The 53,050-nt window shown below is 64.2% G+C and carries 46 protein-coding genes and 3 rRNA genes; 17 read left to right on the plus strand and 32 right to left on the minus strand.

All coding sequences use genetic code 11. The features are described 5' to 3' along the window. Window positions 1-60 precede the first annotated feature (60 nt). The 11 genes from rrf to U5709_RS02090 form a co-directional block, all read right to left on the minus strand. Window positions 61-175 (minus strand): 5S ribosomal RNA (rrf, locus tag U5709_RS02040). A gap of 137 nt (window positions 176-312) precedes the next feature. Beyond that, window positions 313-3,248: ribosomal RNA gene (locus U5709_RS02045) — 23S ribosomal RNA — on the minus strand. Between the two features lie 270 nt (window positions 3,249-3,518). Then, window positions 3,519-5,033 (minus strand): 16S ribosomal RNA (locus tag U5709_RS02050). Together the 16S, 23S and 5S rRNA genes form the textbook arrangement of a ribosomal RNA operon. Before the next feature lie 390 nt (window positions 5,034-5,423). Next, a complete protein-coding gene (locus tag U5709_RS02055) occupies window positions 5,424-6,095 on the minus strand; it encodes a hypothetical protein (protein ID WP_321971936.1) in 672 nt (223 codons plus the stop codon). A 146-nt stretch (window positions 6,096-6,241) separates the two neighbouring features. Continuing rightward, window positions 6,242-8,701 (minus strand): phenylalanine--tRNA ligase subunit beta, encoded by a 2,460-nt coding sequence (gene pheT / locus U5709_RS02060; RefSeq protein ID WP_321972656.1) that lies wholly within the window; start codon window positions 8,699-8,701, stop codon window positions 6,242-6,244. A 49-nt stretch (window positions 8,702-8,750) separates the two neighbouring features. After that, window positions 8,751-9,818 (minus strand): phenylalanine--tRNA ligase subunit alpha, encoded by a 1,068-nt coding sequence (gene pheS, locus U5709_RS02065; protein WP_321971938.1) that lies wholly within the window; start codon window positions 9,816-9,818, stop codon window positions 8,751-8,753. Window positions 9,819-10,158: 340 nt separating this feature from the next. Beyond that, complete coding sequence (locus U5709_RS02070; protein WP_321972657.1) at window positions 10,159-11,709, minus strand: ABC transporter substrate-binding protein/permease; 1,551 nt, start codon at window positions 11,707-11,709, stop codon at window positions 10,159-10,161. Continuing rightward, complete coding sequence (locus tag U5709_RS02075) at window positions 11,699-12,811, minus strand: ATP-binding cassette domain-containing protein (protein ID WP_321971940.1); 1,113 nt, start codon at window positions 12,809-12,811, stop codon at window positions 11,699-11,701. Before U5709_RS02075 ends, U5709_RS02070 begins: the two co-directional genes overlap by 11 nt. A gap of 106 nt (window positions 12,812-12,917) precedes the next feature. Then, window positions 12,918-13,643, minus strand: coding sequence for a GntR family transcriptional regulator (locus U5709_RS02080; protein ID WP_321971941.1), 726 nt, complete (start codon window positions 13,641-13,643; stop codon window positions 12,918-12,920). Window positions 13,644-14,058: 415 nt separating this feature from the next. Further along, complete coding sequence (locus tag U5709_RS02085) at window positions 14,059-14,874, minus strand: HAD family hydrolase (protein ID WP_321971935.1); 816 nt, start codon at window positions 14,872-14,874, stop codon at window positions 14,059-14,061. Window positions 14,875-14,958: 84 nt separating this feature from the next. After that, window positions 14,959-15,915, minus strand: a complete 957-nt coding sequence (locus U5709_RS02090; protein WP_321972658.1) for an ROK family protein — start codon at window positions 15,913-15,915, stop codon at window positions 14,959-14,961. Between the two features lie 230 nt (window positions 15,916-16,145). Here U5709_RS02090 and U5709_RS02095 point away from each other — a divergent pair, with 230 nt between their 5' ends. Next, entirely contained in the window at window positions 16,146-17,693 is a 1,548-nt protein-coding gene (locus U5709_RS02095) for a carboxypeptidase M32 (protein ID WP_321972659.1), read from the plus strand. A 96-nt stretch (window positions 17,694-17,789) separates the two neighbouring features. Here U5709_RS02095 and U5709_RS02100 read toward each other — a convergent pair whose 3' ends face one another. Next, complete coding sequence (locus U5709_RS02100) at window positions 17,790-18,041, minus strand: hypothetical protein (RefSeq protein WP_321972660.1); 252 nt, start codon at window positions 18,039-18,041, stop codon at window positions 17,790-17,792. 286 nt (window positions 18,042-18,327) lie between these two features. On the opposite strand from U5709_RS02100, the gene U5709_RS02105 reads away from it, so the two are divergent. After that, window positions 18,328-19,293: an alpha/beta fold hydrolase gene (locus tag U5709_RS02105; protein ID WP_321971582.1), complete on the plus strand. Its 966-nt coding sequence runs from the start codon at window positions 18,328-18,330 to the stop codon at window positions 19,291-19,293. Further along, window positions 19,290-20,789 (plus strand): glycerol kinase GlpK, encoded by a 1,500-nt coding sequence (gene glpK, locus U5709_RS02110; protein WP_321972661.1) that lies wholly within the window; start codon window positions 19,290-19,292, stop codon window positions 20,787-20,789. Before U5709_RS02105 ends, glpK begins: the two co-directional genes overlap by 4 nt. Before the next feature lie 108 nt (window positions 20,790-20,897). Here the strand turns inward: glpK and U5709_RS02115 are convergent, their stop codons facing one another. The 5 genes from U5709_RS02115 to U5709_RS02135 all read right to left on the minus strand — a co-directional run bounded on the left by U5709_RS02115 (window position 20,898) and on the right by U5709_RS02135 (window position 26,036). Beyond that, window positions 20,898-23,405, minus strand: coding sequence for a homocysteine S-methyltransferase family protein (locus tag U5709_RS02115; RefSeq protein WP_321971584.1), 2,508 nt, complete (start codon window positions 23,403-23,405; stop codon window positions 20,898-20,900). A 100-nt stretch (window positions 23,406-23,505) separates the two neighbouring features. Then, window positions 23,506-24,237: a vitamin B12 dependent-methionine synthase activation domain-containing protein gene (locus U5709_RS02120; protein ID WP_321972662.1), complete on the minus strand. Its 732-nt coding sequence runs from the start codon at window positions 24,235-24,237 to the stop codon at window positions 23,506-23,508. A 7-nt stretch (window positions 24,238-24,244) separates the two neighbouring features. Then, a complete protein-coding gene (locus U5709_RS02125; protein WP_321971586.1) occupies window positions 24,245-25,111 on the minus strand; it encodes a methylenetetrahydrofolate reductase in 867 nt (288 codons plus the stop codon). Between the two features lie 59 nt (window positions 25,112-25,170). Next, the gene (locus U5709_RS02130) at window positions 25,171-25,473 is read right to left on the minus strand and encodes a DUF1778 domain-containing protein (RefSeq protein ID WP_321971587.1); all 303 of its coding nucleotides are present in this window, start codon (window positions 25,471-25,473) and stop codon (window positions 25,171-25,173) included. Between the two features lie 74 nt (window positions 25,474-25,547). Then, on the minus strand, window positions 25,548-26,036 hold the full coding sequence (locus tag U5709_RS02135) for a prepilin peptidase (protein ID WP_321971588.1): 489 nt from the start codon (window positions 26,034-26,036) through the stop codon (window positions 25,548-25,550). A gap of 361 nt (window positions 26,037-26,397) precedes the next feature. Between U5709_RS02135 and U5709_RS02140 the strand changes: the two genes are divergently transcribed. From U5709_RS02140 to cysE, 4 genes are all read left to right on the plus strand, one after another. Further along, complete coding sequence (locus U5709_RS02140) at window positions 26,398-27,549, plus strand: cation diffusion facilitator family transporter (RefSeq protein ID WP_321971589.1); 1,152 nt, start codon at window positions 26,398-26,400, stop codon at window positions 27,547-27,549. A 57-nt stretch (window positions 27,550-27,606) separates the two neighbouring features. Then, the gene (pth2, locus tag U5709_RS02145; RefSeq protein WP_321972663.1) at window positions 27,607-28,041 is read left to right on the plus strand and encodes an aminoacyl-tRNA hydrolase; all 435 of its coding nucleotides are present in this window, start codon (window positions 27,607-27,609) and stop codon (window positions 28,039-28,041) included. Window positions 28,042-28,239: 198 nt separating this feature from the next. After that, window positions 28,240-29,151: a cysteine synthase A gene (cysK, locus tag U5709_RS02150; protein ID WP_321972664.1), complete on the plus strand. Its 912-nt coding sequence runs from the start codon at window positions 28,240-28,242 to the stop codon at window positions 29,149-29,151. An 18-nt stretch (window positions 29,152-29,169) separates the two neighbouring features. Beyond that, window positions 29,170-29,757, plus strand: a complete 588-nt coding sequence (gene cysE, locus U5709_RS02155; protein ID WP_321971592.1) for a serine O-acetyltransferase — start codon at window positions 29,170-29,172, stop codon at window positions 29,755-29,757. 610 nt (window positions 29,758-30,367) lie between these two features. On the opposite strand, the gene U5709_RS02160 is transcribed toward cysE, so the two are convergent. From U5709_RS02160 to U5709_RS02175, 4 genes are read right to left on the minus strand one after another with little or no spacing between them, the layout of a single operon-like run. After that, on the minus strand, window positions 30,368-30,850 hold the full coding sequence (locus U5709_RS02160; RefSeq protein ID WP_321972665.1) for a pyridoxamine 5'-phosphate oxidase family protein: 483 nt from the start codon (window positions 30,848-30,850) through the stop codon (window positions 30,368-30,370). Between the two features lie 36 nt (window positions 30,851-30,886). Beyond that, window positions 30,887-31,366 (minus strand): GNAT family N-acetyltransferase, encoded by a 480-nt coding sequence (locus U5709_RS02165; RefSeq protein ID WP_321971594.1) that lies wholly within the window; start codon window positions 31,364-31,366, stop codon window positions 30,887-30,889. Between the two features lie 3 nt (window positions 31,367-31,369). Continuing rightward, window positions 31,370-32,560 (minus strand): hypothetical protein, encoded by a 1,191-nt coding sequence (locus tag U5709_RS02170; protein ID WP_321971595.1) that lies wholly within the window; start codon window positions 32,558-32,560, stop codon window positions 31,370-31,372. A 43-nt stretch (window positions 32,561-32,603) separates the two neighbouring features. After that, window positions 32,604-33,596 carry an esterase family protein gene (locus U5709_RS02175; RefSeq protein WP_321971596.1) on the minus strand — a complete coding sequence of 331 codons (993 nt, stop codon included), beginning with the start codon at window positions 33,594-33,596 and terminating at the stop codon, window positions 32,604-32,606. 207 nt (window positions 33,597-33,803) lie between these two features. Between U5709_RS02175 and U5709_RS02180 the strand changes: the two genes are divergently transcribed. Continuing rightward, entirely contained in the window at window positions 33,804-35,285 is a 1,482-nt protein-coding gene (locus U5709_RS02180; RefSeq protein WP_321971597.1) for a DUF1846 domain-containing protein, read from the plus strand. A 16-nt stretch (window positions 35,286-35,301) separates the two neighbouring features. Here the strand turns inward: U5709_RS02180 and U5709_RS02185 are convergent, their stop codons facing one another. The 5 genes from U5709_RS02185 to U5709_RS02205 all read right to left on the minus strand — a co-directional run bounded on the left by U5709_RS02185 (window position 35,302) and on the right by U5709_RS02205 (window position 38,147). Beyond that, window positions 35,302-35,607, minus strand: a complete 306-nt coding sequence (locus U5709_RS02185; RefSeq protein ID WP_321971598.1) for a type II toxin-antitoxin system RelE/ParE family toxin — start codon at window positions 35,605-35,607, stop codon at window positions 35,302-35,304. After that, window positions 35,597-35,899 (minus strand): type II toxin-antitoxin system prevent-host-death family antitoxin, encoded by a 303-nt coding sequence (locus U5709_RS02190; RefSeq protein WP_321971599.1) that lies wholly within the window; start codon window positions 35,897-35,899, stop codon window positions 35,597-35,599. The genes U5709_RS02185 and U5709_RS02190 overlap by 11 nt, the downstream gene beginning before the upstream one ends. A 207-nt stretch (window positions 35,900-36,106) precedes the next feature. Next, entirely contained in the window at window positions 36,107-36,316 is a 210-nt protein-coding gene (locus U5709_RS02195; protein ID WP_321971600.1) for a hypothetical protein, read from the minus strand. A 31-nt stretch (window positions 36,317-36,347) separates the two neighbouring features. Continuing rightward, window positions 36,348-37,004, minus strand: coding sequence for a hypothetical protein (locus tag U5709_RS02200; RefSeq protein ID WP_321971601.1), 657 nt, complete (start codon window positions 37,002-37,004; stop codon window positions 36,348-36,350). 264 nt (window positions 37,005-37,268) lie between these two features. Then, window positions 37,269-38,147, minus strand: a complete 879-nt coding sequence (locus U5709_RS02205) for a LysR family transcriptional regulator (RefSeq protein WP_321971602.1) — start codon at window positions 38,145-38,147, stop codon at window positions 37,269-37,271. Window positions 38,148-38,285: 138 nt separating this feature from the next. Between U5709_RS02205 and U5709_RS02210 the strand changes: the two genes are divergently transcribed. The 3 genes from U5709_RS02210 to U5709_RS02220 all read left to right on the plus strand — a co-directional run bounded on the left by U5709_RS02210 (window position 38,286) and on the right by U5709_RS02220 (window position 42,130). Beyond that, entirely contained in the window at window positions 38,286-39,206 is a 921-nt protein-coding gene (locus U5709_RS02210; RefSeq protein ID WP_321972666.1) for a DMT family transporter, read from the plus strand. Window positions 39,207-39,356: 150 nt separating this feature from the next. Next, a complete protein-coding gene (locus U5709_RS02215; RefSeq protein ID WP_321971604.1) occupies window positions 39,357-40,190 on the plus strand; it encodes a Cof-type HAD-IIB family hydrolase in 834 nt (277 codons plus the stop codon). Between the two features lie 191 nt (window positions 40,191-40,381). Then, window positions 40,382-42,130, plus strand: coding sequence for a hypothetical protein (locus U5709_RS02220; protein ID WP_321972667.1), 1,749 nt, complete (start codon window positions 40,382-40,384; stop codon window positions 42,128-42,130). Between the two features lie 177 nt (window positions 42,131-42,307). Here the strand turns inward: U5709_RS02220 and U5709_RS02225 are convergent, their stop codons facing one another. The 4 genes from U5709_RS02225 to ettA all read right to left on the minus strand — a co-directional run bounded on the left by U5709_RS02225 (window position 42,308) and on the right by ettA (window position 47,632). Further along, window positions 42,308-43,462, minus strand: a complete 1,155-nt coding sequence (locus U5709_RS02225; RefSeq protein ID WP_321972668.1) for a hypothetical protein — start codon at window positions 43,460-43,462, stop codon at window positions 42,308-42,310. 241 nt (window positions 43,463-43,703) lie between these two features. Then, window positions 43,704-44,708, minus strand: a complete 1,005-nt coding sequence (locus tag U5709_RS02230; RefSeq protein ID WP_321971607.1) for an asparaginase — start codon at window positions 44,706-44,708, stop codon at window positions 43,704-43,706. A 127-nt stretch (window positions 44,709-44,835) separates the two neighbouring features. Continuing rightward, window positions 44,836-45,810 (minus strand): L-lactate dehydrogenase, encoded by a 975-nt coding sequence (locus tag U5709_RS02235; RefSeq protein WP_321972669.1) that lies wholly within the window; start codon window positions 45,808-45,810, stop codon window positions 44,836-44,838. Between the two features lie 142 nt (window positions 45,811-45,952). Continuing rightward, window positions 45,953-47,632, minus strand: coding sequence for an energy-dependent translational throttle protein EttA (gene ettA, locus U5709_RS02240; RefSeq protein WP_321972670.1), 1,680 nt, complete (start codon window positions 47,630-47,632; stop codon window positions 45,953-45,955). A gap of 121 nt (window positions 47,633-47,753) precedes the next feature. On the opposite strand from ettA, the gene nrdG reads away from it, so the two are divergent. From nrdG to U5709_RS02265, 6 genes are all read left to right on the plus strand, one after another. Then, a complete protein-coding gene (gene nrdG, locus U5709_RS02245) occupies window positions 47,754-48,344 on the plus strand; it encodes an anaerobic ribonucleoside-triphosphate reductase activating protein (protein WP_321972671.1) in 591 nt (196 codons plus the stop codon). Window positions 48,345-48,659: 315 nt separating this feature from the next. Continuing rightward, window positions 48,660-49,358: a hypothetical protein gene (locus U5709_RS02250; protein ID WP_321972672.1), complete on the plus strand. Its 699-nt coding sequence runs from the start codon at window positions 48,660-48,662 to the stop codon at window positions 49,356-49,358. After that, window positions 49,358-49,789, plus strand: coding sequence for a hypothetical protein (locus tag U5709_RS02255; RefSeq protein WP_321972673.1), 432 nt, complete (start codon window positions 49,358-49,360; stop codon window positions 49,787-49,789). Before U5709_RS02250 ends, U5709_RS02255 begins: the two co-directional genes overlap by 1 nt. Window positions 49,790-49,859: 70 nt before the next feature. Continuing rightward, complete coding sequence (locus U5709_RS10645) at window positions 49,860-50,138, plus strand: BrnT family toxin (RefSeq protein ID WP_415860341.1); 279 nt, start codon at window positions 49,860-49,862, stop codon at window positions 50,136-50,138. Continuing rightward, the gene (gene brnA, locus U5709_RS02260) at window positions 50,107-50,376 is read left to right on the plus strand and encodes a type II toxin-antitoxin system BrnA family antitoxin (RefSeq protein WP_321972674.1); all 270 of its coding nucleotides are present in this window, start codon (window positions 50,107-50,109) and stop codon (window positions 50,374-50,376) included. The genes U5709_RS10645 and brnA overlap by 32 nt, the downstream gene beginning before the upstream one ends. A gap of 459 nt (window positions 50,377-50,835) precedes the next feature. Next, the gene (locus tag U5709_RS02265; RefSeq protein WP_321972675.1) at window positions 50,836-51,702 is read left to right on the plus strand and encodes an HAD-IC family P-type ATPase; all 867 of its coding nucleotides are present in this window, start codon (window positions 50,836-50,838) and stop codon (window positions 51,700-51,702) included. A gap of 135 nt (window positions 51,703-51,837) precedes the next feature. On the opposite strand, the gene U5709_RS02270 is transcribed toward U5709_RS02265, so the two are convergent. After that, on the minus strand, window positions 51,838-52,632 hold the full coding sequence (locus U5709_RS02270) for a Cof-type HAD-IIB family hydrolase (protein WP_321972676.1): 795 nt from the start codon (window positions 52,630-52,632) through the stop codon (window positions 51,838-51,840). A 155-nt stretch (window positions 52,633-52,787) separates the two neighbouring features. Beyond that, a partial coding sequence (locus U5709_RS02275) for an isocitrate/isopropylmalate family dehydrogenase (RefSeq protein ID WP_321972677.1) occupies window positions 52,788-53,050 on the minus strand: 263 nt, incomplete at its 5' end.

A 53,050-nucleotide genomic window follows, 5' to 3' on the forward strand; every position in this document is an offset into this window, starting at 1 on the left:
ACAAAAAGGGCCCGCCCCCGCGACGGGGACGGGCCCTCTGCACAGAAAACGCCCCTTGTTGGACGGCGGCGTCCTGCTCTCCCACGGACTGCTCCGCAGTACCATCGGCGCTAGGGGGCTTAACTTCCGGGTTCGGGACGGGACCGGGTGTGCCTCCCCTGCCATGGCCGCCGGCCAACAAGGGGCGTTCTCTCGCGGGTCCTCCCTCCCGTGCCCTGGGGGCCGCACAGCGCTCCAAGCATCTCATCCCAGAAGAGGGGATCGCCGAAGCATGCCCGCCGCCGCGCCTTCCTTCGAAAAGGAGGGAAAAGCGGTAGGAAGAGCTCGGACGATTAGTAGCGCTCGGCTGAGGACGTCGCCGCCCTTGCACCTGCGCCCTATCGAACAGGTAGTCTACCTGTGTCCTTACCAGAAGGAGAACTCATCTCGGGAAGGGCTTCCCGCTTAGATGCTTTCAGCGGTTATCCCGACCGGACTCAGCTACCGGGCCGTGCTCTTGGTGAACAACCCGTGCACCGGAGGTCCGTCCACCCCGGTCCTCTCGTACTAGGGGCAGCCTCCCTCAGTTCTCCTGCGCCCACGGAGGATAGGGACCGAACTGTCTCACGACGTTCTGAACCCAGCTCGCGTACCGCTTTAATTGGCGAACAGCCAAACCCTTGGGACCTGCTCCAGCCCCAGGATGCGATGAGCCGACATCGAGGTGCCAAACCTTCCCGTCGATGTGGACTCTTGGGGAAGATCAGCCTGTTATCCCCGGAGTACCTTTTATCCGTTGAGCGACGGCCATACCACGCTGTGCCGCCGGATCACTAGAACCTGGTTTCCCACCTGCTCGGCTCGTGGGCCTCGCAGTCAAGCCTGCTTGCGCTCTTGCACTCAAAAGGACGGTTGCCGACCGTCCCGAGCAGACCTTACGTGCGCCTCCGTTACTCTTTGGGAGGCGACCGCCCCAGTCAAACTACCCACCTGGCACGGTCCCTGCGCCGGGTGACGGCCGCAGGTTAGGATGCCAAGGCGCCGAGGGTGGTATTCCAAGGGCGACTCCGGAGGGGCTGGCGCCCCGCCATCTAAGTCTCCCACCTATCCTCTACACGGCGCCCCGGCAGCCAATGCCAAGCTGCAGTAAAGGTTCACGGGGTCTTTCCGTCCTTCCGCGGGTAAGTCGCATCTTCACGACTAGTGCAATTTCACCGGGCCCATGGTCGAGACAGCGTCCAAGTCGTTACGCCTTTCGTGCAGGTCGGAACTTACCCGACAAGGAATTTCGCTACCTTAGGACCGTTATAGTTACGGCCGCCGTTTACCGGGGCTTGGATTCGGAGCTTCGCTCGCGCTAACCCCTCCTCGTGACCTTCCGGCACCGGGCAGGCGTCAGACCCTATACGTCGCCTTGCGGCTTCAGCAGAGTCCTGTGTTTTTGGTAAACAGTCGCTTGGACCTTTTCGCTGCGGCCCGCCGGGGCTCGGGGAGCGAGTCCCTCCACCCTAGCGGGCGCCCCTTCTCCCGAAGTTACGGGGCGATTTTGCCGAGTTCCTTAACCATGGTTCTCCCGATCGCCTCGGTATGCTCTACCCACCCACCTGTGTCGGTTTGCGGTACGGGACCCTGCGGGCTCCCTAGGGGTTTTTCTCGGCAGCATGGGCTCACAGGCTTCGCCACAAGGCTTCGTCCGGCCCCTCAGGCTTCGTGGCACCCGCGTTTCACAAGGTGCCGCCCTACGGGCCATCGCGGGGACGTCCAGAACCCCGTCCTGCTACCCTCCTGCGTCGCCCCATCGGTCAAGCGCCCGCCGGGTGTGCCGGAATGTCGACCGGCTGCGCATCGTCTACGGCTCCCGCCCTCGACTTAGCCCCCGACTGACCCTGGGAGGATTAGCCTCGCCCAGGAAACCTTGGGTTTACGGCGGACTGGTTTCCCGCCAGTCTCTCGTTACTCATGCCAGCATCCTCACTTCCGGCCGGTCCACCGCGGGTCGTCCCGCGGCTTCGCCCCAGACGGAAAGCTCCCCTACCGATGTACATACGTACATCCCGCCGCTTCGGCTCCATGCTTAGCCCCGTATATTGTCGGCGCATGTCCACTCGACCAGTGAGCTATTACGCACTCTTTGAATGGGTGGCTGCTTCTAAGCCAACATCCTGGTTGTCTGGGCGGACGCACATCCTTTGCCACTCAACATGGAATTGGGGGCCTTAGCGGGCGGTCTGGGCTGTTTCCCTCTCGAACACACAGCTTAGCCCACATGTTCTGACTCCCGGTCTGTGAACCCGTCGGTATTCGGAGTTCGGTCGGGGTTGGTAGGCGGTGAGGCCCCCGCGCCCGTCCGGTGCTCTACCCCCGAGGGTGAACGACCGAGGCTAGCCCTAAAGCTATTTCGGGGAGAACGAGATATCTCCGGGTTTGATAGGCCTTTCACTCCTATCCACAGGTCATCCCCCCAGTTTTCAACCTAGGTGGGTTCGGCCCTCCACGGGGTCTTACCCCCGCTTCAGCCTGCCCATGGATAGCTCACCCGGCTTCGCGTCTGCGGCGCGCGACTCTGACGCCCTGTTCGGACTCGCTTTCGCTACGGCTCGCTCCGCGGCTTAACCTCGCCGCGCACCGCAACTCGCTGGCTCATTCTACAAAAGGCACGCCGTCACACCTAAAAGGTGCTCCGACTGCTCGTAGGCAGGCGGTTTCAGGTACTGTTTCACTCCCCTCCCGGGGTGCTTTTCACCTTTCCCTCGCGGTACTCGTGCGCTATCGGTCACAGGAGAGTATTCAGGGTTGGAGGGTGGACCCCCCTGATTCCCACCGGGTTTCACGTGCCCGGCGGTACTCGGGTGCCGGACGGCGGGCCGCGCGGATCCGCGTACGGGGCTCTTACCCTGTTCCGCCGGCCTTCCCAGGCCGTTCCGCTTCCTCGCAGCTTTGTAACCGCTCGATGTCCGGTCCCACAACCCCGGGGGGGCCATGCCCTCCCCGGTTTGCCCTAGGTCCCCGTTCGCTCGCCACTACTAGGGGAATCTCGATTTGATTTCTCTTCCTCGGGGTACTTAGATGTTTCAGTTCCCCCGGTTGCCTCCCCGAGGACTATGTGTTCGTCCAAGGGGCGACCAGGCTCTGGCCTGGCCGGGTTCTCCCATTCGGGTGCCCGCGGGTCAAAGGGTGTGTGCCCCTCACCGCGGATTTTCGCAGCTTGCCGCGCCCTTCATCGGCTTCCTGTGCCAAGGCATCCGCCGCCTGCCCTTAACATCTTCCTTGCCGCCTTCCCGGCGACACGGCGATGGTAAACGCATACTTCGAATTGCCTCAGATGCGGGGCCTTCACGGCCCCTGATCTGAAGATGCGATCTCTTCTCTGAGAAATAATTAGTTGCTTGTCACGCTATGCGGCTCTCAGGGTACGGCGGGGAGGCCCCGCGAGGACCGGACGCTGCGAGCGGGATGGGAAAGGAGAAGCGCGGAATCGGGGAGGTCCATATGGACCCGAAGGTAAAAGTTGTCTTCTCTAAGAAGTGAATTCTCCCTAGAAAGGAGGTGATCCAGCCGCACCTTCCGGTACGGCTACCTTGTTACGACTTCACCCCCCTTACCAACCACACCTTCGACACCTCCCTCCCTCGCGGGTTGGGCCGGCGGCTTCGGGTGCAATCGACTCGGGTGGTGTGACGGGCGGTGTGTACAAGGCCCGGGAACGCATTCACCGCGGCGTGCTGATCCGCGATTACTAGCAACTCCGACTTCGCGGGGGCGGGTTGCAGCCCCCGGTCCGAACTGGGGCCGGCTTTGGGGATTCGCTCCCCCTCGCGGGGTGGCAGCCCATTGTGCCGGCCATTGTAGCACGTGTGCGGCCCAGCGCATAAGGGGCATGATGACTTGACGTCGTCCCCACCTTCCTCCGGCTTGACGCCGGCGGTCTCGCATGGGTGCCCGGCCTAACCGCTGGCAACATGCGACGGGGGTTGCGCTCGTTGCGGGACTTAACCCAACATCTCACGACACGAGCTGACGACAGCCATGCACCACCTGTGTTGGCTCCTCTCGGCCACCGCGTCTCCGCGGCTTCACCAACATGTCAAGCGCTGGTAAGGTTCTTCGCGTTGCTTCGAATTAAGCCACATGCTCCGCTGCTTGTGCGGGCCCCCGTCAATTCCTTTGAGTTTTAGCCTTGCGGCCGTACTCCCCAGGCGGGGCACTTAATGCGTTAGCTTCGGCACGGGGGGATCGTCCCCCCACACCTAGTGCCCATCGTTTACGGCTGGGACTACCAGGGTATCTAATCCTGTTCGCTCCCCCAGCTTTCGCTCCTCAGCGTCAGTGCGCGCCCAGAGGTCCGCCTTCGCCACCGGTGTTCTTCCGAATATCTGCGCATTCCACCGCTACACTCGGAATTCCGGCCTCCCCTGCGCGACTCAAGCCCGCCGGTATCGGGAGCGGGCCGGGGTTGAGCCCCGGGCTTTGACTCCCGACCAGACGGGCCGCCTACGAGCGCTTTACGCCCAATGAATCCGGATAACGCTCGCCCCCTACGTATTACCGCGGCTGCTGGCACGTAGTTAGCCGGGGCTTCTTCTGCAGGTACCGTCACCTCTCGGCCTCGTCCCTGCTGAAAGCGGTTTACGACCCGAAGGCCTTCCTCCCGCACGCGGCGTCGCTGCGTCAGGCTTCCGCCCATTGCGCAAGATTCCCCACTGCTGCCTCCCGTAGGAGTCTGGGCCGTGTCTCAGTCCCAATCTGGCCGGTCGGTCTCTCAACCCGGCTACCCATAATCGCCTTGGTGGGCCGTTGCCCCGCCAACTAGCTAACAGGCCGCGGGCCCATCCCTCGCCGTCTGGGCTTTCCTCGCCGCGCGATGCCGCGCGGCGAGGGTATCCGGTATTACCCACGGTTTCCCGAGGCTGTCCCGGAGCGAGGGGCAGGTTGCCCACGTGTTACTCAGCCGTTCGCCACTTTATGCACTTCCGAAGAAGCTTTAACCGTTCGACTTGCATGTGTTAGGCGCGCCGCCAGCGTTCATCCTGAGCCAGGATCGAACTCTCCGTTCGAACAAGCCCGCGAGGGGCTCGTCGGTTTGAAAAAAGAGCGGGTCCGAATCCTCGCCCGAAATCCACGCTTGCTGAATCTCGGATTCGCTTAGTAGGAATCGATGGTGTTCCTAAGACGAGTCTTAGGCTCGATTCGACTTCGCTTGTCTGTCTCTTTTCCGATCTCTCGATCGCAGTATCCGGTTCTCAAGGTCCTCCGCGCGGCCGCTTTGAACTGCTGATTTGCTGCTCGCCGTGTTGCCGCGCGAGGAAATAATTTACGCGCATTGCCCAGAGGTGTCCAGAACGTTTTAGTCATTCATAATTCCTACACAACTAAGGCTGCCTCACCGTCGTTTCTTGTCGCTTACGAAAGGTCCCCTACCGTTTGCCGTCGCGCTGTATATGTACCTAGCATGCAAGGTTACGGAGGCCGTAGAGCATCGTGACGTGCGCCTCTGCCCTGGCGGTCTCGAAGAAGTCGGCGGTAAGAAGGCGATAGCTGGGCTCGCCATCCAGATGATTGGCGATGTTCTCGTCGACGATCCTCGACGCGACATTGGCCGCGGAGTGAACATCGGCCTTAGCCACGCGATACATCGGAAACGCCGCGCATTGATCGATGACGGTTTGCGTGACCCGGGGCTTCATGGAGATGGACAAGGTACGGCCGAAGTCCGCGAAATCCGACTGCTTGCCGATGCGGGCCTTCTCACCTGCGGCGACGCCGATCTGCGCCAGGCGGGCGCGGGTGTGCGTGTTGTAGACGCTGTCGCAGACGAGGTGGCACCACGCGCCCTTGACCACGTCGGTGACCTCGTCGGCGCCATAGCCCGCGGGGTCCACGCAGTAAAAATCCCAGAACTCCTGGTGGCGCGGCACGGGGATGTGATGGCGCAGCGTGAGGTGGGTGAGCTTGTAGTCGATGCGCATCGTGGCGTCCGGGACCATGTAGCCCACATATATGTCGGGGAGCAGGTTGCCCATGAGGAAGGCGTCGACGTCGCGAATGCCGAGGGCATCTCTTCCCTCCTCGGACAAGAGGCGCTCGACGTGGGCGGTGTGGATGTTCCAGCTGGGCATGCGCGGGTCCTTTCTGTGGCTTCTCGCATTGTGACGTATACAGAGAAAGGCCGGGCCCCGAAGGACCCGGCCTTTCAAAAGAAGCAACTTGGGGGGGTTGGGCACGCGAGGGGGGGTCGGAGCCCCTAGATGGAGTGCCAGGGAAGCTAGGAGCGAACCTCGGCGCCGACGGCGCGCAGAACCTTATTGACCAGCTTCTCGTGCGCCTTCTCGACCTCCTCGGAGGTGAGGGTGCGGTCGGCCGCGCGGTAGGTCAGTGAGAAGGCCATGGACTTCTTGCCCTTGCCCACGCGCATCGGGTCGCGGTAAACGTCGAAGAGGCGCACGTCGGCAAGCAGCTTGCCGCCGGCGCTGGAGATGCGCTGGACGAGGGTCTCGTAGGCGACGGACTCGTCCACCACGAGTGCCAGGTCGTGGGTGACGCCGGGCAGCGTGGGGATGTCCTCGTAGGGAAGCTCGTTGACGGCGAGGCGCAGGAGGTGCTCCACGGAGAGCTCGAAGGCCACGACGGGGACGTCGACGCCTACCTTCTGGAGGTTCGCGGGGTGGATGTTGCCGACCCAGCCCACGGACTGGCTCTGGACAAGGATCTCGGCGGCCTGGCCGGGCTGGAGCCACGGGAAACGCTCGGGATCGGCCACCTTGAAGCGGACCTTAGTCATGCGCAGGGCATCGAGCAGGGCCTCGACCACGCCCTTAGCGTCGAAGAAGTCGTACTCGTTCCACTTCTGGTTCCAGGCGTCCTCGGCGCGGCGGCCGGCCAGGACACCAGCGACGAAGGTCGGCTCGTCGGGCTGGCTCTTGGACTCGTGGCCGTAGAAAACGCGGCCGATCTCGTAGAGGGCGACGTTGGGCACACCGTGGTCGAGGTTGTAGGCCACGCTCTGGACGAGGCCCGGGAGCATGGAGCGGCGCATCTCGGACTGGTCGGCAACGAGCGGGTTGATGATCTTGACGGGGATGCCGCGGCCCTCATCTGTGATGCCCAGCTTAACGAGGTCGTTGGGGTCGGCAAAGCAGTAGGTGCTGGTCTCGGAGAGGCCGCAGGCGCGAAGGGTCTGGCCGATGAGGCGCACACGGCGCTGCTCGACGGTGAGGCCGCCGGCGTGGTTTCTGGCAGCCGGAAGCGTGGGCTCGATGTCGCCCTCGCCCCACAGGCGGCAGACCTCCTCGATGAGGTCGCACTCGCGGGTGAGGTCGGGGCGGTTGGTGGGGGCAGTCACCGTGAGGTAGCCGTCCTGGCCGGCCTCGACGGTACAGCCGAGGCGAGAAAGGCGACTGACCATGAACTCCTCGGGGATGTCGGCGCCGCAGAGCAGGCGGGCGCGCTCGGGGCGGAAGTCCACGATCGCGGCGGGCACGACCACCGGGTAGGCGTCCACGGTGCCCGGGCAAACCTCGGCGCCGCAGCATTGCTCGAAGAGGGCGGCGGCCACCTCGGCGACGTTTGCGCAATTGGAGCCATCGACCTGGCGCTCGTAGCGGATGGAGGCCTCGCTCATGAGGTCGAGGTTGCGGCTGGTGCGTGAGATATGGCCGGAGGAGAAGGTGGCGCTCTCGAGAAGGACGTCGACGGTGTTCTCGTCAATCTCGGAGTTCATGCCGCCCATGACGCCGGCAAGGGCCACGGCGCGCTCGCCGTCGTCGGTGATGACGGCCATGTCGGTCGTGAGGGTGCGCTCGACGCCGTCGAGGGTCTCGAGCTTCTCGCCGTCGTAGGCCGCGCGAATGACGATGTGTCGCTTACCGTCGCGCTCGGAGAGCTTGCCCAAGTCAAAGGCGTGCAGGGGCTGGCCTGTGAGGAACATGACGTAGTTGGTGACGTCAACGACGTTGTTGATGGGGCGGCTGCCGGCGGCGATCACGCGGTTGGCAAGCCACTCGGGAGAGGGGCCGATCTTGACGTTGCGCACCACGCGGGCGGTGTAGCGCTGGCAGAGCTCGGGGTCGTCGATGCGCACGTCGACGAGGTCGTGGGCATCGGGGCCCTGCTCGGCCTGGACCTTCGGGAGCTCGATGTGGGTGTCCTCGTCGAGCATGGCGGAGACCTCGACGGCCATACCGGTCATGGAGAGGCAGTCCGGGCGGTTGGGGGTGATCTCGCAGTCGATCACGGTGTCGGAGGTGCCCATGTAGTCGGTGAAGTCCATGCCCACGGGGGCGTCGGCGGGCAAGATCATGATGCCGGAGTGGTCGCCGCCGAGGCCGAGCTCGCGCTCGGAGCAGTTCATGCCGCAGGACTCAACGCCGCGGAGCTTGGACTTCTTGATCTTGACGTCGCCGGGGAGCACGGCGCCGATCATGGCGGTGACGATGTGGTCGCCCTCGTTGAAGTTCTGGGCGCCGCAGACGATCTGCAGCGGCACGGGGTTGCCGTTCTCGTCGACGTTCTTTTCTCCCACGTCTACCTGGCAGACGTACATGTGGTCGGAGTCGGGGTGGGGCTTCTTGGAGACGACCTGGGCGGTGACCACGTGGTCGAGATCAGCGCCCACGCGCTCGACGCCCTCGACCTCGGTGCCGGTGCGGATGAACTCGCTGACGAGCTCGGAGGGGTCCTCCGGCACGTCGACCATGGTCTTGAGCCACTCGTATGAGATACGCATTGAAGCGGTCCTTTCTTTGACTGGGATTGAGATGGGGTGCCTGGGAAGGCTAGAACTGTTTTAAGAATCGCATGTCACCAGTCATGAGCATACGCAGGTCAGGCAGGTCGTAGCGAAGGGCGGCAACGCGCTCGACGCCGATGCCGAAGGCAAAGCCGGTGTACTTCTCGGGGTCGATGCCGCAGTTGACGAAGACGTTGGGGTCGACCATGCCGCAGCCCAGGATCTCCAGCCAGCCGGTGTTCTTGCAGAAGCGGCAGCCCTGGCCGTGGCAGACGCCGCAGGAGACGTCGACCTCGCAGGAGGGCTCGGTGAACGGGAAGAAGTGCGGGCGGTAGCGGGTGGCGCGGTCCTTGCCGAAGATCTCGCGCGTGAAGTAGTCAAGGGTGCCCTTGAGGTCGCCGAAGGTGATGCCCTCGTCGACGACAAGGCCCTCCACCTGCGTGAACTGCGGCAGGTGGTTGGCGTCGGCGGTGTCCGGGCGGAAAACCGTGCCCGGACAGATCATGTAGATCGGGGGCTCTTTGGCCTCCATGACGTGTGCCTGGACACCGGAGGTCTGGGTGCGCAAGAGCACGTCGGACTCGCCCTGGACGTGGACCTCCTTGCCCTCGGGCTGGTTGTCCACCACGTAGAAGGTGTCCTTGGCCGAGCGGCTGGGGTGGTCCTCAGGGGCGTTCAGCGCGGTGAAGTTGTAGTAGGTGGTCTCGATGTAGGGGCCGTCCTCGACGGTGTAGCCAAGGCCGGCAAAGATGTCCTCGATCTCCTCGCGGATCTGGGAGATGAGGTGCTGAGTGCCCAGGGAGAGTTGGCGGCCCGGCAAGGTGACATCGACGGCGTCTGCCTCCATGCGCTTCGCCATGATGGCACGGGAAATCTCCTCTTTGCGGCTCTTGATGGCCATGTCGACGTTGGCGCGGACGGTGTTGGCGAGCTGGCCCATGGCCGGGCGCTCCTCGGGCGGGACCTTGCCCATGGTGTGCATGATCGCGGTGAGCGAGCCCTTGCGGCCCAGAACGCCCACGCGCAGGGCCTCGAGGGCGTCCATGCTCTCTGCGGAGGCCAGGCCCTCCTTGACTTGCGCCTCAATTGCCTTGAGGTCGTCGGACATCGACATTGCGTAACCCCTTTCAAACAAAAAACCGTCCCGGACGAAGGTCCAAGGACGGCAATTATTACCGCGGTACCACCTTGATTGACGCAGGTGTTTTCTCTCACGAGCGCCCACTCGTTTGCCCCGTGCCGTAGGACTGACGGCTTCCCTACTGAACCTGCAAAAGGGACTGTCCCTTTTGCAGGTCGTTCAAGTTGCGGCTGGTGGAGTGAACTTCGGGCGTCAGCCTTGGAGGAGCCTCTCAGCCGGTGGGCCCCCTCTCTTGTCCGCTGGCGACGCGACGGCCCGAACCTCTCCGTCATTGCCTAGGTGGGGATAATAACACACCGCGCGGGCGACGTGCCTAACGGGTCTTAATCCCCCTCAGAATCCTCTCGGGATCGCGGCGGCGCGGGTCGATGCGGCGGATCAGCGCCTTGAGCAGCACCGAGAAAACCAAGATGACCACGAAGTAGACGAGCGCCACGCTGATCAGCGGGAAGAAGGCGTCGAAGGTGCGGCTGCGGATGATGTCCGAGACCTTCGTGAGGTCGGTGATGGCCACGTAGCCGACCACCGAGGTGGCCTTGATCAGGGACGTGAGCTGTCCCGCATAGAGGGTCCCGATGCGCTGGAACGCCTGCGGCAAGATCACGCGCCTATACGTCTGGCGCCGAGTGAAGCCCATGGAGTCGGCGGCCTCGACCTCGCCCGTGCCCACCGCCTCGAGCCCTGTCACGAAGATGCTCGAGAGTGGGGCGGCCGCCTCGAGGCCGAAGCAGATGACGGCCACGGCTATGGCGGGAATGCCGATGCCCGCGAACACGATGTAGTAGAGGATCATGAGCCAGACGAGCACCGGGATGCCCGTGGCGAGGCTGCAGTAGCCGTTCGCAGCCGCCACGACCACGCGCTTGCCGGAGCGCTTCATGAGGCACAGAAGGCCGCCGCCGAGCGTGGCCAGGGCAAAAGCGCTCAGCGAGATGCCCACCGTGACGAGCAGGCCCTCGAGGACCATCGCCCAGCGCCCCTCGTCGATAAAGGTGCTCTTGATGCCCGAGACCAGGTTATCGAGCACAGAGCCCGTGCCCTGCGCGTCCGTCTTTGTCATCGCGACCCAGTCGAGGGTATAGATGGTCTCGATGAAGTCCATGGAGCCCTCGCGCTCGGGCGTGTCGACCATGTAGATGCCCACGTCCACGGTGCCGGCGCTGAGCGCCGCGAGCTTGGCCGAGAAGTTCATGTCCTGGAACTCGCAGCGCATGCCGAGCTCATAGGCGGCGCGCATGACGATCTCGACGTCCATGCCGGCGGCATGGCCCTCGTACATGAAGGTGGAGGGCTCGTCGGTGGGCGAATAGGCCACCTTGAGCACCTCGCCGTCCCCGCACACGGGAACGTCGGAGAGGTCGTAGTCGCCGTCCTCGCACCACTTCTTTTGCACCGCGTCGACGGTGCCGTCGGCCTTGAGCTTCTCGATGGCGCCGTTGAGCTTGTTGCGCAGCTCGTCGTTGCCTTTAGCAAGGCCCATCGAGACGTCGACGCCGTAGAGCGCAGGCTTGATGTAGGTGAGGTTCGCGTTCTTGCGCATGTAGAGCAGCGCGATGGGCTCGGTGGCCGTCGCGTAATCGATCTTGCCCGCCGCCAGCGCCGCGATGGTGTCGGAGATGGACTGGAACGACTCCGCGTCCGCCTCGGGGTAGCTCTTCTTTACTTCGGCCTCGGAGGTGACGCCCAGCTGCACGCCGATGCTCGCGTGCGCAAGGTTCTGGTCGCGCTCCTCTTGGCTCCAGGTGATGACGCGCTCGCCGAGCCCCTCTGCGCGGGCCGGAAGCGCGGGGATAAGCGCGAGGCAAGAGGCGATGATGGCCACAGCCGCCACGAACATGGCGATGACCCGCTGTTTATTGCGCACGAGAGGCCTCCGTCACAGTCGCTGCCATTCGGATCGTAAGGCAGCCCGCCTCGGTTTTCGCCTCGGTCGCGTAGCCATTGATGACCCTGCGAGACAGCTCCTCCATCTGAGCCAGCGGGAACTCGGCCGCACCCGCAGGGTCGCGGAAGACGAGCTCGATCTCGCGCGTCTTCTCGGAGCAGCGCAGCGAGAAGTGCGCGGTATCGACGCATTCGTTCGCAAAAACACACTGATAGATGGCCTCTTCCATCACGAGAAGAACACGCATGACAACGGCGTCGGGCAAGAGCCGGCGGCGCAGGAACGTGGCCGCGGAGCCCTGCAGACCAATGAGGTCGAGCGAGCTGCGGTGGATATCGGTCGAGAAGGTCTTGACGTGGAAGATGAAGTCGCGGGTCTTCGGCCGCTCCGGGTGCTCGAAGATCTGCTCAGGCGTACCGTCCTCGTAGATGCCCTTCTCGTCCAAATAGAAGACACGGTTCGAGACGTTGCGGGCGAAGTTCATCTCGTGCGTGACGATGAGCATCGTGGCGCCCGCGTCGGCGAGCGACTTCATGACGACGAGAACCTCCCCCACCATCGTAGGATCCAGCGCACTTGTCGGCTCGTCGAAGAGAATGACCTCGGGGTCTAAGGCCAACGTGCGCGCGATGGCGGCGCGCTGCTTCTGGCCGCCGGAGAGCTCGTCGGGATAAGCGAGCGCCCGATGAGTGAGGCCCACGGTGCCGAGGAGCTCCATCGCGCGGTCGTAGGCCTGCTGGCGGGTCTTGCCCATGAGGTCGACCTGGCCGAGCATGACGTTCTCCACCACGGTCATGTTCGAGAACAGGTTGAATGACTGGAAGACCATGCCCATCTTGCGGCGAAGGAGGCGCAGGCTCTTCGGGTCATCCATCACCTTCTTGCCGTCGAAATAAACCTCGCCCGAGGTAGGCGGGTCGAGGAAGTTCAGGCAGCGGATAAACGTGGACTTGCCGCAGCCGGAACCGCCGATGATAGAGATGACGTCGCCGCGGCTGATGTCGACGTCGATATCGCGGATCACCTCGTTTTCGCCGTAGCTCTTGCACAGCCCGCGGACGCGAATCAGCGGCTCGGTCATGCGCCTTCTTTCTAACTGCGGCGCCGAGGCGCCATCGAATATGCCAGTGACGCAACACATGGTATGCCAATTCTTGCGCGCCGAAATTTGGAGCGGTTCCGCGCGGCTAGCGCACGTGGCTCACCTTGTACTTGAACTGGTCGGCGCGGGCGACGCTATGCGTGAACTCGATGACCGCGTTCTGGTTGTTATAGGTGACGCGCGCGAGCTGCAGGACCGGCGCGCCCTCGGCGATGCGCAGGACCTCGGCGTCGCTTTTGCGCGCGACGCTGGCAAAGAACTCCTCCTCGGCCACGCGAATGGTCTCGTGGTAGTCGTTCTCGATGATGGCGTAGAGCGACTTGCCGGCCAGCGCCTCGCGGGTAAGGCCGATGAAGCGGCTCGCGGGGACGTAGGTGCGCTCAACCATCATGGGCACGCCGTCGGCCAAGCGTAGGCGCTTCATGAAGAGGACCTGCTCGCCCAGGCGCAGCCCCATGCGATCGGCGACAGTCTTGGTGGCCTCGATCGTGTCGAACTCGAGGTCGATGGTCTTCGGGTCGCGCCCGGCGTCGCGCATCTGCTGCGTGAAGCTGTAGTTGGTGGTAAGGTCCATCGCCTTGCTGGTAAGATCCGAGACGAAGGTGCCCTTGCCGTGGCGGCGGGTGATGAGGCCGAGGGTCTCGAGCTCCTTTAAGGCGAGGCGGACCGTCGTGCGCGAGAGGCCGTAGCGCTCGGAGAGCTCGCGCTCGGAGGGCAAGAGGTCACCGGGCTCCATCTCGGTGTCGATCTTATCGCGAAGAATGTCCACGAGCTGGTCGTAGAGCGGCTGCTTCCTCGATATGACGCCCATGGGCCTCTCCCCCGCACGTATGCTGGTTACAACAATTTGGTATTAACCAGTATAGGTGCGGGCAGTAAATTTGGGATAAGGCTTTCGGGACTTAATTCGCGAGCGGCAAGAACAACATCAGCCATCGCAATAATCTTCCGCGAATCGGTGATTGTGGCCCCGATAACCTGCTTAACGGCGCTCGTGGCGAAGCCGGCTGCAAAAATATAGGGATGGCGGCAGTTTTCTGCGGTCCCTCCGAGTATCCCGCACTTTGTAACCAACAAAACCGCAGGTAGACGAGCTGCTCGAAATTCGACTACTCGGGCGGAGCGCGAAAAACTGCCGCCATCCCTGTTTTTTGCGCGAAGGGCCGCGCCAGACCTCGCGAGCGAAGCGATGCGACGTAAATTCGACCCGACCTCGGCGTGCAACGCTACGCGGTAAAGGGCCACTCCCCCGCCGCGAGGGCGGCGATGGCAGCGGGTACGGCGTCGTCCTCGGCCGCACCGATGTGCCAACGGGCGGCCTCGCGGGCCTCAGGCAACGCCCCCGCCACGGCCACGGAGTGCTCGACGGCGGCAAACATCTGCAGATCATTGCCGGCATCGCCGAAGACGACCGCCTCGTCGGGCGCGATTCCCTCGCGCTCCATGAGCCACTTGACCGCCTCGCCCTTGTTCCATCCGGCAGGCATCGCGTTCGAGAACCCCGCCTGCGGCACGTCGAAGTCGAGATCGGCGACCTCACGGTTGAGCAGAGCAACGACCTCGCGCGTGCGGTCGATGCCGCCACAGATAAAGACGTTTGCCTTGGTGATACCCGAGGCCGGCACGTCGGCGCGGTCCCCGCAGGTCTCGGCATAGGAGGGGAAGCACTCGCGCAGGTCCTCGCGGTCGCCCTGCACAAGGTAGGGCTCGGCGCCCTCGAAGAAGATGACGCCGCTGCGCTCGATGCCCGCGAGAACTTGCATGGCCCGGCGAATGCCCTCTGCCTGCACATCTTTTTCCAAGACGAGCTCGCCTCCTAGGTAGACCTGCGAGCCGTTGGTGGCGAGCGCCGTCTCGCAGCAGGCCGCGTCGCCGCCGAAGAAACCGGGAATCCACGAGAAGAAGCGCCCCGAGGCAGGGCCGACGAGGATGCCGACGGCGCGCGCGGCGCGGAAAGCCTCGACGCAGGCCTCGCTCACGACTTTCTTGCCGTAAGGGAGGATAGTCCCATCGATATCGGTGAGGATGAGCTTAATGGCCACGCGTGTATCTCCCCTGCTCTGACGCCAAAGCGCCGGCGCCCGAGAGCGGGAACCGGCGCGAATTGCGAACGAACGGTTGCGCGCCTACTCGCCCAGGCGCTCCCCACGCAGGCGAAGGGCCTCGTAGGCGCAGCCGTACATGGCAGCCTGGTTACCGAGGCTCGCGGCCTCGATGCGCACGTCCCTGCAGGTGGAGAGGGCATGAGCGGCGAAACGGCGGCGGAGCTCCGGGGCAAAGGTGGCGAAGGCGCCCGCCACGCCGCCGCCGAGCAGGTACATGGCGGGGTCGACGATGCAGCTAATCTGCGCCATGGCCTGCGCCAGGTACTCGCACATCTGGTCGACGGCGAGCTTGGCGCACTCGTCACCAGCGGCCAGTGCGCGGAAGACGGTGAGGGTGTCGGTCGCATGCTCGACGGACGCGGGCGTGACGCCGCGGCGCTCGCATTCCTCGAGGTAGAGGCGGACGACGCCAGTAGCCGAGGCGTACTGCTCCAGGCATCCCTTGCGCCCGCAGCCGCAGGTCCTCTCCTCGCCCGGGTTAACGGTGATGTGGCCGACCTCGCCGCCGGCGCCGAATGCACCGGCCACGAGCTTGCCGCCCACGACTACGCCCGCGCCCACGCCCGTGCCCAGCGCGATGAGGACGTAGCTCGAGACGCCGCGCGCCACGCCGCTCCACATCTCGCCGAGCGCCGCCGCGTTGGCGTCGTTGACGAAGGCGACGGTGGCATTGGGGAAGGCCGCGTTGATGGCGGCGACGAGGCCCTCAGGGTCGAGCTTGATGTTGGGGAGGAAGCCGACCGTGCCGTCGTCGGCAACGGGGCCGGGGATGTCGAGGCCGAGCGCGATGACGTCGGCGGGCCCGCAGTCGTGAGTCGCGAGCATCTTGGTCAGACCATCGGTGACGACGGCATAGGCCTCGTCGGACACGAGCTCGGGCGTAGGGATCTTACGCTCCTCGAGAAGCTCGCCTTCCGGGGTGAAGAACCCCGCCTTGATGCTGGTGCCGCCGATGTCGATGCCGAGAACCGCTTCCATGCCAAGGTCCTTTCTCGCCGGGCATGGCGTTCGTGCCCGTGGATTCGTCTTGCCATAACTATAAGGCCCGCGGCGGTCGCGGTGCGGCCTGGCGACCTGAATTGTGCCTTCGGCGACACGTTCGACGCGGCGAGCGAGGCGGCGGGTACACTGGACGTGTGAACATTCCTCGCGCCGGCGCCTACGGGCGGGCGGTGCTTTTGACCCTTGTCCACCGTGTAGGAGGCATCATGTCCGAGAACCCCGCAACCGCCGACCTGAACGCCGCCGTGGCCAACCCCCGCGCCGACATCGCCGCCCTCGACGCCCTTGAGAAGAGGCTCTTTGCCTTGCGCTACGCCATCGACGAGATCGGCTCGCTCGGTCCCGTGATCGACCCCGCGCGCGCCACCGAAGAGCGCAGCGAGGCATGCGCCGCGCTCGAGGAGGAGCGGGTGCGGGCCCTTTGCGCGCCCGAGGTGGGCTCGCTGCTCGAGCGTCTGGGGGCCCAGCCGGAGCTTTTGGGCCAGGCGCGCTTGGGCCAGCTCAAGATCTTGGGGCGTGACCGCGCCTCGCTCCTCGACGTGCCCGCCGAGGAGCGAGCGGAGTTCAGCCGCCTCACCGTGGAGGCCAACGATGTGTGGCGCCGCGCCAAAGTCGCGAACGACTGGGCGAGCTTCGAACCCTACCTGGACCGTATCGTCGAGGCGCTGCGCCACATGGCAGAGGAGAAGGACAGCGGCTCAGGCCCCTACGACGTGTGGCTCAACGAGTACGAGCACGGCACGAGCCGCGCGTTCTACGACCCCTTCTTTGCACAGGTCAAGGAGTGCGTCGTGCCGCTTTTGGCCGACTGCATGGCGAGCCGCCACAAGCCGAGCCACCGTTGCGTGGATGGCACCTTCGACGAGGCGCGCCAGTGGGCGTTGGCCGACGACCTGCTCGAGCTCGAGGGCGTGGACAAGAACGCACTGTGGCTCGGGCGCACGGAGCACCCCTTCACCGGCGGCCCCTCCGTCGGCTTCGTGCTTATCGCCAGCCACGCCTACCCCGACAACGTGCTCTCAAACGTGTTCAGCATGCTGCACGAAGGCGGCCACGCCCTCTATGAGCAGAACGTGGCGCCCGAGTACCGCTTCACGTCGCTCAAGGGAGGCACGTCGATGGGCATGCATGAGGCCCAATCGCGCTTCTTCGAGAACATCGTGGGCCGCAGCGAGGCCTTTGCGGGCCCGCTGCTCGAGCGCCTGCGCGGCCGCTTCCCGGGGCAGTTCGGGCGCGTGACGCCGCACCAGCTCTTCTTGGCCGAGAACTGCGCGGAGCCGTGCCTCATCCGCTGCGACGCCGATGAGCTCACCTACCCGCTGCACATCCTCGTGCGCTACGAGATCGAGCAGCTGCTCTTTGCGGGAGAGGCGAAGGCCGCCGATGTTCCGCGCCTGTGGGCCGAGAAGTACGAGGACTATCTGGGCATCACCGTGCCCGACGACGCGAACGGGGCGCTCCAGGACACGCACTGGTCCGACGGCAGCCTGGGCTACTTCCCCACCTACGCACTGGGCAGCGCCATCGGCGTGCAGCTCAAGGACGCCATGGTGGCGGGCGGCATGGACTTCGACGGCGTGTGTGCCTCGGGCGACCTCACGCCCGTGCGCGAGTGGCTACGCGAGCGCATCTGGCGCTGGGGCCGCGCGAAGGACACCGACGAGCTGCTGCGCCAGGCGACCGGCTCCGGCTTCGACGCCAAGCACTACACGGACTACCTCACGAAGAAGTTCAGCGCGATCTACGAGCTGTAAGCGCGGGAGCAGGTGTGTCCCCAAAGCGCAGCGGTTTGGGGACTGTCCCCTTTCTGCAGCGGTTTGGGGACTGTCCCCTTTCTACAGGGGGGCTGATCAACGGGCGTTCGGCAGGTCCTTGGGACTGACGAAACGTTCGCAGATGTTGGATTTGCGCAGATATTCCTTGCCGAAGGGGTCGATCGTGGGCACGAGGCGCTCGGGCTCGTCGGCAAAGCGGTTGGCCGGCGACTCGTAATTCTTAGGGTCGGTAAGAATGTATCCGCGGCTGCAGCAGCCTTGGTAGGCACCGGTGGCCTCGTTCTTCTTGAACTCGCCGAAAACGCAATCCGTGCAGTGGAAACCCATGGTCATCGCCCCTCTCGCGCGCCGTCCCATCGCGGCGCATACAAACGTAGTATCTCCAAAACTGCCGCCAACCCGGCCTTCGATTTCTTGCCAACTGGGGTTTTGAGAAAATCGATGCCGGTTGGCGGCAGTTTTTTGCCGCTCCCCCAAGTAGAGGCGCCGTTCGGCCGGGGCCTTTGGGCACCGAGGCCGGCACGCGGGCACACTTCTTTGAAACGCTCGAGTTCGGAGAGGCCGCGGGACAGCGGACAAAGGGACTGTCCCTTTGTCCACCTTGGGAGGGGTTATGGCACAAGAGACAGGGGTCGTCATCGAGGACGTCGAGTTCGCGTCCGCCGACGGCGCGTCGACCATACGCGCGCGTTTCTGGATGCCGGACGGCGCGGCCCCGCGGGCCGTCGTGCAGGTGGTCCACGGCATGAGCGAGCATATCCGCCGCTACGACGAGTTCGCGCGATTCCTCGTGGCCCAGGGCTACGCCGTATGCGGCGACGACCACATCGGGCACGGGGCGTCGGCGCCCGCCCACAAGCACGGCTGCATGCCGGCCAAGGACGGCAACGAGGTGCTCATCGCCGACGAGCACGCGCTGCGCGGCATCGCGGCCAAGAAGTGCCCGGGCGTTGCGCACGTGTTCTTCGGCCACTCGATGGGCAGCTTCATTACCCGCTGCTACCTGGGACGATATGGAGAGGTCGTTGCTGCGGCCGTTATCTGCGGCACAGGCACCGTGCCCGTTGCCACCTCGCGCGCAGGCAACGCGCTTGCCCGCGCGGTGGCCGCCACCCGCGGCGAGGACCACCGCTCGAAGCTCATCGACACCTTGGGCGCAGGCGCCTACGCCAAGGCCGTGCCGGGGCCGACCGGCTACGAGTGGCTATCGCACAACAAAGATAACGTGCAGGCATACTTGGCCGACGACGAGTGCGGCTTCATGTTCAGCGCGGGCGGCTACGTCTCGCTCACGGCGCTGACGGCGGAGGCCTGCTCGCGCAAATGCGCGGAGAACGTGCCTCATGACCTGCCGCTTCTATACATCGGCGGCGACGGTGACCCTGTGGGAAACATGGGACGTGGAGTCGAGGCGGCCGCGCAACTTGCCCGCGACGCTGGTTCCGCGGACGTGACTTGCAAGGTCTACGAGAACATGCGGCATGAGATTTTGAACGAAACCGGCCACGAGAAGGTGTTTGAGGACGTCGCTTCGTGGCTCGGCCGAACACTGACGGCGACCAATGGAGGCGCGCAATGAGCAACAGTGAGAAGTACGTGATCGCGCTCGACCAGGGGACCACGAGCTCGCGCGCCGTGCTCGTTAACCGTGCGGGTCAGATGATCGACGTGGTCCAGCGGCCCTTCCAGCAGATCTTCCCGCAGCCGGGCTGGGTGGAGCACAACCCGCAGGAGATCCTCTTCTCACAGCTCGGCTGCTTGACCGAGCTCTGCTCAAAACACGGACTGACCAGCGACGATATCGAGGCCATCGGCATCGACAACCAGCGCGAGACGACCATCGTGTGGGACCCCACCACGGGCCAGCCGGTGTACAACGCCATTGTGTGGCAGTGCCGCCGGACGGCCGCCATGGTGGATAAGCTGTGCGGGGACGAGCAGGTCAGGGCCATGATCAAAGCCAAGACGGGACTTCTTCCCGACGCGTACTACTCGGCGAGCAAAATCCGCTGGATCCTGGAGAACGTCCCCGGCGCCCGGGAGCGCGCGGAGGCGGGCGAGCTGATGTTCGGCACCGTGGACACGTGGCTCGTCTGGGTGCTCACGGGCGGACTCGTGCACACGACCGATCCCACGAACGCGAGCCGCACGATGCTCTTCGATATCCACCGCGGCTGCTGGGACGAGGAACTGCTCGAGCTCTTCGGCATTCCGGCGTCCATGATGCCCGAGGTGCGCCCGAGCTCCGGCAGTTTCGGCGAGACGAGCTACCCCGGCGTGCCCGCGGGTGTGCCCATCACGGGAGTCGCCGGCGACCAGCAGGCAGCGCTTTTCGGACAGTGCTGCTTTGAGGCGGGCCAGGCCAAGAACACCTACGGCACCGGCTGCTTCATGCTGCTGCACACGGGACCCGAGGCACGGACGAGCGCGCACAACCTCATAACCACCGTAGCGGCGAGCGCGCCGGGCGCGGACGGCTTGGAGTACGCGCTGGAGGGATCGGTCTTCGTGGCCGGGGCGCTTATCCAGTGGCTCCGCGATGAGCTGGGCATTATTGGCTCTGCGGCCGAGACCGAGGCGTTGGCGACGAGCATCGAGGACACAGGCGGCGTCTACATCGTGCCGGCCTTCACGGGCCTCGGAGCGCCGTGGTGGGAGCCCAACGCGCGCGGCGCCATCTACGGGCTCACACGCGGGGCGGGGCGGGCGCAGATCGCGCGCGCGGCGCTCGAGGCGCTGGCCTACCAGGTGAGCGATTTGGCCGATGCCATGGCCGACGACGCGGGAGGCGCGCTCGGCGTGCTGAACGTGGACGGCGGGGCCTCGGCGAACAACTTCCTCATGCAGTTCCAGGCCGACCTTTTGGGCTGTGAGCTGCGACGGCCCGCGAACACCGAGACCACGTCGCTAGGCGCGGCCTACCTGGCGGGCCTTGCCACCGGGTTCTGGTCGGGCACCGACGAGCTGCGCGAGCTTCGCTCGACGGACGACGTCTTTGCGCGCCAAAAGGACGCCGAGTGGGCCGAGTCGCATCTCGCCGGCTGGCACGACGCGGTCCGGCGAACGATCTCCTAGCCTTCCGGCGATGCAGCCCCGCCGCGGGCAACGGTCATTGATAGCAGGTGATTTAGGTCATTGATAACCTGTCACCAATGACCGTTGCCCTTGGCAGGTGTGCAGGCGCTAGCCCACGACCTCGCCGGCGATGCGGGCGGTCTCGGTGGCGTCCTTGGCGTAGTAGTCGGCGCCGACCATCTCGGCGTACTCGGGGTTGAGCACCGCGCCGCCGACGACGACCTTGCACCACGGCGCCTGCGCGCGCAAAAGCTCGATGGTCTCGGCCATGGCGGGAACCGTCGAGGTCATAAGGGCCGAGAGGCCACAGAGGAGCACGTGGTCCTTGATCACGGCGTCGGCTACGTCCTGCGGAGGCACGTCGCGGCCGAGGTCGACCACGTCGTAGCCGTAGTTCTCCAGCAGCATGCGGACGATGTTCTTGCCGATGTCGTGGATGTCGCCGTGGACGGTGCAGATGACGACCTTGCCCTTGGCGGGCACGGCCTCGCCGCCGTCTGCGTTGGCGGCCTTGATGGCCTCGAAGCCCGCCTTCGCGGCCTCGGCCGACGCCATGAGCTGCGGCAAGAAGAACGTGCCCTTCTCGAAGCGCTCGCCCACCTCATCGAGCGCGGGAATGAGCACCTCGTTGATGGCGTAGAGGACCTCGTGGTCGGCGAGGATGCGGCCGACGACCTCGGGTATCGGCCCCTTGCGGCCGGCGAGCACGAGGGCGCGCGCCTCTTCCTCGGGGGTCTGCGGAGAGCCGTCCGCTGCGGCGGCAGAGCCGGCGCCCGCGGCCTTATCGCCGCCCGCAGCAGCACCGGCACCCGGCGCCGCGTCCGAGCGGTTCACGTAGTTGGCCACGTAGCTCTGCGCCGCCTCGTCCTCGCCGGAGAGTACGCGCCAAGAATTGACCACGTCCATCATGCGCTGTACCAGCGGGTTCATGATGGCCATGTCGAGCCCCGCCGCGAAGGCGCCCGAAAGGAACGTGGCGTTGACGAGCGGGCGGAACGGCAGGCCGAAGCTGATGTTGGAGAGCCCGAGCACCGTGCGCACGCCCGGCAGCTCGCGCTTGACGGCCGTGATGGCGTCGAGGATGGCGCGCGGCGCGGTCTGGTCGGTGGAGGCGGCCATGCACAGGCAGTCGATGACGACGTCCTCGCGCGGGATGCCGATGGCGTCGGTTGCGGCCACGATTTTTCGCGCGACGGCGAGGCGCCCCTCGGCAGTGGCGGGGATGCCGTCCTCGTCGAGCGTGAGGCCCACGATGGCGCAGCCGTAGTGCTTGGCGATGGGCAGCACGGCGGAAAGCACCTCTTCCTTGCCGTTCGTGGAGTTGATCAGCGCCTTGCCGGGATAGCTGCGCACCGCGGCCTCGATGACGTCGGGGTCGGAGGCGTCGATCTGCAGCGGCAGCGTCGAGACGCCCTGCAGCTCCGCCACGAGCTCCACCATGGTGGCGCGCTCGTCGATCTCGGGCAGGCCGGCGTTGACGTCGAGCATCTGGGCGCCCGCCGCCGTCTGCGCGATGGCCTCGCCCATGACGTAGTCGTGGTTGCCGGTGCGCAGGGCCTCCTTCATCTTCTTCTTGCCCGTGGGGTTGATGCGCTCGCCGATTACACCCACCTGTCCCATGCGCAAGCTGCAGAGCTGTTGAGGCCCGGCAACGCAGAACCAGTCGCGCACGTGGCGAGGCGCCGGCGCGCGGCCGGCGAGAAGTGCCCGCTCACCTGCGGTGTATTCGGGCGAAGTGCCGCAGCAGCCGCCGACGATGGTCACGCCGGCGTCGAGCATCTTGGCCACGGCCCGGCAATACTCGTCCGGATGGACGTCGTAGAGCGTGACGCCGTCCTCCACGCGCGGCAGGCCGGCGTTGGCCTGCACCATGACGGGGCACTTGGCCCAGGGAAGCATCTGCTCCACCAGCGGGAGCAGCGCGTCGGGGCCGAGCGAGCAGTTGATGCCCAGGGCGTCGGCGCCGAGCGAAGAGAGCGTGACGGCCGCGACCTCGGGCGTGGTGCCCAGGAACGTGCGGCCGTCCTCGGCGAAGGTCATCGTGACGAAGACGGGCAGGTCGGAGTTCTCGGTGACGGCGAGAAGCGCCGCCTTGGCCTCCGCGAGGTCGGCCATGGTCTCCACGATGAGGAGGTCGGCTCCGGCCGCGGTGGCCGCGCGCGCCTGGCGGGCGAAGAGCTCGTAGGCGTCATCGAAGGGCAGGGTGCCCATGGGCTCGAGAAGCTGCCCCGTAGGGCCGATGTCGGCGGCCACGTAGCGCACGCCCGAGGCGCGGGCGCACGAAACGGCCGCGGAGAAGATCTCCTCGACCGTGGCGGCGTCGCCGAGCTTCTCGGCGTTGGCGCCGAAAGTGTTCGTGGTGGCGACGTCCGCGCCCGCGGCCACGTAGGCCGCGTGGATGTCGCGGATCTCGTCGGGGTTCGTCAGGCACAGGAGCTCCGGCAGCTCGCCGGCAGCCAAGCCGCGCGCCTGCAGCTGCGTGCCCATGGCGCCGTCGAAGACGAGGAACTCGCGTCCGTCCAGAACGCGCTGCAGGTAGTCGTCCTTAACGCGCAGGCAGCGCGGCTCCAGGCGCGTCGCCGGCCAGTTGCAGTCGAGCTTCTTTGTGTCGGGCATTCAGGCCTCCTCGCGGTTGTTGCTCAGACCCACATGCTAGCAGGGGAAAGACCGGCCATCGCGTCGGCGGGCGCATCTTGGCGAGGACGTCACGAAGCGTTTACGCCCAGCAAGGCCGTCCGGCGGCGCGGATGCGGCAGAAGCCGGCGCAGAGGCAGTCCTTGCAGCTCGCGTGGCTCGTCGGCTGAGGCTCCTCAAAAAGGCCGATGACCGCGGTGACCGATTTGGTCGGGGTCATGAGCAGGCTCTTGGAGAGCGTGATGCCGAGCTTGCGCTGCGCGTCGAGCGCGGCAAGAAGCACCGGTTGCGTGTCGAGCGGCATGTCGCCGTAACCGGGGCTGAAGCGGAAGTTCGTGAAGAGGCCGGCTGTATGGGCCGCGGCGACGATGCTCGCCTCGCAGGCGTCGGCCGCGCGCTCGACCGTCGTCGTGCCCGCAGCGTCGAAGATACATTGCTCGACGGTGTCGGTGAGCGAGAGGCGCCTGAGCTCCTGCTCGACCGTCATGCCGGCCGTCACGGCCATGACGGCCACGGCCGCGGCGCCCTCCATGTGCTCGCGCATCGAGTCGCCGATAAGCTCGAGCTTCGCGCCTTTGAGCTGCACGGACGGACGGCCGTCCTCCGCGGGCTCTCTCCCTGCCACCTCAAAAACGCGCCAGACGCCCGCGGGACGGGCGACCTCGAGGCAGCGCGCCACGACGCCGTCCACACGGGCATCGAGCTCCTCGGCCATCGGCTGGCCGGAGTAGCCCAGATAACGAAGGACCTCCGTGCGGTCGACGGAGGTCACCTCGTATCTCTCATAGGCGTTTTGGGCGGCAAGGGCGAGCACGTTGCTCCTAGGCGATGTAGCCGCAGGCGCGCATCGCGGTCGCGGCGGCGGCGGCGATGAAGGGCTTGTTCATGCTGTACACGTGCAGGCCGTCGACGCCGTTGGCCGCGAGGTCCTCGAGCTGCTCGCAGGCGTACTCGATGCCGGCCTGAGCCTGCGCCTCAGGATCGTCGCCCGCCTGCACGAGGCGCTTCACGACCTTGACAGGAATGGACGCGCCGCAGTTGAAGGCCATGCGCTGGATCTGCTTCACGCTGGTAAAGGGCATGATGCCGGCCACGATGGGAAGCTTGATGCGGTGGCGCAGGCACTTCTCGCGGAAGCGGTAGAAGTCCTCGTTGTTAAAGAAGAGCTGCGAGACCAGGTAATCCGCGCCCGCCTCCTGCTTGAGGTAGAGGCTCTGGTAGCTCTCATCCTCGCTCGGGGACTCGACGTGGCCCTCCGGATAGCACGCGGCGCCGATGCACAGGTCGCCATGGTTTTGGCGCAGGTAGGCGATGAGGTCGGAGGCATGGGCGAAGTCGACGACGTCGCGGCCCGGGCGGCGGTCGCCGCGCAAGGCGAGGATGTTCTCGACGCCGGCAGCGGCAAGCGACGCCACGTAGGCATCCACATCGGCCGCCGTGGCGCCCATACAAGTGAGGTGCGCCAAGGCCGAGGTGTCGAGCTTGCCCTCGATGTCGCCGGCGATGGCGACGGTGTTCTCGGAGTTACCGGAGCCGCCGGCCGAGTAGGTAACCGAGATCCAGTCCGGCCTGTGCTCGGCAAGGGAGCTCGCGACCTCGTAGGCCTTCTCGAGCGGCAGGTCACCCTTCGGCGGGAAGATCTCGAAGGAGAAGGTTTGCCTTGCGGCGAGCTTATCGCTGATCTTCATGGTGCATCGTGGCCTTTCGAACAAATTTCCGTGGGAGTATCTTAGCGTGGAATCGCACGTCAGGAGCTCGCGAGCTGCAACTTAGACGCATTCGAAACGATTCTGGCTGCCTTTTCGAGTGCTGCGGCGCGTATAAACGCCGATTTGCCCACGCCCTCGATCTGAGCCGCGGCGGCAATGAGCTCCGCCCCCGAGGCGGGACACTTGAACGAGAGATTCGCATTGGCCTCATCGGAAAGCGGAGGCCTCCCAACTCGAATCTTGGTGAGTCGCCCCTCCCAGGAACCGGACTCGTACGTCTCGTACTCGCGCTCAATCTCCTCGTCGGTAAGGACCATGCCGCCCTTCGATTTGATCGCCATCTCAGAGCCTCCTCATATCAGCAGAAATCTCCTTTTTATACTACTAAATTAACAAGAGAGCTTAGCTCGAGGCATCACCAAAGGCCGGCGACGCAGGTAAGGAGAGAGGCCGCGAGGATGGACGGGGCAAGCGGCAGGGGCGCCCCGCGACCGAGGGCGGCGAAGGACGCAGCCTCGCGGGCACGGCGCACAAGGAGGCGACCGGCGAGTGCAAGCAGGCACGAGAGCCCGACGATCGCCAGCCCACCCGCGGGACCCGCCCAGAGCCCGAGCGTCGAGAGAAGCTTGAGGTCTCCCCCGCCGATGCCGGCCGAGCCGGTAAGCCGGCGCGAAGTCATAGACCCGAGCAGCAATAACGCGAACACCGTGGCGAATCCCGCGAGCGCAATCGGGAGCTTCTCCGCAGGGCTCTCCCCACACGCGACGGATACCGCGCGCGCCACCGCCACAACGGCCACGCAACCGTTGGGAATCGTGCGACTGCCCATGTCGCTCGCAGCCGCGAGGGCCAGGGCCACCGCCGCCGCGATTATGCACGCAAACTCTATCGCCGTACGTATCATGATCGCTCCTTTCGCTCGAGTGCACCGATGGTAGAGCGGCACGGGCGGCATGTCTTGCGGCAACTTTGGGCATGATTCATGGTTTGATGCTGTTTAGTTATTTCTTACAACGGTTTTCGCAGCGTGCGACCACGCGCGACGAATAACGACATGTACGTTTATTCTCGGTAAGATTGCGCAGAATTCTTTGGCGCGTCGCCCGCGCCCGCCGAGCCCCGCGGCTCGACGCCGGCGCCCTCGAGTTCGACCTATGTAACTTGTTTTCTCTATGGCGTTCGGAACAAGTTAACCATGGTGTGCGCAACACCCGCATTAACCTGTGATTTATTTAAGTAGCACGACATTAGGCACACCGAAGCATATGACTAACTTATTGATTAATTACATCCTCAAAGGCAACCAGAGCCCCGACTCGGCGGCCCGAACTCGCGCGGGCCTCGCCGCGAGCCTTATCTGCATCTGCTGCAACGTCGTGCTCTGCGCCGTCAAGGCCGTCGTCGGCCTCGTCGCGGGCTCCGTCTCAATCGTCGCCGACTCTGTGAACAACCTCTCCGACGCATCGAGCAACGTGGTGAGCCTCCTTGGCTTCAAGCTCGCGAGCAAGCCGGCCGACGCCGCCCACCCCTTCGGCCACGGCCGCTTCGAGTACCTGGCCAGTCTTGCCGTGGCCGTCATCGTCTGTGCCCTGGGGCTCGACCTCGTCAAGGAGTCCATCTACAAGATCGCGCGCCCCGAGCCTTCCGAGTTCAGTGCCGCCATCGCGATCGTGCTTCTCGGCTCCATGGCGGTCAAGGCATGGATGATGCGCTTTAACCGCGCGCTTGGGCAGCGCATCGGGTCCGAGACGCTGAAAGCCACCGCGGCGGACTCGCGAAACGACGTCGTGACCACCGGCGCCGTTCTGGCCTGTGCCGTAATTGCACAGGTCACAGGGCTAAATCTCGATGGCTTTGCGGGCGTTGGCGTGGGCCTCTTCATCGCCGCGAGCGGCATCGGGCTCGTCTGCGAAACCGTAAGCCCGCTTCTGGGCCAGGCGCCGAGCGAGGAGTATATCGAGTCCGTGAGAAACGATATCCTCTCCTACCCCGGTATCCTCGGCGCGCACGACCTTATGGTCCACGATTACGGCCCGGGACGCACCTTCGCCACGGCCCACGTGCAGATGGACGGCCACGTCGACGCCTTTAAGAACCACGAGGTCATCGACAACATCGAGCGCGACTTTACCGCGAAGACGGGCGCCAAGCTCGTCCTCCATTACGACCCGGTGGACACTTCTGACGCCGATCCCGAGCGCTGGCTTGCCCGGCAGGTCGCCAAGATCGAACGCGGGCTCAGTATCCACGACTTGCGCATCGGCGATGACTATATGAGCTTCGACCTGGTCAAACCCACCGATTGCGAGCTCAGCGACGAAGAGATCCTCGGCCGTACCATGTCTACTGCCGCCGAGCGCTGGCCGGAGCTCCCCTGCTCGATCACCCTCGACCACGGCTTTCTGGACCACGCCTAGGCGAGCGGCGCGTCTGCAGGTAGACTTGACGCGAAACCACGACGTTAAGGAGCGCCCATGTCTTCCGGAAACTACAAGTCCAAGCAGGTCATCGTCATGCGCCGCGACCTCAAGATGCGCAAGGGAAAAATCGCCGCTCAGGCGGGGCACGCGTGCGTGGAGGCCACGCTCATGGCCATCGTTCGCGAGGGCCGCGAGAGCCAGGTCAGCGCGACCGACGGCTGGGCGTACCTTGCCCACACCGACGACGACTGCTCGCCGCTGACCGACTGGTTCGATGCCGGAGTGGCCAAGATCTGCGTTTACGTCGACGGCGAGGAGGCGCTTCTCGACATTGCTCAGCAAGGCCGCGACGCCGGCTTCGCCGTGGCGCTTATCCGCGACGCCGGCCACACCGAGTTCCATGGCGAGGCCACCTTTACCTGCCTTGCGTTCGAGCCGTTGCCCGCCGACAAGATCGACCCCATCACGGGTCAGCTGCCGCTCTACTAGTGACGGCGGCGAGGCAGTTACGCAACGTGTGCCGCAAAAATCGCTATCGCAAGGTTAATTCTTAGCCGTTCGGTAGGTTTTTCTTAATTCCTACTTGCGCGCTAGGTTTTATCGTGCCATCCTACGAAACAGCGAGAGAGGCGCCTGCGGGCAGCCCGCCTCGCGACCAGTCGAGCGAAAAGCTTAGGAGGCACTACCATGCGTTATGCGAAGCAGATTGAGGCCCTTATCGGCTCCACCCCCTTGGTGGACCTTTCCGACCTCGCCAGCGGCAACGCGACCGTCTTCGGCAAGTACGAGGCAACGAACCCCGGCGGTTCCATCAAGGACCGCATCGCACGGGCCATCGTTGAGGACGCCGAGCGCGAGGGACGCCTGGCCCCCGGCGGCACCATCATCGAGCCCACCAGCGGAAACACCGGCGTCGGCCTAGCCATGATTGCGGCCGAGCGCGGCTACAAGCTGATCCTCACCATGCCCGAGACCATGTCCATCGAGCGCCGTAAGCTCGCGGCCGCCTACGGCGCCGAGATCGTCCTCACCCCCGGCTCCGAGGGCATGAAGGGCGCCATCGCCAAAGCCAACGATCTGTACGAGCAGACCCCGGGTTCCATCATCGCGGGTCAGTTCGTAAACCCCGCGAACCCCAAGGCCCACTACGAGACCACCGGCCCCGAAATCTGGGCAGACACCGAGGGCACCGTCGACGTCATCGTCGCAGGCGTTGGCACCGGCGGAACCATCTCCGGCACCGCAAAGTTCCTCAAGGAGAAGAAACCCTCCGTCTACGCCGTGGCCGTCGAGCCCGCCGAGAGCGCCGTTCTTTCCGGCGGCAAGCCCGGTGGACACAAGATTCAGGGCATCGGCGCCGGCTTCGTCCCAAATAACTACGACGCCTCCGTGGTCGACGAGGTCTTGCCCACCGCCTCCGCGGATGCCGTCGCCTCCAAGAAGGAGCTGTCCGAGAAGTTTGGGCTGCTCGTCGGCATCTCCGCGGGCGCAGCCGTCAACGCCGCGCTTAAGCTGGCCGAGCGCCCTGAGTTCGCCGGGAAGACCATTGTGGCGATCCTTCCCGACACCGGTGAGCGCTATCTTTCCATGGACCTCTAATAAATCGCAGGTCAAAGCATGTTCGAAACGCTTAAAGAAGATATCCAGTCCGTCATTGCGCGCGACCCGTCCGTGCACTCCGCACGCGAGGTGATGTTGTGGCACACCGGCATGCATGCCGTTTGGGCGTATCGCCGCCAGCACTGGCTGTGGGAGCACGGGGCGCACGGGCTGGCGACTCTGCTCGCGCGCCTCTCCCGCCGCCGGTTCGGCATTGAGATTGCGCCTGCGGCAAAGATCGGCCGGCGCTTCATGATCGACCACGGCATGGGCATCGTCATCGGCGAGACCGCCGTAATCGGCGACGATTGCCTGCTTTACCAGGGCGTCACCCTAGGCATGACCGGCAAGCACGGCGGCAAGCGCCACCCCACGCTCGGCAACGGCGTCATGGTCGGCGCGGGCACCATCGTGCTCGGCGCCATCAACGTGGGCGACAACGTGAAAGTGGCCGCCGGCTCCGTGGTCGTGCACGACGTTCCCGCCAACACGACCGTCGCCGGCAACCCCGCCCACGTCGTCCGCGACCGTACCTGCCCCATGCTGCGGCTCGTCCCCCTCGCCACGGACGTCGACGAGAATATCCGCTGGTCCTGCGCCTTGTAACCCCATCGACTCGGCAAGGCGAGCCCAGGACAAAACATGAGCCCGGCCGCGCGCCCTCTCCTGCGCGGCCGGGCTCGAATTTTATGCGCCAACCGACGGGCTCGGCAGACAAGCTGCGTCCAACTGCGCTCCGTGCGAAGTAAACGCAATTCTGTGCGCCCAACTTCCCTCCGTTCGACCTGATATTTGGCCAACGAAGGCATCAGCGTCAAGAAACCCCAGGTAAGCCAACTGAAAACCGACTGTTCGCCTGATTCCGCGTCGAATTTACGCCGCACGGAAGACAGTTGGGCGCATGGAAACGCCGGCACGTCGCACGGAGGCGAGCTCGATGCAGCATGAAGCCGACCTACCCTATTGAAAACCCAAGAATGCGCAAGGTTTTGCCCTTCGTGCCACGTTTCGGGCATATGGCTGCAAAGTTTTGCCGCTCGTGCAACGTAAATTCGGCCGTGTTCGAAGTCGAAACGCACAAAACCGCAGGTAAATTTTGCGGCTATTCTGCATCGGACGCCCCAATGGCCAAAATCACGTCGCACGAGCGGCAAAACCTTGCATCGGACCTCGCGTTACGTCGCACGAAGGGCAAAACCTTGCAGGAAATAGCCCCTTACCCCAGGCGCATGCCCTCACGACGCTTGCCGGTGAGGCGATCGACGTCCACACGCCACACATCGACGCGCTCGGTGGCCTCTGTGGCGAACTTGACCGGCGCATCGGGCGCCATGTGGGCCATGATCGCCGAAAGGCCGCGGACCTTCTCGCCAGCATCGGTCACGCGCGCCGCGCGGCCGCTCGCCATGACGCTCGCGAACGCGTATGAATACGCGCAGGAATAATCGCCGGAGATGACGCCGCCCTCGACGTCGATCTCGAGCGCCACCTGCGGGTCCGCGGTCCACGCATCGACCTTGCGCCCCTCGGCCGCGCAGTGCAGCCAAAACGTCCAATGCGGCTCAGCGCCATCCGCGCCCTCCTCGACCTCGTAGCCGAAGCTCATCGGCACGACGAACAGGCCCTCGTCGTCGTGCGAGGCCACGCGCACGGTCTGCGCCGCGTCAACAATGGCGCGCAACTCGGTCAACTCAATCACTTCGCGCTTGGCGCGCCTCATCTCTCGATGCATCATCTAGTCCAGCACCCGCTCCATGCCGGTTTTGTACGGGACAAGGCCCATCTTCTCGTAGAACTTCTGCGCGCCGGGATTGCAGCTCCACACGTTAAGCGTCACGTTGTGCGCGCCCAAACCGCGTGCATACTCGAGAACGTGCTGGTAAAGGGCCGTGGCCACGCCCTTGCCGCGCATGGCCTCATCGACGCAGATGTCGTCGATGTACACGGTGACGACCGGCTGCATGTTGTTGGAGCCGCGGAAGTCCTGGATCACGCAGAAGGCGTGGCCGAGCACGCGGTTGCCCTCAACGGCCACGAACACGGGCTTGGTCTCATCGGTAAGAAGCGCACAGAGCTCGGCATCCGAGTACTTGCGCGCGCCCATGATAAAGAGGTCGGGCCGCCCCTCGGCGTGCACGGCACAGACCTGCAGCAGCAGGTCGACGAGACCCGGAACGTCGCCGACGGTCGCGCGGCGCACATCAAAATCCGCCATCGATTACGCCCTTTCCTGCACGTAGGCCACGAACTCGTCGAGCTCGGCCTTGGCCTTGAAGCGCCCGACGAAGGCTGTGTTGCCCAAATCGTCCGAAAGGCCGTCGGGCATGCGGTCGACGCTCATGAGCGACCCCGCGAAGCGCGCCTCGATGTCCTCGCGGCTGTGCGCGTACTCGTAGATGTCGCGACGGCTCGCATGCACGCAGTAATAATCTTCGCCGCCCTTCTCCACATGGCTCTCGTCGAAGCAGACCATGTCGGCCCACACCTGGTAGACGTTAAGCGAGTGGGCGTAGTTCATCATCTCGGGGGTGTAGCCTCCAGGCGGACGCGAGTTGACCTCGAGCCCCACGTAGTCGCCCACACCGCCAAGGCCGGGCTTGTCCTCGGTGAGACGGAAGAACTCCATGTGCACGAAGCGGCTCGCGTAGCCGAAGGCCTTCACGGCCGCGCGACCGTACGCCTGGAGCTTGGGGTCAACGGTCGGGCACGAATAATACGAGATGTCCAGCTGTTGGGCGCATACATCGGCCATGGAGGGCGGGAACTCCTCCTGGTTCTCGAAGAGCGGCTCGCCGTGGCTGTCCACGATTGCATCGTAGGAGCAGATCTCGCCGCCGACGAACTCCTCGAGCACGTAGGGGGTATCGCCTTTGTCGGCAAAAACGCGCTGCAGGTCATCGTCGTTCTCGACCTTCCAAGCACCGCCGGAGCCCATGCCCACCTCAGGCTTGGCGAAGGTCGGGTAGCCGACTTCGGCGGCAAACGCGCGCGCCTCCTCAAGGGTAGTCATCTTGACCTGGCGCGCCACGGGGATACCAGCCGCTCGGTAGCAGGGCTTCATCGCGGCCTTGCTCGTCCAGTCGACAAGCTTCGCGGGGTGGACGCCCGTGGTCACGTTGAAGTCCTCACGCAGGCGGGCGTCGAGCGGAAGCCAGTACTCGTTGTTGGACTCAACCCAGTCGATCTTGCCGTATTTCCAGCTAAAGTAGGCCAGCGCTCGGAAGACCTGGTCGTAGTCCTCGAGCGACGGCAGCCAGTAATACTCGGCGAGGGCATCGGCGAGCTCGGGCGCGATTTGGCCGGTAGGCGTGTCGCCCACGCCGAAGACGGTCGCCCCGTTGCGCGCGAGCGACTCGCAGAAACGGCGATAAACCTCAGGGAACTGAGGCGAAATAAACACGAAGTTCATGGTCTGGTTCTTTCTCGTAGCTAATGGCGCTCTGCTCAAAGGCCTACTTGGAGGACTTCTTGGCAGGCTTCTTCGGAGTTGCGGCGGAGTTCTTCTTTGCTGCGGCGGGCTTCTTCGCGGGCGTCTTCTTCGCGGCGGGTTTCTTGGCAGCGGGTTCCTGCGCAGCCGTGACCTCGGCGGCCACCTGCTCGGCGGGCGCGGCCTCCGGCTCCGGCGCGGCCGCAGCCTCGGCCTCCTCCGGCGCCTTCTTGTACTCGCCGTACGTGCCCTCCTCGATGGCCAGCGTCTTCTTCATGTCCTGCAGCACGATAGGCAAGAAGTAGCGGATCTGCTTCTTCCACCACGGCCAGTCGTGGGAGACATCGGTGCCCCAGAAGTCGCACCACGCGCCGATGCCCAGGCGGCGGAACGCGTGGTCGAGGATGTGCTGGGTGCGCACGCCCTCGTCCTCCCACGCGCCCCGGCCGACGCACAGCACAATCTGGCGCTGGTTGTACACGTCGATGTAGGGATGGTCGGGCGACATATTGGGCAAGAAGTCCGTGGGCGAGCTCGCATAGAGCGTCTCGTTCATCCAGCCATCGAAGAAGTACTTGGCGTCGTAGACGCCGGAAAGCGCGATGCAGCCCTGGAAGAGGTCCGGGCGGCGCAGCACAAAGATGGTGGAGTGCAGAGCACCCATGCTGCAGCCGGCCAAAAGCGGGCGGTGCGCGTTGCCGGAGTACTCGTGCACGAACGGCGTAAGCTCATCGGCCACGTAGCGGTAATACGCCTCGACGAGCTCGGCGCGCTCGCCCTTGTCGCGGTCGTTGGCCGACCACGAGTCGCGGTCAACGTTGCTCACACAGAAAAGCTGCAGCATGCCGGAGCCCACGTAGTCCTCAATGGTGTCGATAAGGCCAAAATCCTCCCAGTTGGTGCAGGGCGAGTCCTGCGTCGGGAAGACAATGACGGGATAGCCTCCCTCGCCATAGACGATGGTGTCCATGTATCGATCGAGGTTCTCGCTGTAGCGGCTCACAAGTTCGCGCTTCAAGGGCGCCCCCTTCCTTGAGTGGGTTTGCCCTTATGGTAGCGCGGGCATATTACGCGCAGGTTGCGCAGGTCGCGGCGCATCGGCGGGCGGGGCCCAATCGATGAGGAACGCCGGCAAGCGGGCCCGCCGAGACGCGCAGCCGTCCCTTAGCGTGGTAACCTAGCTAAGTTATGCAACAACTGTCGCCGCCTAGGGCAAGGAGCCGCCATGCGCACGGGATTCGACAACCAGAAGTACATCGATTTGCAGGCCGAGAGGATCCGCGAGCGCATTGGGAAGTTTGGCGGCAAGCTCTACCTCGAGTTCGGTGGCAAGCTCTTCGACGACAACCACGCGAGCCGCGTGCTGCCCGGCTTCGAGCCCGACGTCAAGTTCCGCATGCTCAAGAGCCTCGCGGCCGACGTCGAGGTCATCATCGCCATCAACGCTAACCACATCGAGAAGAACAAGGCCCGCGGCGACCTCGGCATCACCTACGACGAGGACGTCCTGCGCCTCGTGGACCTCTTCCGCGTAAACGGCATGCAGGTCGCGGCGGTCGTCCTCACCCAGTACTCCGGCCAGGCCGCGGCCGACGCGTTCCGCCGCCGCTTGGCGGAGCTCGGCATCGCCTGCAAGCTCCACTACCCCATCGAGGGCTACCCGCACGACGTCGACCTGATCGTCTCCGACAAGGGCTACGGCAAAAACGAGTTCGTGGAAACATCCCGCCCGCTCGTCGTGGTCACGGCCCCCGGCCCCGGCTCCGGCAAGCTGGCCACCTGCCTTTCCCAGATCTACCACGAGCACAAGCGCGGCGTCGAGGCGGGCTACGCCAAGTTCGAGACGTTCCCCGTGTGGAACCTGCCGCTCTCGCACCCCGTGAACATCGCCTACGAGGCCGCGACCGCCGACCTTGACGACGCGAACATCATCGACTCCTTCCACCTGGACGCCTACGGCGAGACGACCGTCAACTACAACCGCGACGTCGACGCCTTCCCCGTGGTGCGCGCCCTTATGGAGAAGATCCTGGGCGAGTCCCCCTACCAGAGCCCGACCGACATGGGCGTGAACATGGTCGGCTTTGCCATCAGCGACGACGATGCCTGCCGCGAGGCGTCGCGCGCCGAGATCGTGCGCCGCTACTTCACGGCCTGCGAGCAGGTAAAGCGCACGGGTGCCGGAGCCGAGCAGGTGGACAGGCTGCGCTCCATCATGCAGAAGGCCGGCGTGGACAAGAACTTCTCGCCCGCGCGGTCGGCGGCGCTTACGCGCGAGCAGGTCACGGGGGCTCCGGCCGGTGCGCTCATCCTGCCCGATGGGCGCGTGGTCACGGGCAAGACCTCCGAGCGCCTCGGCTGCGCGAGCTCGCTTCTGATGAACGCGCTCAAGGCGCTCGCGGGCATCGACCTCGAGCTCGAGGTGATAAGCGACGACGCAATCGAGCCGATCAGCCGCCTGAAGACGCGCTACCTCGGCGCCAAGAACCCGCGCCTGCACACCGACGAGACCCTGATGGCGCTCTCCATCACGTCCGCCGCGAGCGAGGCCGCGGCTCGCGCGCTCGCCGGCCTGGGCGAACTACGCGGCTGCGACGCGTTCTTCTCGGTGATCATCAGCTCCACCGACGAGGAGGTGCTGCGCCGCCTAGGCGTAAACGTCTGCTGCGAGCCCAAGTTCGAGCGCAGCGGCCTGTTCCACCGGTAGAGGGACGGCGGAACAGTTATACGAGCTTCGCGTAGTCCTGTGCCTGATGGAAGAGATGGGCGACTTTGACCTCGCCGCTCTCGTACTTGTATAGGACGATGTACTTACCAGCCCGGGCCCTGCGATACCCGCATGCGCAGAGCCTGGGCTCGGTCGAGTACGGGTACATCTCCGGGAACTTCTCCACGTTTTGCTTGAACGCTTTATATCCTGCGGCAAGATCTCGCACAACCTTGCCCGTCTCGTCAACGCTCTCGAGATACTCGAGGGTACCCCAAAGGTCGCGGCGCGCCTCGAGCGACTCGAAGACCTTACACGCCATAGCGGGCCTCGAGAGATGCGACGGTCTCGGACGCGTCGCGAACCCGACCCTCGGCAAAATCCGACTCGGCACGGTCTATTGCCTGGTAGAGACGCGACCTGGCAGCCTCAAGCTTCATCGACTCGTACTCCTCGATGGACATCGAGACAAAGGCGTCCTTACCGTTGCGCGTCACGATAACCGGGCCTCGGGCGCTCGCCACCGTCTCGGCAAACGTCGTCGTGTCCTTCAGGTCTTTGATGGGTACGCAGACACTCATGACGGCAGCCTCCTCCAGTCGATTTATCGACATTATAGGCTCTATCCCAGAATTATGGGATAGGCGTTTTAGGCTGAACGGAGGACCGAACCGACGGCGCCTGTCACCGCGCCGTCCAGCAGGCAGTCGAGGAATGCGCGCGACGCGGACGAGGTGGTGCAGCGTGCTTGGCGTGAGCCCAAGTTCGAGCGTAGCGGGCTGTTCCACCGGTAGAGGGGCAGCGGAACAGCCCGCCGTCGATTACGTCTTGTGGCGGTCACGCGATTCTTGCGCGGCGAGAATAATCATGGCAGCAAGCCATGCCAGACAATCCACAACGGCAAATGCGCACCAAACGAAGGTAACGCCATCGTCGGAGCCAAGTTCACCCTCAGAACAAAGATAGACGCCAAAGCTCAGATGGCCCATCCCGTATCTCTGGCAGAAATCAATGACCTTTTCTACCTTCATGTCCAGCTCCAAAAAGTCAGAGAGACTTCAATCAGAAAGTCCACGGAATCCAATAGGGACCCCAACTATGGCCATTCTTTGAGAAGGTGGTGTTGGCAGCATAGTCAACGTAAGGGTCGTAGCGCTCGTAATACAAGGTGTAGAAAACTTTAGTGTCCCCTGCCTGTCCTATAATATGTTTAATGATTTCTGATCCGACGGAAACGAGTACAGCAGCGACAGTGGTTGTGCCGCCAATATTAGTAATAAGAACCCCAACAAACGCTGCAACAGTAACGGCAGCAATTTCTCTAATGTAGAAGGAACTTGACCCCATTGAAACCCAGTTCGCCGGCATAATCGGATCGATATAAGCAGCGACGGCCCCGTCGATCCGCACGACGCCCTCGTCTTTGCTGAAAACCACCACGGAAGACTCGCCCGTGCCCAGGTTCAGAATAGTTGTCTGGTTGTCCCCCGAATCCGTGGTCGAGTAAGTAAATCGGTACTCAGCCCCGTCGATGACGCAGGTCTCGGGCTCGCGCGAGCCGAATGGGGCGGACTCGGGCATGGTTGTCACGACGGTTTCGCCAGTGCCGCCCTCGGCATAGGCCGGCTTAGGCAACGCCAAGGCCGTGGCAGACGCAAGCCCAAGGGCAAGAAATGAGCGGCGGTTGATGGAAGTCTCGGTCAGCCTATCTTGAAGCATGGGAACCTCCTTATTCAGTTTCACCTGCATTTCTTTGGTTACTGCGGTGATGTGTATTTACCTGAGAACGGCCCCGCACTTTCCGCTGTACCCCCTGGTACAGCCAAGCGGCGTGGAATTCTCGCCGAACGGCGTATCCCGGGTGTCAGATAGCTAAAAAAGACCGGATTACCTCGGTAAACGAAACGCTTGAGCACAGGCGCTAATCGTCATCTTGCGCGCCATTCGCTTGGGGCAGGACCATCGTCGGGGCCCCATCCCACCCTACGCCGCGCCGTCCAGCAGGCAATCCAGAAACGCACGGGCCGCGGTGGAGAGAAGCCCCGGGCGGTAGACCGCGGCGAGCTCGCGGGTCACGGGCGGGTCGAGCGGGCGACGCTCGATGCGATACGGGCAGCGCGTGAGGATGAGCCCCGGCAGGATGGAAAGCCCGAGGCCATTCTCGACCATAGACATGATGGCGTAGTCGTCCCAAGTAGATAGACGCGCCTGAGGCTCGAGTCCCGCTTGCTCGAAGAGAGGGCTTATCTCGTTGTCGCTTCCGCGCTCGAGCAGGATAAACGGCTCGCGGGCAAGGTCGTCAAGGCGTATGCGCTCCTTCGCCGCAAGCTCGTGACCCCGCGGGACGACGGCCAAGAGCTCGTCCACCAGCACGACCTCCCGCGCCAGGTCCTCGCGAGGGTCCTGCGGCGGATACGGCAAAAAGCCCAGGTCAACGAGTCCGTCCGCCACCCAGCTCTCGATCTCGGAATAGTCGCCCATGCGCAGCTCAAACTCGACCTGAGCATGGCCCGCCTGGAAGCGCTCGATCACGCTCGGCAGGACATGGGTGGCCACCGACGAGAACGTGCCGACCACGATCGAGCCCGACTGCGCGCCCGCGACCTCGGCCACGCGCTCACGCAGGCGCCGCTCGTCTTCGCAGACGGCCTCCACGAACGGCATGACCTGCTCGCCGTCGGCCGTGAGGCGCACCCCCTTGCGTCCGCGCTCCAGCAGCCGGACGCCCCACTCACGCTCGAGGTCGGCGATCATGCGGCTCACGCCCGACTGGCTGTAGGTGAGCTTTCGGGCCGCGGCGCTGATGCTGCCCGCGCGCACCGTCTCGACGAGCGCCTGGTACTTGTGGATGGCGGAATCCATGGTCTTGACCCCTTACGATTATCCATGCGTAATTGTGCTTATACGTATGCTAAACATTCGCTTTTATCCTAACAGTGACCCTGCCAATATGTACTGCGGAAAATCTCACCTCACCTGCGGGAAAGCGACGCCGAACACATGGACAACGCCACCAAGAAGTACCTCCTCTCGCTCGTCCTCTTTGGGTCGAACGGCATCGTCGCGAACATGATCGACCTGCCGAGCAACCTGATCGTGCTCGTGCGCGTCACGCTCGGCGCGGCTTTGCTCGTGGCCCTCGTCGCCCTCTCGCGCGATGCCCGCAAGAACCTCCAGGCGCCCAAGCACCGCAGACAGGCCGCCTACCTGGCCACTTCCGGCGCGGCCCTCGGCGTGGCATGGCTTTTCCTCTTCGAGTCTTACAAGCACATCGGCGTCGGCGTGGCGTCGCTGCTCTTCTACTGCGGCCCCGTCATCGTCATGGCGCTCTCGCCCATGATTTTCAAGGCCCGCCTCACCGCGATCAAGATCTGCGGTTTTGCGGCCGTTATCCTCGGCGCGTTCCTCGTCGTGGGCCAGGGCCTCGGCCAGGGCATCGCGCCCATGGGCCTTCTCCTCGGCGCCATGTCGGCCGTCATGTACGCGGTCATGGTCATCTTTAGCAAGAAGGTCACCGACATCGGCGGCGCGGAATCCTCCGCCATCCAGCTCTGCGGCAGCTTCGGCGCCGTGGCGGCCTACATGGTCGCGAGCGCCCTCACCGGCTCGCTCGCGCTGCCGAGCATGGCCGCGCTTGCCAACGTTAACCTGGCCGCCGTCCTCTGCATCGGCCTCGTGAACACCGGCTTCGGCTGCTACCTCTACTTCTCCAGCATGGGCAAGCTGCCCGTGACCCGCGTGGCCGTCTGCGGCTACCTCGAGCCGCTCTCGGCCGTGGTGCTCTCGGCCGTGCTTCTCGGCGAGCCGATGAGTGCAGCCAATGTGCTCGGCGCGTGCCTCATCCTCGGCGGCGCCATATGGTCGGAGCTCGGCGAGAAGATCAGCGTCCGCGGCCGCGTCCGCAGGCTCGCCGCGGCATAAGGCACCGGCGTTTCTTGCGCTACTCCCCCAAGGCCCCGGAGTCCCGGCTCCGGGGCCTTGTTTTGTGAACAAAGAGGCGCGGCTTCGCACGTCTCGACAGGCGGAGCCTATTCTTAATGGCGCACACAGCGAGCCGACCTTTGGAGAAACATGGCCTTTGAACTCATCGCTTTTGATATGGACGGGACACTGCTCGACTCCTGCAAAGAAGTGCTTCCGAGCAGCATCGAGGCCGTGAGCGAGGCGGTTGCGGCCGGCAAAGTCGTCGCCATATCCTCGGGCCGGGTGCCACACATGATCGAGCCGTACCGAGAGATTCTCCCCGGGGTCCGCTACGCCGTCTGCAGCGCCGGCGCGCAGGTCTTCGACCTTGAGGCCGGCCGCGCGCTTCGCATGCACCCGATGGACTGCTCGCTTGTCGAGAAATGCATAGCCGTGGCCGACGAGATCTCGAGCGCCGGAAACTACGTCCTCGAGGTGGGCGACGATAAGACGTCGATCCTCGAGACTGGCGAGCTGGCGCTGTGCGGCGCGTGCGGCGTCGGCGTCTACGAGGGCATTTTCCGCAGCGAGGGCAAACTCGTGGACGACGCCCACGCCATCGCGCTCGACCCGACGACACCCGTGTGCAAAATGGTCATGCATCTGCCGAGCGTGTCGCAACGCGACCAGGTCCACGCAAAGCTCGCCGGCGAGAACCTCATGATCTCCGACTGCGAGGTCTCGAGCATCGAGTTCACGGCCGCAGGAGTCAACAAGGGCACGGCGCTGATGGAGCTCGCCGAGGTTTTAGACCTCGAGATGTCGCAGGTCATCGCCGTGGGCGACGCTGAGAACGATGTGGCGATGCTTCGCGCGGCGGGCCTCGGCGTGGCCATGGGCAACGCGATTCCCGCAGCCGTCGCCGCCGCCGACGTGCAGGTTTCCGACTGCGACCACGGCGGCTGCGCCGAGTCCATCCGCCGCTTCCTTCTTACCGAATAAGACACGGGGACAGTCCTTTCATCCTATTTTTTTGCGCCGAAAAGACGAAGGAACTGTCCCTCTGTCTGATTTTCAGCGCGGGCAAAGCGTTGCGGCGAGGCGTTGGAATACGGCGGCGACTTGTTTATCTAGGTAGCTGAAAGCGCATACTCCTCTCAACGGCAAGCGAACCGTCGTTGGAAGGAGCATCCATGAACACAGATGGCCTTATGAGAAAGGTCGGCGTGACGGTTATTACCGGCTCGCTCGTATTTGCGCAGGTACCCGTGGCAGCCATTGCCGAGGAGGCCAACGCGGGCCAGGCTCCGCAGGCAGCCGATGGCACGACCCCGCCCGAGAAGCCCGAGGGCGAAGCGGGCGACGAAGGCGGCATGGGCGAGGAGCCTCCCGGGGGCTTCGGCGGCGGCCAGGGAGGCGAGGCGCCCGGCGGGCAGCCCGGCGAGGGCGGCGGCATGGGCGGCGCGAACACCATGACCTTCGACTATTCCGGCAGCTACTCGGGCGCGGCGACGGCCGACGGCGAGCCCGTCTCCAAGGAGAGCGAGACCATCGAGGCGACCGAGTCCGATGTCAACGCGGCGCTTGCTCAGAACGGCGGTGCGCTCACCCTCACCGACGTCACGCTCACCAAGTCCGGCGACGACACCAACGGCGACAACTGCAACTTCTACGGCCTGAACTCGGTGCTTCTCGCCGTGGGCGAAGCAAGCTCGGTGGTCATAAAGGATTCGCAGCTTTCCGCCACGAGCGAGGGCTCCAACGGCATCTTTGCCACCGATAACGCGACGGCGCTGGCCAAGGGCGTGACCATCTCCACCACGGCCGGCAACTCGCGCGGCCTGGACGCCACTTACGGCGGCACGATCCTCGCCGGCGACGTTGACATCACCACCAAGGGCGACCACTCCGGCGGCGTGGCCACCGACCGCGGCGGTGGCACGATCTCGCTGGTCGGGGGCGCCATCTCCACCGCGGGCTCCGGCTCGCCGCTGCTGTACTCCACCGGCAACATCCAGGTGAACAACATCACCGGAGTTGCGACGGGCAGCCAACTCGTGGGCATGGAGGGCCTGAACACGGTGCTCATCAGCAACTCCACGCTGGAGAGCACGCAGACCGAGAAGACCGCGAGCGATCCCGTGGCCGACGGCGTAATCATCTACCAGTCCACCTCGGGCGACGCCGAGGCGTCAACGGGCGAGACGGCCACCTTCCAGGCCGTGGACTCTACGCTCAAGAGCGCCATCCAGTCGGGCTCGATGTTCTACCTGACCAATACCACCGCCGACGTGGTGCTCAAGAAAACGACGCTGGACTTTGACTCCACCGCCGCGAACCTGCTCTATGCCGCCGGCAACGACGCCAATAACTGGGGATCTGCCGGCAAGAACGGCGCCACGGTCAAGTTCACGGGCATCCAGCAGGAGCTTCGGGGCAACGTGGTGGCCGACACTATCTCCAGCATCGACCTGCACCTGACCGACGAGACCACCTGGACGGGTGCCGCGAGCATCGAGGAGAACTCGGCCGGATCCACCTCTGAGACGCCGATCACCGTCAACGTAGGCTCGACGTCCACCTGGGTCGTGACCGCCGACTCCACCATAAGCGCTCTGAACGTGGCCGACGGCGGCAAGGTCGTCGACGCCAACGGTAAGGTCGTAACCATCGTTTCCGCTGGTCAAACGGTTGTATCCGGAGATTCGGACCTCACCGTCACCGTGACCGGCGCCTATTCCACGAGCTACGACGAGAGCTCCGCCGGCAGCGTCTCCACCGACACCATCGACCGGACCGCCTACACCGAGGCCTTCGGCGAGGACGCCGACGCGACTCAGGCCAGTGACTCCTCGGCCGCGGACTCGAACGCCGAAACCGCCAGCGCGACCTCCTGGTGGGACGCCATCGTGGCATGGTTCAAGGGTCTTTTCAGCCTTTAAGCCTTCCGTCGTAACCAAACTCTCGCATTTGAGTGCCTTGTGGCGCATTGGGTGAGTAGACCGTCCATAAATACCAGTAAATTGGCTGTTGAGAAGGTTCGTCTACTTGCCTAAACAGCAGCAAGGCACTCAAATGCTGAACTTTGCGTCTTGCAGCCACCGAAACGTGGCGCCGGCCTACCCTATCGGAAGCTTCCACCAGTCAACAAACAGCTCGCCGCGCAATTTCCGGGCTGCAGCCTCCTGTGCCGCCGTCTTATCACGCTGAGGCCTCTTCAACGCGCGGGCCACGGCACCTGAAAAAGCAGCGAACCTAGACGGGCTGTTGAGCTGAGCATACGTAAGGGGCAAAACCGCAACACCCTCAAGGCTCAATGCGGCGATTCGGTCCGAATCGGACAAAAAACTAGGCTCATTGTCGTGAAACGCAGCGCTTTGACACTCAACATCGAGGCCGCCGGGCCAGAACAAATCGCAATAGCAGCACTGTCGCTGAGCGAGGAGTTTGGCGTCAGAGGTGAGCTCGACCTTCTCATTGAACGTGAAGTCCCCAAAGCCCTCGCCACCGCGGCGCCTGGAGAACCCGAGAAGGATGCCGGCCTGAGTCTCGAAAGGCGACGCCGCCAGCGGCTTCACTAGACCAATGGCGTCCCTAAAGGTCTTGCGCCCGCGGACAAAATCCGCCTGAGCCAGGAAATCCTCCAGCTCATTTGGCGTGGTCAACGGAGGGCGAGACCAGAGCTCGCCTAGCTTATTGCCGGCATTTAGACATGGCCGCCAGCCCTCGATCGTCGGGAGCTTGCCGCGATCAACCATTCGTTGCAGCAAGGAAGACACGGGCTGCGGAGCACGATACACCGCATAGCCGCCGCAAAGCTCAGAGGCGAGCATCACTGCACGCGTCAGAGGCGACCTCGACGCAAGCTGCACCAAGGTGAAAGCCGGAGACGTGACTTCCAGATCGTAGGTGATGCCCTTAACAGACCCCACGGGAAGGGGGCTCTTCCAAAGAGCGTATCGGGTAATGCTTGTGGTGTGGCGTTGCTCCGGAGTTCTGGCCAGCAGCTCCACAGGCCCATCGTCAAATAGCGATATAAGCGGAGACGACTCGCGAACAACCCGCAGGTCCTGGCCTTGAGTTCGCCTCGCGACCGAGCATGCTCGCGAGAATGAAAGGCGCTCGACAATCTCGGTGCGGGCTGCAGTCAGCTCGGCCTCCGTCAGGCAATTCTTCAGCAGGTAATCATCCTCCTGGCCCGTGGCAAGGAGTTTCACGATCGGCGGCGTCCGCCAATACTGGTAAGCCGTTGATGCACAAAGCGTCGTATCCATGGGGCGACGTTACCATGAGTTGCTATTGGGCGCGCCGTAATGTCGGCAGGCGCGAAAACAGGCCGAGCAGAATACAAACTCCAGCATTTGAGTGCCTTGCTGCGTTTTTCCCGAGTAGCCAAGCCAAAAATCCCAGCAAAACCGCTCTTAATTGCGCGGCTCTACTCAGGCAAACCCCGGCAAGGCACTCAAATGCTGGAGTTTAGATTTTAAAAGTAGGCGCCAAGGCACAAAATTAAGCCTAACGGGGCATGCGGTCGTGGTTGATCTCGCGATAGAAGAGCTCGCGGACCGTTTGCGGATCGCGCGACTGGCCAAGCACCCACATGGTCTTGGCGACGAGCGCCTCGGTGGTCATGTCGTCGCCCTTGAGAATGCCCGGGTTCTCGGCGAACGCGCGACCGACCTCATAAACGCCCAGGTCAAGGCCCTCCTCCGGCACCTGCGTGGTAACAACCAGCGTGCGCCCGGAGTCCACCCAGCCAAAGATGGCGTCGCGCAGCACGTCGGGGATGCCCCCGATGCCGAAGGTTTCCAGGATAATGGCGTCGTAATCGCGTTTGAGCAGCTCAAATATGGTGGGCTGGAACTCCGGCGTAAGTTTGAGCACGATGACGTGCTCGTCGAGGCTGTCGTAGAGGCTCGGACCCGCATCCGCGCCCGAGGCCGCAACGGGACCGAGGCCCGCGCCCGCCCGCACAATGCGGTCGTTGCGAATGTAGGCAAGCGAAGGATAGTTCATGCTCGTAAAGGCGTTGAAGCTCATGGTCCGCTGCTTGTGTGCGCGCGTCCCGGCGATAACCTTACCCGAGAAAACCACGGAAACGTCCCTGCTCGCGTCGTCGACGGCATAAAGAACAGCCTGGTAAAGGTTGAGTTTTGCGTCCGTGAAGGGGCTTGCCATCGGTTGCTGAGAGCCGGTAAGCACAATCGGCTTGCTTGAATCCTGGATCAAATAGGAAAGCGCCGCCGCGGTATAGGCCATCGTATCGGTGCCATGCAGCGCGACAAAACCGTCGTAGCGGTCGTACGCCTCCACGATGACGTCGCGGATGCGCAACCAGTCGCGCGGGCGCATGTTGGTGCTGTCGATGTTCATCGGCTGAACAAAGTTCAGCTCAGCGATGGCGTCCAGAAGCGGGACCATGTCCGCCAACTCGCGGCCGGTCATCGTGGGAGCAAGCCCCGCCCCGTCGGACGTGGACGCGATGGTGCCGCCGGTGGCGATGATAAGCACGCGCTTCACGTGCGCCTCCTGTCTGCTGCCGAGATAAGCCTCGGCCATTCTACGACAAGCGCCCCGGTCGCCGCGAAGGGCAACCGGGGCGCCGACACGCTATCCAAAAAACCTGGCGGGGAGCCCCGCCGCCGTCTTACTCGGCCTGCTCCTCGACCGGCAACATGGCCTGGTCCACGTAGGAGCGCACGACGTCGCAGCTCTTGCGCATGGCGCGGCGCTCGTTGTACGAAAGGTCGATCTCGAGCACGCGCTCGATGCCCTCCATGCCGAGCATACACGGCACGCCGATGGAGATGCCGGACTCGCCGTACTCGCCGTCGAGGTGCGCGGAAAGCGGCAAGACGATGCTCTCGTTGTGCAGAATCGAGGCGATGATGCTCGCCACGACCGAGCCGATGCCGAACTCGGTGCAGCCCTTGCCGGCCACGATGGAGCTGCCGGACTCGCGCACGCGCTTCATGACGTCGTCGAAATTGATGTCCGTGTCGGAGTGGACAAGCGAGAGGTACTCGCGAAGGTCGATGCCCTGCACCGAGATGTGCGACGTCGGGATGAAGCTCGAGTCGCCGTGCTCGCCCATGCAAATGGCCTGGATCTGCTTGGAGTTGACTCCGATGATCTCGGAAAGGGCGCGGCGCAGACGCGCGGAGTCGAGCAGGGTGCCCGTGCCGAAGACCTGGCTGCGCGGCAGGCCGAGGTTGCGGTAGAGGTACTCGGTCACCACGTCGCAGGGGTTAGAGACGCTGATAAGGATGCCGTGGAAGCCGGACTCGCGGATGCCGGTCACGATACCCTCCAGGATCTTGAGGGTGCCGCCGAGCATCTCGAGGCGGGTCTCGCCAGGGCGGCGCGAACGACCGGCGGTGAGCACCACGAAGTGGGCGTCGACGCAATCGGAGTAGTTGCCGACGCGGATGACGAAGTTGTCGCCCAGGCCGGACGCGAGGTCGTTCAGGTCGCCCGCCTGCGCAGCGGCTGCCTCTTGGTTGATGTCAACAAACACGATCTCGTTGACCAGGTGCTGGAACATGAGGCACAGCGCGCTGTGCGATCCCACGCGCCCCGCACCGACGATGACGACCTTGCGCGGCTTGATCTCTTCACTCATATAAACAACCTCCGAACATAGAAAATCCGGCGCGCGAGCACGCCGGGCTACAGATAAGAAAAGCAGGTATCCCGTCTGGGAGACACCTGCTCATCTTAAGGTCGTGTCAAGGCAAAAACACACCTAAACAGTCGTTTATTCGCTAGTCGCGCGTAAGCTTTCGGTGAAGGCGATGCGGCTTTGATGCCTCGACGCCGAGGCGCTTCTCGCGGTCCTTCTGGTAGTCGTCGAAGTTGCCCTCGAACCAGTGCCAGCGGCCGGGGTTCTCGTCGTCGCCCTCCCAGGCCAGGATGTGCGTGGCCACGCGGTCGAGGAACCAGCGGTCGTGGGAGATGACCACCGAGCAGCCGGGGAACGCCTCGAGGGCCTCCTCGAGCGACTCCAGCGTCTCGACGTCGAGGTCGTTGGTGGGCTCGTCCAGAAGCAGCAGGTTTCCGCCCTGCTTGAGCGTCAGCGCCAGGTTCAGGCGGTTGCGCTCGCCGCCGGAGAGCACGCCCGCGCGCTTCTGCTGGTCCTTGCCCTTAAAGCCGAAGGCGGCCACATAGGCGCGCGACGGGATCTCCTGGTCGCCCACTTGGATGAAGTCGTTGCCGTCCGAGACGACCTCCCAGAGGGTCTTGTCGGGGTCGATGCCGGCGCGCATCTGGTCGACGTAGGAGAGCTTGACGGACTCGCCCACCTCGAGGGAGCCGGAGGTCACGTCCTCGAGGCCGACGATGGTCTTGAACAGGGTGGACTTGCCCACGCCGTTGGGGCCGATGACGCCCACGATGCCGTTGCGCGGCAGGATGAAGCTGAGGTCGTCGATGAGCACGCGGTCGCCGAAGGACTTGCAGAGGTGGTCGGCGACCAGGACCTTATTGCCCAGGCGCGGGCCGACGGGGATCTGGATGTCGGTGTAGTCGACCTTCTTGGACGCGCGGGCCTCGGCCTCCATCTTCTCGTAGGCAGCAAGACGCGCCTTGCTCTTTGCCTGGCGGGCCTTGGGGCTGGAGCGCACCCACTCGAGCTCGGACTTCATCTTCTTGGCGCGGCGGGCGTCCTGCTGGTTCTGGGCCTCGAGGCGGGCGGCCTTCTTCTCAAGATAGGTGGAGTAGTTGCCCTCGTAGGGGTAGAGCTGCCCGCGGTCGACCTCGCAGATCCACTCGGCCACGTCGTCGAGGAAGTAGCGGTCGTGCGTGACGGCCATAACGGCGCCGGGGTAGTTGTGCAGGAACTGCTCGAGCCACAACACCGACTCGGCGTCGAGGTGGTTCGTGGGCTCGTCAAGAAGCAGCAGGTCAGGGGCCTCAAGCAGCAGCTTGCAGAGAGCGACGCGGCGACGTTCGCCGCCCGAGAGGTGCGCCACGGACTCGTCGGGGTCCGGGCACTGCAGGGCGTCCATGGCCTGCAAGAGCTGCGAGTCGAGGTCCCAGCCGTTGGCGGCGTCGATCTCGGTCTGCAGCTGGCCCATCTCCTCCATGAGAGCGTCGAAGTCGGCGTCGGGGGAAGCCATCTCCTCGCCGATGGCGTTGAAGCGGGCGACCTTGGCGATGATGTCGCCGAAGGCCATCTCGATGTTCTCCTTGACGGTCTTCTCGTCGTCCAGGTGCGGCTCCTGCTGCAGCAGGCCCACGGTGTAGCCGGGGGTGAGGTGCGCCTCGCCGTTGGAGATGTCCTCTAGGCCGGCGATGACCTTGAGCAGCGTGGACTTACCTGCGCCGTTGGGGCCCACGACGCCGATCTTTGCGCCGGGGTAGACGCCGACGGTCACGTCGTCGAGAATCACTTTGTCGTGGACGGCCTTGCGGGCCTTGTAGAACTGATAAACGAACTCGGCCATGGAATTCCTCCCGGTCGTGGTCTGCGACCGCATCCGCTGCGCGGTTGAAGGTCGCGGTTGGCTCAACCCCCTCATAGTACCCGAGGTTTATACTGGAGGGCCGGGCGTCGAGGGAGCTGCCATGAACTATGCGGAAATCAAATATTGCGACATCGCCAACGGCACGGGGGTGCGCACGACGCTCTTCGTGAGCGGCTGCCGCCTGCGCTGCCCGCACTGCTTCAACGAGGTCGCATGGGACTTTTCCGCAGGTAAGCCGTTTACACGCGAGGTCGAGGACGACCTTATCGCGTCGCTGGAGACGCCGTTTGTGGCAGGGCTCTCGGTGCTCGGCGGCGAGCCGATGGAGCCCGAGAACCAGGAGGGGCTCGTGGGGTTCCTCGAGCGCGTGCGCGGCCGTTTTCCGCGCGAGGGCGAGGGCGCGGGCGCGAATGGCGACGCGGGCGCCAAGACCATCTGGATGTACTCCGGCCACACCTTCGAGCAGCTGGCGCCCGGCGGCGCGTGGAACCTGGGCGAGGTGACCGACCGGATCCTCGACACCCTCGACGTGCTGGTAGACGGGCCCTTCGTGCAGGCGGAGCACGACATCACGCTGCGCTTTTGCGGGTCGGCGAACCAGCGGATCATCGATGTGCCGGCAACGCTCGCGGCTGACGGCGATGTCGTGCTGTGGGAGGACGACCCGGTCTTTTCGACGCACGCAATGTAGGCGAACGGGGCCCGGGCAACCGCTGTGTAAGACGATGTCGGATTTTCTCGGTATGCCTGAGCTGGGCATTGTTGAAAACTCAAGCACCATTTCGACTCAAGGCGACGCAACTCGACACGCAATCTGCGGCCGATTCGGCGCGATAGCTCTCCCGCGGCCGTATACAGGCCGCTCATCCCATTACTATTTGAACCGAATCAACCAAACAAGCCTTCTACCTGCGGCGGAAGAATTCTGTAAGAATTCGGGAAGAACGCGGTAAGCGACCTTGCCGCTACCATCTGCGCACCACATCCAGCGAAGATTGGAGCGCCGATGAGCATCTGTATTGACTGCGGCAAGCACAGGATCGTCCTCATACCCAGCGAAGGAGAGCCGCCGGGCCCCGATGACGTCGCACCGTTTTATATTGCGCTGAACCGCCTGCTCGGTTATGCCAACGAGAGGCTCCGTGTTGTCGACGACAAGCACCCCGTGCTCTGCGGCGAGAGCCGCGCGGCAGGCGAGGCGGGCGCGCTTGTGAGCGAGCGGCTTTGGCTGAACCCGTGGGTCATCGAGGAGTACGTCGAGAAGAACCCGCTGAAGATACACGATGCCGAGCTCGAGATCGTGGCGCCGTGGCGCTTCGCGTACCGCGGCGTCTTCGTCGTGGCGCGGGCGGCGCCCGACCACCTGCTGCTGCTCAACCAGGACCGCGCGTTCTGCGCACGCAGCATCGGCTTCCCGGCCGACGAGGCGGTGCGCGTCGTCCCCTGCATCGCCGTGCTCACGTTGCTGCCCTTCAAGGGCGGCATCGTGACCGACAGCAAGTACCTGAGGCTTTGCGACGATCTGAGCGCATCGGACGCAGCCGATGTTCGTGAAGCGGCGCGCAGGCTCACCGACCTGGGCGTTATTGCCTCGGCCGCAGAACTCATCGAGTACGTCTCCGAGCTCCCGGACGGCGACCACGTGCCGGAGGTTTGGCGCGGAATCGTGGAGGAGACCTACGCGGCCTTTAAGGAGGAGCACTGATGGGCAACCGGGCGATCATCACCACAGCCGACAAAGAAATCGGCATCTACCTGCACTGGAACGGCGGGCGCGACTCAGTGGAGGCGTTTTTGGCCTACTGCGCGCTCAAAGGCTACCGCTCCCCCACCACCGACCCTTCCTACGGCTTCGCGCGCCTCGCGCAGGTCGTCGGCAACTTCTTTGGCGGTGGGCTTTCGGTCGGCGTCGTGGACGGCGACCATATCGAAGGCATGGGCGCGAGCCTCGACAACGGCATCTACATCCTCGACGGCTGGGACATCAAGGAACGCATCTTTCCCTACGAGGGCTACTGCGACGAGCATTGCCTCGACCTCGCCGCCTGGCTTCGCGCCATCGACAGCCGCCAGCCGGCAAGCGAGCAGCTCGGCGAACAAATTTACGCAGGTGTGGTAAGCGCTAAGTCAGATTGATGGCTACCCTGCATCAGTTTGATGTGTGTTTGACATCTAATTGACGCGATTATAGGATTCGAGGTGTCAGATGAGGTTCATTTGGGACACGGATAAGGCCCTGTCCAACGAGGAAAAGCACGGCGTTTCTTTCCAAGAGGCGGCAGAGATACTTCAAACGGAATGTTTTCGAGTACCTGTATCCAGCAAGGGCGAGCGGCGGATTCTTGCTATAGGCAAAGTTCACGGCGAATATCTCAGCGTCATCTATACGGAAAGAAACGGTGCTTTGCGAATTATCTCGGCACGCCACTCGTCGAAGAAGGAGCGTATCGCCTATGAAAGAGATCACAACAGAAGAATTCGATGAGATGTTCGAAAAAGGGGAGGACATCACCCCATATCTGGATTTTGAAAGCGCTGCCAAATGCAACAACGGCAAGGCACGAATCAGCATCACTATTCCCGAATGGCTGATGTATCGCCTCGACGAAGAGGCATATCGCCGTGCCATCTCGCGCTCGGCGCTGATCAACGTCGTCCTGGTGGATTGGGCCGATTCCGCGAAAAGCCCAGGCCAGGTCGAGTCCGACCCCACCGTGGCGTAGCCCGGCAACAAATCGAATACCGCAATGCGCCGCGCCCGCCGAAAGCAGCCGTAGCTTTCGGCGGGCGCGGCGGCAATTACACGGCAAGTGGACGGCGGATGCGGCGCGAACGGCCATCGCAGGCAGCAAACGGGACTGAAATCATGCAGCGTTCCCACAAACTTCGCCGAGTGCGCACCTTAATTCATACCGGTGCTATAGAGCTGACGATTTGCCTTGCAATAGCTGCGGAAATGTAGGCGGAAGAGGTCTGATAGAGAGCTGTTCCAAATTAAGGTGCACACTCGACGAAGTTTGGTTGCGAATGCCCGCAAAAGAGCCCATGAAGTGGGCCTCACGCGGCTAAACCGCTCGTCGAAAGCAGCCTTCGCCTTCGACGGGCACCATTTGTTCTGCTTACAAAGTCATTACTGGCAAACCCGCCGCGTTTTTTGCTAGTATGCCCGAGAGAAGGCCCGCGTGGTCCGCGTGTTGCGCGAGAGCGGACACGCCGTGGGCTTTATGGGCGACGGCGTGAACGACGCCGCGGCCATGCGCGAGAGCGACTGCGGCATATCGGTGGACTCCGCCACCGACGTGGCCCGCGAGGCGGCCGATATCATCCTTCTGGAGAAGGACCTCATGGTGCTGGAGCACAGCATCGAGGCCGGCCGCCGCACCTACGCGAACATGATCAAGTACGTGAAGATGACCGTGAGCAGCAACTTCGGCAACATCTTCTCGGTCGTGGCCGCCGCGGCACTGCTGCCGTTCTTGCCCATGAGCGCGGTGCAGCTCCTGCTGCTGAACCTTATCTATGACTTGACCTGCACGGCAATTCCCTGGGACCGCGTCGACGACGACATGATCGCGCACCCCTGCCGCTGGGACGCCGCGTCGGTTCGCCGCTTCATGGTGACCTTCGGCCCGGCGAGCTCCGTCTTCGACATCGCCACCTTCGCGGCGCTCTTCTTCTGGCTCTGCCCGATGACCGCGGGCGGCGCATGGGAGACGCTCGATGCCGCGGGCCAGGCGCTCTTCGTGGGCACCTTCCAGGCCGGATGGTTCATCGAGAGCATGTGGACGCAGACGCTCGCCGTCCACCTCATGCGCAGCGAGAAGGGCCTATTCCACGGCGACCACGCCGCGTGGGTCCTCGTCGCGCTGGGCGCCGCGGGTGTGGCCGTGGCAACCGCGCTGCCTATCACCCCACTCGGCGAGACGCTCGATTTCTGCCCGCTGCCTGCGCAATTCGCCGGCCTTCTCGCCGCCGTCGTCGCAGGCTATACCGCGCTGGTCAGCATCGCCAAGCGCCTCTTCGTCCGCCGCGAGGGCTCGCTGCTGTAGCGCAACCGATGCAACAAGTTCAGCGCTGTGGGACGAAAAGAGAACGGCTAGCCCTTACAGACCTCGCTTCGATGCCCCACCGAGTACAAAACGCCCAGCTGAACGATCCGCCTGCCGACTAGACGCGGCCGCCGCCTAATCGATGAGGCCGAAGTAGCGCAGGGTCTCGGCGAGGCCGTCGTCGGCAATGTCGGGGCACACGTAATCGGCGGCGGCCTTGGCGGCGTCGGTGCCGTTGCCCATGGCCACGCCGATGCCGCAGTACTCGAGCATCGGCGCGTCGTTGCCGCCGTCGCCGAACGCGATGGTCTCCTCGGGCGCGATGCCGTAGCGCTCGAGCGCGGCCTTGACGCCGGTCGTCTTGCTGCTGGTGTCCGAGATCACGTCGCAGAACAGATCGCACCAGCGCGTCACGATGCAATCGGGCATCTGCTCCTGCATCCACGCGTCGCGCTCGGGCCCGACGAACGCGCAGAAGGAGTACAGCGGTACCTCGCGCATGGCGGCGATGCTGCGCACGGGATACTTGCTCGCAACGTGCTCCTCGAGCTCCGCCACGCGCGCGGTGTGCCGGTTACAGAAGATGCCGTCCAGGCTGAGGCCCAGGATATCGAGGTCCTCGGCCTCGGCGAGGTCGAGGAACCGCTGCGCGATCGCGGGGTCGATCGGCGCGTCGTAGTACGCGCCGTCTTTGTCATAGCAGTGCGAGCCCGTCATGGTGATAAACGAGTCGAACCCGCCTTCGAAGCCCTCGAAGCCGTTGGTGACGCAGGTCGGCAGCTGCGCCTGCGGGCGCCCGGAGCAGATGATGCACATCACGCCGCGACGGCGCAGCTCCGCGAGCGCGGCCTTCGCGCTCGAAGGAATCAGGTTATCGGTGCTCTTTGCGAGCAGCGTGCCGTCGACGTCGAAAAACGCGGCCTTGATCATGTTGCCTCCCCCGAACAGGCGCCTCTTGCGCCCTCGATTCTAAACGTTTGCTTCCCGCGCCGTTTGGCGACGTCCCTGATGCGCAAAAAAGCCCGCAGGTACAGGTACCTACGGGCCGCGATTCTTGCTACTTGCACAAAGGGTTGCACTAAGTGCTACGCCAGAGCCTCCACAACCTTGTCGCCCATCTCGGCGGCGCCGAGGATGTGGTCGGCCGGGGTGCTGGCATCGGCGATGTCGCGGGTGCGCCAGCCGTCGTTGAGCACGCGCTCCACGGCGGCCTCGATCCAGCCGGCCTCCTCGACCATGTCGAGCGCGTAGGTCAGGAGCATGCCCGCGGAGAGGATCTGCGCGAGCGGGTTCGCGATGCCCTGGCCCGCGATGTCGGGGGCGGAGCCGGCGCTCGGCTCAAAGAGGC

Origin of the sequence: Paratractidigestivibacter sp., from assembly GCF_963660155.1 — a bacterium.
Classification (GTDB): Bacteria; Actinomycetota; Coriobacteriia; order Coriobacteriales; family Atopobiaceae; genus Paratractidigestivibacter.

What these genes read in the sequence shown, in the direction of transcription:
- U5709_RS02170 (WP_321971595.1), bottom strand. Translation starts at nt 32,560, where the DNA reads ATGAACTTCGTGTTTATTTCGCCTCAGTTCCCTGAGGTTTATCGCCGT.
- U5709_RS02235 (WP_321972669.1), bottom strand. Translation starts at nt 45,810, where the DNA reads ATGAGTGAAGAGATCAAGCCGCGCAAGGTCGTCATCGTCGGTGCGGGG.
- U5709_RS02225 (WP_321972668.1), bottom strand. Translation starts at nt 43,462, where the DNA reads ATGGATACGACGCTTTGTGCATCAACGGCTTACCAGTATTGGCGGACG.
- glpK (WP_321972661.1), top strand. Translation starts at nt 19,290, where the DNA reads ATGAGCAACAGTGAGAAGTACGTGATCGCGCTCGACCAGGGGACCACG.
- U5709_RS02105 (WP_321971582.1), top strand. Translation starts at nt 18,328, where the DNA reads ATGGCACAAGAGACAGGGGTCGTCATCGAGGACGTCGAGTTCGCGTCC.
- U5709_RS02130 (WP_321971587.1), bottom strand. Translation starts at nt 25,473, where the DNA reads ATGGCGATCAAATCGAAGGGCGGCATGGTCCTTACCGACGAGGAGATT.
- U5709_RS02125 (WP_321971586.1), bottom strand. Translation starts at nt 25,111, where the DNA reads ATGAAGATCAGCGATAAGCTCGCCGCAAGGCAAACCTTCTCCTTCGAG.
- U5709_RS02075 (WP_321971940.1), bottom strand. Translation starts at nt 12,811, where the DNA reads ATGACCGAGCCGCTGATTCGCGTCCGCGGGCTGTGCAAGAGCTACGGC.
- U5709_RS02095 (WP_321972659.1), top strand. Translation starts at nt 16,146, where the DNA reads ATGTCCGAGAACCCCGCAACCGCCGACCTGAACGCCGCCGTGGCCAAC.
- pth2 (WP_321972663.1), top strand. Translation starts at nt 27,607, where the DNA reads ATGTCTTCCGGAAACTACAAGTCCAAGCAGGTCATCGTCATGCGCCGC.
- U5709_RS02135 (WP_321971588.1), bottom strand. Translation starts at nt 26,036, where the DNA reads ATGATACGTACGGCGATAGAGTTTGCGTGCATAATCGCGGCGGCGGTG.
- U5709_RS10645 (WP_415860341.1), top strand. Translation starts at nt 49,860, where the DNA reads ATGAGGTTCATTTGGGACACGGATAAGGCCCTGTCCAACGAGGAAAAG.
- U5709_RS02080 (WP_321971941.1), bottom strand. Translation starts at nt 13,643, where the DNA reads ATGGGCGTCATATCGAGGAAGCAGCCGCTCTACGACCAGCTCGTGGAC.
- U5709_RS02195 (WP_321971600.1), bottom strand. Translation starts at nt 36,316, where the DNA reads ATGAAGGTAGAAAAGGTCATTGATTTCTGCCAGAGATACGGGATGGGC.
- cysE (WP_321971592.1), top strand. Translation starts at nt 29,170, where the DNA reads ATGTTCGAAACGCTTAAAGAAGATATCCAGTCCGTCATTGCGCGCGAC.
- U5709_RS02215 (WP_321971604.1), top strand. Translation starts at nt 39,357, where the DNA reads ATGGCCTTTGAACTCATCGCTTTTGATATGGACGGGACACTGCTCGAC.
- U5709_RS02210 (WP_321972666.1), top strand. Translation starts at nt 38,286, where the DNA reads ATGGACAACGCCACCAAGAAGTACCTCCTCTCGCTCGTCCTCTTTGGG.
- cysK (WP_321972664.1), top strand. Translation starts at nt 28,240, where the DNA reads ATGCGTTATGCGAAGCAGATTGAGGCCCTTATCGGCTCCACCCCCTTG.
- U5709_RS02100 (WP_321972660.1), bottom strand. Translation starts at nt 18,041, where the DNA reads ATGGGTTTCCACTGCACGGATTGCGTTTTCGGCGAGTTCAAGAAGAAC.
- U5709_RS02200 (WP_321971601.1), bottom strand. Translation starts at nt 37,004, where the DNA reads ATGCTTCAAGATAGGCTGACCGAGACTTCCATCAACCGCCGCTCATTT.
- U5709_RS02115 (WP_321971584.1), bottom strand. Translation starts at nt 23,405, where the DNA reads ATGCCCGACACAAAGAAGCTCGACTGCAACTGGCCGGCGACGCGCCTG.
- U5709_RS02055 (WP_321971936.1), bottom strand. Translation starts at nt 6,095, where the DNA reads ATGCCCAGCTGGAACATCCACACCGCCCACGTCGAGCGCCTCTTGTCC.
- nrdG (WP_321972671.1), top strand. Translation starts at nt 47,754, where the DNA reads ATGAACTATGCGGAAATCAAATATTGCGACATCGCCAACGGCACGGGG.
- U5709_RS02165 (WP_321971594.1), bottom strand. Translation starts at nt 31,366, where the DNA reads ATGGCGGATTTTGATGTGCGCCGCGCGACCGTCGGCGACGTTCCGGGT.
- U5709_RS02250 (WP_321972672.1), top strand. Translation starts at nt 48,660, where the DNA reads ATGAGCATCTGTATTGACTGCGGCAAGCACAGGATCGTCCTCATACCC.
- U5709_RS02140 (WP_321971589.1), top strand. Translation starts at nt 26,398, where the DNA reads ATGACTAACTTATTGATTAATTACATCCTCAAAGGCAACCAGAGCCCC.
- U5709_RS02090 (WP_321972658.1), bottom strand. Translation starts at nt 15,915, where the DNA reads ATGGAAGCGGTTCTCGGCATCGACATCGGCGGCACCAGCATCAAGGCG.
- U5709_RS02205 (WP_321971602.1), bottom strand. Translation starts at nt 38,147, where the DNA reads ATGGATTCCGCCATCCACAAGTACCAGGCGCTCGTCGAGACGGTGCGC.
- brnA (WP_321972674.1), top strand. Translation starts at nt 50,107, where the DNA reads ATGAAAGAGATCACAACAGAAGAATTCGATGAGATGTTCGAAAAAGGG.
- ettA (WP_321972670.1), bottom strand. Translation starts at nt 47,632, where the DNA reads ATGGCCGAGTTCGTTTATCAGTTCTACAAGGCCCGCAAGGCCGTCCAC.
- U5709_RS02185 (WP_321971598.1), bottom strand. Translation starts at nt 35,607, where the DNA reads ATGGCGTGTAAGGTCTTCGAGTCGCTCGAGGCGCGCCGCGACCTTTGG.
- U5709_RS02220 (WP_321972667.1), top strand. Translation starts at nt 40,382, where the DNA reads ATGAACACAGATGGCCTTATGAGAAAGGTCGGCGTGACGGTTATTACC.
- U5709_RS02190 (WP_321971599.1), bottom strand. Translation starts at nt 35,899, where the DNA reads ATGTCGATAAATCGACTGGAGGAGGCTGCCGTCATGAGTGTCTGCGTA.
- pheS (WP_321971938.1), bottom strand. Translation starts at nt 9,818, where the DNA reads ATGTCGATGTCCGACGACCTCAAGGCAATTGAGGCGCAAGTCAAGGAG.
- U5709_RS02255 (WP_321972673.1), top strand. Translation starts at nt 49,358, where the DNA reads ATGGGCAACCGGGCGATCATCACCACAGCCGACAAAGAAATCGGCATC.
- pheT (WP_321972656.1), bottom strand. Translation starts at nt 8,701, where the DNA reads ATGCGTATCTCATACGAGTGGCTCAAGACCATGGTCGACGTGCCGGAG.
- U5709_RS02180 (WP_321971597.1), top strand. Translation starts at nt 33,804, where the DNA reads ATGCGCACGGGATTCGACAACCAGAAGTACATCGATTTGCAGGCCGAG.
- U5709_RS02270 (WP_321972676.1), bottom strand. Translation starts at nt 52,632, where the DNA reads ATGATCAAGGCCGCGTTTTTCGACGTCGACGGCACGCTGCTCGCAAAG.